Origin of the sequence: Streptomyces colwelliae, assembly GCF_048158785.1 — a bacterium.
Taxonomy (GTDB): Bacteria; Actinomycetota; Actinomycetes; order Streptomycetales; family Streptomycetaceae; genus Streptomyces.
Genome location: NZ_JBLTJC010000005.1, coordinates 1 through 54,897, shown reverse-complemented (window position 1 = coordinate 54,897; position 54,897 = coordinate 1). Strand labels below are relative to the sequence as shown.

At 70.4% G+C, this 54,897-nt stretch carries 57 protein-coding genes, 1 pseudogene and 2 riboswitches (1 of these 60 only partly in view); of the genes and pseudogenes, 31 read left to right on the top strand and 27 right to left on the bottom strand.

Annotated elements, in window-relative coordinates:
• The 5 genes from ACNFOC_RS02085 to ACNFOC_RS02065 form a co-directional block, all read left to right on the top strand.
• Positions 1-725, top strand: the 3' portion of a protein-coding gene (locus ACNFOC_RS02085; protein WP_416955958.1) for a PP2C family protein-serine/threonine phosphatase. The gene continues 502 nt to the left of window position 1, outside the view; only the last 725 of its 1,227 coding nucleotides appear in the window; the start codon falls outside the window, past its left edge; its stop codon occupies positions 723-725.
• 85 nt (positions 726-810) lie between these two features.
• The gene (locus tag ACNFOC_RS02080; protein ID WP_416955957.1) at positions 811-2,493 is read left to right on the top strand and encodes a sensor histidine kinase; all 1,683 of its coding nucleotides are present in this window, start codon (positions 811-813) and stop codon (positions 2,491-2,493) included.
• Positions 2,490-2,939 (top strand): response regulator, encoded by a 450-nt coding sequence (locus tag ACNFOC_RS02075; protein ID WP_390924347.1) that lies wholly within the window; start codon positions 2,490-2,492, stop codon positions 2,937-2,939. The genes ACNFOC_RS02080 and ACNFOC_RS02075 overlap by 4 nt, the downstream gene beginning before the upstream one ends.
• Positions 2,940-2,994: 55 nt before the next feature.
• Positions 2,995-3,621, top strand: a complete 627-nt coding sequence (locus ACNFOC_RS02070; RefSeq protein WP_416955955.1) for a PAS and ANTAR domain-containing protein — start codon at positions 2,995-2,997, stop codon at positions 3,619-3,621.
• A gap of 111 nt (positions 3,622-3,732) precedes the next feature.
• On the top strand, positions 3,733-4,221 hold the full coding sequence (locus ACNFOC_RS02065; protein WP_416955954.1) for a MarR family winged helix-turn-helix transcriptional regulator: 489 nt from the start codon (positions 3,733-3,735) through the stop codon (positions 4,219-4,221).
• 9 nt (positions 4,222-4,230) lie between these two features.
• Here the strand turns inward: ACNFOC_RS02065 and ACNFOC_RS02060 are convergent, their stop codons facing one another.
• Positions 4,231-5,424, bottom strand: coding sequence for a PP2C family protein-serine/threonine phosphatase (locus ACNFOC_RS02060; protein WP_416955952.1), 1,194 nt, complete (start codon positions 5,422-5,424; stop codon positions 4,231-4,233).
• 65 nt (positions 5,425-5,489) lie between these two features.
• The gene (locus ACNFOC_RS02055; RefSeq protein WP_416955950.1) at positions 5,490-6,653 is read right to left on the bottom strand and encodes a PP2C family protein-serine/threonine phosphatase; all 1,164 of its coding nucleotides are present in this window, start codon (positions 6,651-6,653) and stop codon (positions 5,490-5,492) included.
• Positions 6,654-6,801: 148 nt separating this feature from the next.
• Here ACNFOC_RS02055 and ACNFOC_RS02050 point away from each other — a divergent pair, with 148 nt between their 5' ends.
• Entirely contained in the window at positions 6,802-7,287 is a 486-nt protein-coding gene (locus ACNFOC_RS02050) for a MarR family winged helix-turn-helix transcriptional regulator (RefSeq protein ID WP_416955948.1), read from the top strand.
• A 220-nt stretch (positions 7,288-7,507) separates the two neighbouring features.
• On the opposite strand, the gene ACNFOC_RS02045 is transcribed toward ACNFOC_RS02050, so the two are convergent.
• The 4 genes from ACNFOC_RS02045 to ACNFOC_RS02030 all read right to left on the bottom strand — a co-directional run bounded on the left by ACNFOC_RS02045 (position 7,508) and on the right by ACNFOC_RS02030 (position 11,262).
• The gene (locus tag ACNFOC_RS02045; RefSeq protein ID WP_416955946.1) at positions 7,508-8,080 is read right to left on the bottom strand and encodes a Dps family protein; all 573 of its coding nucleotides are present in this window, start codon (positions 8,078-8,080) and stop codon (positions 7,508-7,510) included.
• A gap of 97 nt (positions 8,081-8,177) precedes the next feature.
• A complete protein-coding gene (locus tag ACNFOC_RS02040; protein ID WP_416955944.1) occupies positions 8,178-9,980 on the bottom strand; it encodes a thiamine pyrophosphate-requiring protein in 1,803 nt (600 codons plus the stop codon).
• Positions 9,981-10,136: 156 nt separating this feature from the next.
• Complete coding sequence (locus tag ACNFOC_RS02035; protein ID WP_416955942.1) at positions 10,137-10,316, bottom strand: hypothetical protein; 180 nt, start codon at positions 10,314-10,316, stop codon at positions 10,137-10,139.
• Between the two features lie 118 nt (positions 10,317-10,434).
• The gene (locus tag ACNFOC_RS02030) at positions 10,435-11,262 is read right to left on the bottom strand and encodes an alpha/beta fold hydrolase (protein WP_416955940.1); all 828 of its coding nucleotides are present in this window, start codon (positions 11,260-11,262) and stop codon (positions 10,435-10,437) included.
• 254 nt (positions 11,263-11,516) lie between these two features.
• Between ACNFOC_RS02030 and ACNFOC_RS02025 the strand changes: the two genes are divergently transcribed.
• The gene (locus ACNFOC_RS02025; RefSeq protein WP_416955938.1) at positions 11,517-12,413 is read left to right on the top strand and encodes an alpha/beta fold hydrolase; all 897 of its coding nucleotides are present in this window, start codon (positions 11,517-11,519) and stop codon (positions 12,411-12,413) included.
• Positions 12,414-12,541: 128 nt separating this feature from the next.
• On the opposite strand, the gene ACNFOC_RS02020 is transcribed toward ACNFOC_RS02025, so the two are convergent.
• Entirely contained in the window at positions 12,542-13,003 is a 462-nt protein-coding gene (locus tag ACNFOC_RS02020; RefSeq protein ID WP_416955936.1) for an ATP-binding protein, read from the bottom strand.
• A 183-nt stretch (positions 13,004-13,186) separates the two neighbouring features.
• Here ACNFOC_RS02020 and ACNFOC_RS02015 point away from each other — a divergent pair, with 183 nt between their 5' ends.
• Together ACNFOC_RS02015 and ACNFOC_RS02010 are read left to right on the top strand one after the other, a co-directional pair.
• Complete coding sequence (locus ACNFOC_RS02015; protein WP_416955934.1) at positions 13,187-13,549, top strand: STAS domain-containing protein; 363 nt, start codon at positions 13,187-13,189, stop codon at positions 13,547-13,549.
• A gap of 75 nt (positions 13,550-13,624) precedes the next feature.
• Positions 13,625-14,407 (top strand): maleylpyruvate isomerase family mycothiol-dependent enzyme, encoded by a 783-nt coding sequence (locus ACNFOC_RS02010; RefSeq protein WP_416955932.1) that lies wholly within the window; start codon positions 13,625-13,627, stop codon positions 14,405-14,407.
• Positions 14,408-14,430: 23 nt separating this feature from the next.
• Here the strand turns inward: ACNFOC_RS02010 and ACNFOC_RS02005 are convergent, their stop codons facing one another.
• From ACNFOC_RS02005 to ACNFOC_RS01995, 3 genes are all read right to left on the bottom strand, one after another.
• Positions 14,431-14,853 carry an SsgA family sporulation/cell division regulator gene (locus tag ACNFOC_RS02005; protein WP_416955930.1) on the bottom strand — a complete coding sequence of 141 codons (423 nt, stop codon included), beginning with the start codon at positions 14,851-14,853 and terminating at the stop codon, positions 14,431-14,433.
• Entirely contained in the window at positions 14,850-15,125 is a 276-nt protein-coding gene (locus ACNFOC_RS02000) for a DUF5133 domain-containing protein (protein ID WP_416955928.1), read from the bottom strand. The genes ACNFOC_RS02005 and ACNFOC_RS02000 overlap by 4 nt, the downstream gene beginning before the upstream one ends.
• 311 nt (positions 15,126-15,436) lie before the next feature.
• Positions 15,437-17,623, bottom strand: coding sequence for an MMPL family transporter (locus ACNFOC_RS01995; RefSeq protein WP_416955926.1), 2,187 nt, complete (start codon positions 17,621-17,623; stop codon positions 15,437-15,439).
• 282 nt (positions 17,624-17,905) lie between these two features.
• Between ACNFOC_RS01995 and ACNFOC_RS01990 the strand changes: the two genes are divergently transcribed.
• Complete coding sequence (locus ACNFOC_RS01990) at positions 17,906-18,343, top strand: hypothetical protein (protein ID WP_416955924.1); 438 nt, start codon at positions 17,906-17,908, stop codon at positions 18,341-18,343.
• A gap of 57 nt (positions 18,344-18,400) precedes the next feature.
• Entirely contained in the window at positions 18,401-19,636 is a 1,236-nt protein-coding gene (locus tag ACNFOC_RS01985; protein ID WP_416955922.1) for a 4-hydroxybenzoate 3-monooxygenase, read from the top strand.
• Positions 19,637-19,640: 4 nt separating this feature from the next.
• Here ACNFOC_RS01985 and ACNFOC_RS01980 read toward each other — a convergent pair whose 3' ends face one another.
• On the bottom strand, positions 19,641-20,411 hold the full coding sequence (locus ACNFOC_RS01980; RefSeq protein WP_416955920.1) for an alpha/beta fold hydrolase: 771 nt from the start codon (positions 20,409-20,411) through the stop codon (positions 19,641-19,643).
• A 420-nt stretch (positions 20,412-20,831) separates the two neighbouring features.
• Between ACNFOC_RS01980 and ACNFOC_RS01975 the strand changes: the two genes are divergently transcribed.
• Both ACNFOC_RS01975 and ACNFOC_RS01970 read left to right on the top strand, forming a co-directional pair.
• A complete protein-coding gene (locus ACNFOC_RS01975; RefSeq protein ID WP_416955919.1) occupies positions 20,832-21,932 on the top strand; it encodes an LLM class flavin-dependent oxidoreductase in 1,101 nt (366 codons plus the stop codon).
• Positions 21,929-23,314 (top strand): NtaA/DmoA family FMN-dependent monooxygenase, encoded by a 1,386-nt coding sequence (locus tag ACNFOC_RS01970; RefSeq protein ID WP_416955917.1) that lies wholly within the window; start codon positions 21,929-21,931, stop codon positions 23,312-23,314. Before ACNFOC_RS01975 ends, ACNFOC_RS01970 begins: the two co-directional genes overlap by 4 nt.
• A 77-nt stretch (positions 23,315-23,391) precedes the next feature.
• Here the strand turns inward: ACNFOC_RS01970 and ACNFOC_RS01965 are convergent, their stop codons facing one another.
• The 3 genes from ACNFOC_RS01965 to ACNFOC_RS01955 all read right to left on the bottom strand — a co-directional run bounded on the left by ACNFOC_RS01965 (position 23,392) and on the right by ACNFOC_RS01955 (position 26,529).
• Positions 23,392-24,372, bottom strand: a complete 981-nt coding sequence (locus ACNFOC_RS01965) for an ArsR/SmtB family transcription factor (RefSeq protein ID WP_416955915.1) — start codon at positions 24,370-24,372, stop codon at positions 23,392-23,394.
• Between the two features lie 207 nt (positions 24,373-24,579).
• Positions 24,580-25,410, bottom strand: coding sequence for a DUF1684 domain-containing protein (locus ACNFOC_RS01960; protein ID WP_416955914.1), 831 nt, complete (start codon positions 25,408-25,410; stop codon positions 24,580-24,582).
• A gap of 177 nt (positions 25,411-25,587) precedes the next feature.
• Positions 25,588-26,529 (bottom strand): ArsR/SmtB family transcription factor, encoded by a 942-nt coding sequence (locus ACNFOC_RS01955; protein WP_416955912.1) that lies wholly within the window; start codon positions 26,527-26,529, stop codon positions 25,588-25,590.
• A 185-nt stretch (positions 26,530-26,714) separates the two neighbouring features.
• Between ACNFOC_RS01955 and ACNFOC_RS01950 the strand changes: the two genes are divergently transcribed.
• A complete protein-coding gene (locus ACNFOC_RS01950; protein WP_416955909.1) occupies positions 26,715-27,116 on the top strand; it encodes a peptidoglycan-binding domain-containing protein in 402 nt (133 codons plus the stop codon).
• A gap of 40 nt (positions 27,117-27,156) precedes the next feature.
• Here the strand turns inward: ACNFOC_RS01950 and ACNFOC_RS01945 are convergent, their stop codons facing one another.
• Positions 27,157-27,645 carry a beta-class carbonic anhydrase gene (locus ACNFOC_RS01945; RefSeq protein ID WP_416955908.1) on the bottom strand — a complete coding sequence of 163 codons (489 nt, stop codon included), beginning with the start codon at positions 27,643-27,645 and terminating at the stop codon, positions 27,157-27,159.
• Positions 27,646-27,900: 255 nt separating this feature from the next.
• Here ACNFOC_RS01945 and ACNFOC_RS01940 point away from each other — a divergent pair, with 255 nt between their 5' ends.
• Positions 27,901-28,725 (top strand): DUF427 domain-containing protein, encoded by an 825-nt coding sequence (locus ACNFOC_RS01940; RefSeq protein ID WP_416955906.1) that lies wholly within the window; start codon positions 27,901-27,903, stop codon positions 28,723-28,725.
• A 133-nt stretch (positions 28,726-28,858) separates the two neighbouring features.
• Positions 28,859-29,677: a hypothetical protein gene (locus ACNFOC_RS01935; protein ID WP_416955904.1), complete on the top strand. Its 819-nt coding sequence runs from the start codon at positions 28,859-28,861 to the stop codon at positions 29,675-29,677.
• Positions 29,678-29,689: 12 nt separating this feature from the next.
• On the opposite strand, the gene ACNFOC_RS01930 is transcribed toward ACNFOC_RS01935, so the two are convergent.
• Positions 29,690-30,850 (bottom strand): hypothetical protein, encoded by a 1,161-nt coding sequence (locus ACNFOC_RS01930; RefSeq protein ID WP_416955902.1) that lies wholly within the window; start codon positions 30,848-30,850, stop codon positions 29,690-29,692.
• A 336-nt stretch (positions 30,851-31,186) separates the two neighbouring features.
• On the opposite strand from ACNFOC_RS01930, the gene ACNFOC_RS01925 reads away from it, so the two are divergent.
• From ACNFOC_RS01925 to ACNFOC_RS01910, 4 genes are all read left to right on the top strand, one after another.
• A complete protein-coding gene (locus ACNFOC_RS01925; protein WP_416955900.1) occupies positions 31,187-31,513 on the top strand; it encodes a plasmid stabilization protein in 327 nt (108 codons plus the stop codon).
• 72 nt (positions 31,514-31,585) lie between these two features.
• Complete coding sequence (locus tag ACNFOC_RS01920; protein ID WP_416955898.1) at positions 31,586-31,930, top strand: hypothetical protein; 345 nt, start codon at positions 31,586-31,588, stop codon at positions 31,928-31,930.
• A gap of 124 nt (positions 31,931-32,054) precedes the next feature.
• A riboswitch (cobalamin riboswitch) is annotated at positions 32,055-32,128 on the top strand.
• 57 nt (positions 32,129-32,185) lie between these two features.
• Positions 32,186-32,401 (top strand): CbtB domain-containing protein, encoded by a 216-nt coding sequence (locus ACNFOC_RS01915; protein ID WP_234475736.1) that lies wholly within the window; start codon positions 32,186-32,188, stop codon positions 32,399-32,401.
• 36 nt (positions 32,402-32,437) lie between these two features.
• Positions 32,438-33,304 carry a CbtA family protein gene (locus ACNFOC_RS01910; RefSeq protein ID WP_416955896.1) on the top strand — a complete coding sequence of 289 codons (867 nt, stop codon included), beginning with the start codon at positions 32,438-32,440 and terminating at the stop codon, positions 33,302-33,304.
• 104 nt (positions 33,305-33,408) lie between these two features.
• On the opposite strand, the pseudogene ACNFOC_RS01905 reads toward ACNFOC_RS01910, so the two are convergent.
• Together ACNFOC_RS01905 and ACNFOC_RS01900 are read right to left on the bottom strand one after the other, a co-directional pair.
• A pseudogene (locus ACNFOC_RS01905) lies at positions 33,409-33,540 on the bottom strand (SAM-dependent methyltransferase); the annotation flags it as partial.
• Between the two features lie 27 nt (positions 33,541-33,567).
• On the bottom strand, positions 33,568-34,410 hold the full coding sequence (locus tag ACNFOC_RS01900; protein WP_416955894.1) for a universal stress protein: 843 nt from the start codon (positions 34,408-34,410) through the stop codon (positions 33,568-33,570).
• 240 nt (positions 34,411-34,650) lie between these two features.
• Positions 34,651-34,863, top strand: a riboswitch (cobalamin riboswitch).
• 54 nt (positions 34,864-34,917) lie between these two features.
• Here ACNFOC_RS01900 and ACNFOC_RS01895 point away from each other — a divergent pair.
• Genes ACNFOC_RS01895 through ACNFOC_RS01885 form a run of 3 tightly spaced genes read left to right on the top strand, consistent with a single transcriptional unit; the run spans position 34,918 to position 37,810 of the window.
• Entirely contained in the window at positions 34,918-35,985 is a 1,068-nt protein-coding gene (locus ACNFOC_RS01895; protein WP_416955892.1) for an ABC transporter substrate-binding protein, read from the top strand.
• Positions 35,982-36,995, top strand: a complete 1,014-nt coding sequence (locus ACNFOC_RS01890; protein WP_416955890.1) for a FecCD family ABC transporter permease — start codon at positions 35,982-35,984, stop codon at positions 36,993-36,995. Before ACNFOC_RS01895 ends, ACNFOC_RS01890 begins: the two co-directional genes overlap by 4 nt.
• Positions 36,992-37,810 carry an ABC transporter ATP-binding protein gene (locus tag ACNFOC_RS01885; protein WP_416955888.1) on the top strand — a complete coding sequence of 273 codons (819 nt, stop codon included), beginning with the start codon at positions 36,992-36,994 and terminating at the stop codon, positions 37,808-37,810. Before ACNFOC_RS01890 ends, ACNFOC_RS01885 begins: the two co-directional genes overlap by 4 nt.
• A gap of 49 nt (positions 37,811-37,859) precedes the next feature.
• On the opposite strand, the gene ACNFOC_RS01880 is transcribed toward ACNFOC_RS01885, so the two are convergent.
• Positions 37,860-38,639 (bottom strand): SDR family NAD(P)-dependent oxidoreductase, encoded by a 780-nt coding sequence (locus ACNFOC_RS01880; RefSeq protein ID WP_416955886.1) that lies wholly within the window; start codon positions 38,637-38,639, stop codon positions 37,860-37,862.
• A 55-nt stretch (positions 38,640-38,694) separates the two neighbouring features.
• Positions 38,695-39,054: a nuclear transport factor 2 family protein gene (locus ACNFOC_RS01875; protein ID WP_416955884.1), complete on the bottom strand. Its 360-nt coding sequence runs from the start codon at positions 39,052-39,054 to the stop codon at positions 38,695-38,697.
• Between the two features lie 116 nt (positions 39,055-39,170).
• On the opposite strand from ACNFOC_RS01875, the gene ACNFOC_RS01870 reads away from it, so the two are divergent.
• The 5 genes from ACNFOC_RS01870 to gap all read left to right on the top strand — a co-directional run bounded on the left by ACNFOC_RS01870 (position 39,171) and on the right by gap (position 42,435).
• On the top strand, positions 39,171-39,680 hold the full coding sequence (locus ACNFOC_RS01870) for a winged helix-turn-helix transcriptional regulator (protein WP_521984383.1): 510 nt from the start codon (positions 39,171-39,173) through the stop codon (positions 39,678-39,680).
• Positions 39,681-39,693: 13 nt separating this feature from the next.
• Positions 39,694-39,930, top strand: a complete 237-nt coding sequence (locus ACNFOC_RS01865) for a hypothetical protein (protein WP_405995941.1) — start codon at positions 39,694-39,696, stop codon at positions 39,928-39,930.
• The gene (locus tag ACNFOC_RS01860) at positions 39,930-40,307 is read left to right on the top strand and encodes a hypothetical protein (protein WP_033281017.1); all 378 of its coding nucleotides are present in this window, start codon (positions 39,930-39,932) and stop codon (positions 40,305-40,307) included. Before ACNFOC_RS01865 ends, ACNFOC_RS01860 begins: the two co-directional genes overlap by 1 nt.
• Positions 40,308-40,368: 61 nt before the next feature.
• Positions 40,369-41,325: a GlxA family transcriptional regulator gene (locus ACNFOC_RS01855; protein ID WP_416955879.1), complete on the top strand. Its 957-nt coding sequence runs from the start codon at positions 40,369-40,371 to the stop codon at positions 41,323-41,325.
• A 111-nt stretch (positions 41,326-41,436) separates the two neighbouring features.
• A complete protein-coding gene (gene gap, locus ACNFOC_RS01850; protein ID WP_416955877.1) occupies positions 41,437-42,435 on the top strand; it encodes a type I glyceraldehyde-3-phosphate dehydrogenase in 999 nt (332 codons plus the stop codon).
• 169 nt (positions 42,436-42,604) lie between these two features.
• On the opposite strand, the gene ACNFOC_RS01845 is transcribed toward gap, so the two are convergent.
• The 6 genes from ACNFOC_RS01845 to ACNFOC_RS01820 form a co-directional block, all read right to left on the bottom strand.
• On the bottom strand, positions 42,605-43,096 hold the full coding sequence (locus ACNFOC_RS01845; RefSeq protein WP_416955875.1) for a GNAT family N-acetyltransferase: 492 nt from the start codon (positions 43,094-43,096) through the stop codon (positions 42,605-42,607).
• A gap of 25 nt (positions 43,097-43,121) precedes the next feature.
• On the bottom strand, positions 43,122-43,280 hold the full coding sequence (locus ACNFOC_RS01840; RefSeq protein WP_416955873.1) for a hypothetical protein: 159 nt from the start codon (positions 43,278-43,280) through the stop codon (positions 43,122-43,124).
• A gap of 107 nt (positions 43,281-43,387) precedes the next feature.
• Positions 43,388-45,010 carry a CocE/NonD family hydrolase gene (locus ACNFOC_RS01835; RefSeq protein WP_416955871.1) on the bottom strand — a complete coding sequence of 541 codons (1,623 nt, stop codon included), beginning with the start codon at positions 45,008-45,010 and terminating at the stop codon, positions 43,388-43,390.
• Positions 45,007-45,615 (bottom strand): TetR/AcrR family transcriptional regulator, encoded by a 609-nt coding sequence (locus ACNFOC_RS01830; RefSeq protein WP_416955869.1) that lies wholly within the window; start codon positions 45,613-45,615, stop codon positions 45,007-45,009. The genes ACNFOC_RS01835 and ACNFOC_RS01830 overlap by 4 nt, the downstream gene beginning before the upstream one ends.
• Before the next feature lie 105 nt (positions 45,616-45,720).
• The gene (locus tag ACNFOC_RS01825) at positions 45,721-46,377 is read right to left on the bottom strand and encodes a response regulator transcription factor (RefSeq protein WP_416955867.1); all 657 of its coding nucleotides are present in this window, start codon (positions 46,375-46,377) and stop codon (positions 45,721-45,723) included.
• A gap of 45 nt (positions 46,378-46,422) precedes the next feature.
• Complete coding sequence (locus ACNFOC_RS01820) at positions 46,423-48,168, bottom strand: sensor histidine kinase (protein ID WP_416956008.1); 1,746 nt, start codon at positions 48,166-48,168, stop codon at positions 46,423-46,425.
• Positions 48,169-48,464: 296 nt separating this feature from the next.
• On the opposite strand from ACNFOC_RS01820, the gene ACNFOC_RS01815 reads away from it, so the two are divergent.
• The 3 genes from ACNFOC_RS01815 (at position 48,465) to ACNFOC_RS01805 (ending at position 53,952) form a co-directional block, all read left to right on the top strand.
• Complete coding sequence (locus ACNFOC_RS01815) at positions 48,465-49,535, top strand: hypothetical protein (RefSeq protein WP_416955865.1); 1,071 nt, start codon at positions 48,465-48,467, stop codon at positions 49,533-49,535.
• A 277-nt stretch (positions 49,536-49,812) separates the two neighbouring features.
• Positions 49,813-52,449: an alpha-L-rhamnosidase-related protein gene (locus ACNFOC_RS01810; RefSeq protein ID WP_416955863.1), complete on the top strand. Its 2,637-nt coding sequence runs from the start codon at positions 49,813-49,815 to the stop codon at positions 52,447-52,449.
• A gap of 240 nt (positions 52,450-52,689) precedes the next feature.
• The gene (locus tag ACNFOC_RS01805) at positions 52,690-53,952 is read left to right on the top strand and encodes an MFS transporter (protein ID WP_416955861.1); all 1,263 of its coding nucleotides are present in this window, start codon (positions 52,690-52,692) and stop codon (positions 53,950-53,952) included.
• A 36-nt stretch (positions 53,953-53,988) separates the two neighbouring features.
• Here the strand turns inward: ACNFOC_RS01805 and ACNFOC_RS01800 are convergent, their stop codons facing one another.
• Positions 53,989-54,777, bottom strand: coding sequence for an acyltransferase family protein (locus ACNFOC_RS01800; RefSeq protein ID WP_416955859.1), 789 nt, complete (start codon positions 54,775-54,777; stop codon positions 53,989-53,991).
• Between the last annotated feature and the right edge of the window lie 120 nt (positions 54,778-54,897).

Sequence of the window (54,897 nt, the reverse complement as noted above, 5' to 3'; positions counted from 1 at the left end):
AGAACGCCCGCCTGGAACGGGGACTGCTGCCACGCCCCCTGCTGCGCGGCGAGGGCGTCGAAGCGGTGGCCCGCTACCGCCCCGGGCGCGCACAGGCGCTGCTCGGCGGCGACTTCTACGACATCGTGCAGAGCGTCGACGGCACCGTCCACGCGGTGGTCGGTGACGTGTCCGGGCACGGGCCCGACGAGGCCGCCCTCGGGGTGGCCCTGCGCATCGCCTGGCGCACCCTGGTGCTCAGCGGTGTCACGGGCGCCGAACAGGTGGCCCGCCTGGAGGAACTCCTGGTCGCCGAGCGCGCCCGGAGCGAGGTCTTCGCCACCCTCGTCAGCCTCGCCGCCGCACCTGGCGAACGTACGGCCCGCGTGGTGCGGGCCGGGCACCACGGGCTGCTGATGCGGGACGGCGGCCGGGTGGAGTGGGTGGAGGTGCCCGGTGGTCCGGCGCTGGGCGTGGTCCCCGGCCTCGCGGACTGGCCGGTCGAGGAACTGGCCGTCCCGACGGACGCCGCCGTGGTGCTGTTCACCGACGGCCTCTTCGAGGGGCACGTCGGACGCGGCTCGGAGCGCCTCGGGGAGGACGGGCTGCTACGGCTCGCACGGGAGAGGGCCGCACTGGCACCGGAGCCGTTCGTCGATGAACTCATCGCCTCCGCCGAGAGCCTGGCCGAGGCGCAGGGCGGCCTGGCGGACGACGTGGCCGTGCTGCACCTGCACTGGACATGAAGCAGCCGGCCCGGACGTGATTCACTCCGCCGGAAACGAGCAGGTGGGACGAGAGGGTGTCGAAACGAGACGAACGGTGAGGGACATGGCGGGCGGAACAGGGATCGGGCGCCGGTTGACGGTGCAGGGATGGTTCTTCCTGGCGCTGTCGCTCATGGTGCTGCTGGTGGTGATCGGCACCGCGATCGGCGCCAACCTGCTGAGCCAGACGGCCCGGGTCACCGACGATCTGCTGCTGCGCGTCCAGCCCGCCCAGACCGAGGCGTACCGGCTCCAGGCCGCCCTGGTCAACCAGGAGACCGGCATCCGCGGCTACGCGATCGCCGCCGACAAGCAGTTCCTCACCCCCTATACCAGCGGCAAGAGGGACGAGGCCCGTTCGGTCGCCCGCCTGCGCGAACAACTCCATGACCGGCCCGAACTGCTCGCGGATCTGCGCGCGGTTGAACGCGGAGCGGCCGCCTGGCGACAGGACTACGCCGAGCCCCTCGCCGCCGCCGTCACCCCCGGCCGGCCGCACGCCGTCGACCAGGCCACCGTGGACAGCGGCAAGCACGAGTTCGACCATCTGCGCACCCTCTGGGCCGAGCAGAACGCCGACCTCGCGAAAGCCGTGAAGGAGGGCCGCGCCCACCTCGCCCACCAGCGGACGGTACGCAACACCGTCCTCAGCGGCATGATCGCCGCCTTCCTGCTGACCGGCGTCGCCCTCGCCGTACTCGTACGACTGCTGGTGACCCGGCCCCTGGAGGCGCTGAGCAAGGCGTCGGAACAGGTCGCGGCGGGCGACTTCGCGCACCGCATCACCGGGGAGGGCCCGGTCGACCTCACCGCGGTCGCCGGAGCCGTCGAGGGCATGCGCAGACGGATCGTGGCCGAGCTCGACGCCTCCCGCGACCAGGAGGAGGCACTCAGCCGCCAGGCCGCGGAGCTGGACGCGCAGGCCGTCGAACTGCGCCGGTCCAACGCCGAGTTGGAGCAGTTCGCCTATGTCGCCTCGCACGACCTTCAGGAGCCGTTGCGCAAGGTCGCCTCGTTCTGTCAGCTGCTGGAGAAGCGGTACGGGGACAAGCTCGACGACCGCGGCCTGCAGTACATCGACTTCGCAGTCGACGGCGCCAAACGCATGCAGGTCCTCATCAACGACCTGCTCACCTTCTCCCGTGTCGGGCGCCTCGACGACACCCGGGAGCGGGTCGGTCTCGGCCCGGTGCTGGACAAGGCACTGCGGAACCTCGCGGCGGCCGTCGAGGAGTCGGAGGCCCGGATCGACCGGCCCGAGAGCATGCCCGAGATCGTCGGCGACCCGACGCTGCTGACGATGCTCTGGCAGAACCTCGTGGGCAACGCCCTGAAGTTCCGGCACCCGGACCGCGCCCCGCACGTGACCGTCACCTGCGACCCCGACCCCGACAACCCCGGCATGTGGCTGCTGTGCGTCGCCGACAACGGCATCGGCATCCCCGAGGAGTTCACCGACAAGGTCTTCGTCATCTTCCAGCGGCTGCACAGCCGCGAGGCCTACGGCGGCACCGGCATCGGACTCGCCCTGTGCAAGAAGATCGTCGAACACCACGGCGGCCGGATCTGGATCGAATCCCGGGTCGGCGAGGGCACCCGCTTCTGCTTCACGCTCCCGTCCGCCGACGAAGCCGACGAGGCCGCCGACGCGACCCCTGCCACCGAAGGCATCGAAGCCACCGACACCGCCGGACCCGGCGACGGGACCGGCCCCTCCACCTCCACAGACGAGAAGGCCCTGACATGACCCTCCCCGACGCGACCCCGATCGACGTCCTCCTCGTGGAGGACGATCCGGGCGACGAACTGATGACCCGGGAAGCCTTCGAGGACAACAAGATCGGCAACACCCTGCACGTCGTCCGGGACGGCGAGGAGGCTCTCGACTTCCTCTACAAGCGCGGCGACCACACCGACGCCCCGCAGCCCGACCTGATCCTCCTCGACCTCAACCTGCCGAAGTACGACGGCCGTCAGGTCCTGGAGAAGATCAAGTCCGACCCCGAACTGGCGCACATCCCCGTCGTCGTCCTGACCACGTCGTCGGCCGAGGAGGACATCCTGCGCAGCTACAAACTGCACGCCAACGCCTATGTCACCAAGCCGGTCGACCTCGACCAGTTCATCGCCGCGGTCCGGCAGATCGACGACTTCTTCGTGCAGGTCGTCCGGCTGCCCCACCGCTTCGGCTGAGGGACTAGGGTCTCGGGTACGAGGTGATGAGACGGACGTCGAGTTGGTGAGGGCCATGGTGTCGGAGGACGACCGTTCCGACGAGATCACCGGGGTGTTCCTGCACAGGCTGCCGGAGGACACCTGGTGGTGGTCGGACGAGATGTTCCGGCTGCTCGGCTACGACCCCGACGCCGTCACGCCCACCGCCAAACTGCTGCGCGGCCACGTCCACGGCGAGGACCAGGCCGGCCTCGACAGTGCCCTGGAACACGGCAGGACCACCGGTATGCCCTTCAGCTGCTACATCCGCGTGGTCGGCACGCCGGGTGAGGAACGCAGCGTCGTCCTGGTCGGCGACGGCCGGACCGGAGACGACGGCGAGGTGGTGGTGCTGCGCGGGTTCGCCGTCGACGTGACGAAGTCCGTACGGCAGGCGGCACGGCGTACCGCCGACTCCGACATCGAGCGGGCCCGCGTCTCGCAGGAGGACATCGACCTCGCGCGCGGCGTGCTCATGGGCCTCTACGGCATCGACGCGGACATCGCGATGCGCGTCCTGCGCCGCCACTCCCAGTACGCCAACGTCAAACTCCGCACGCTGGCCCAGTCGGTGCGCGAGGCCGCGCCCACCGCACCCGGCCGACCCCAGCACGACCTGCACCAGCGGATCTCGGCCGTGTTGTACCCCGACCGCGACTGAGCGGGCGGCCAAGCTCCGGAGACGGGTCCGCTTGGGGGTGGGAATCTCGGGTAGGCCAACCCCATGAGCGGCGAATCACCACACTGCCGACTTCCCTGAGGTGTCGAACTCGTGGCAGCGCACGGGGAGGCGGACCGGAAACCGGCGCAAGCGGACGGCACGGACGCCGTCGCGGGCCGGATCGCCGATGCCGTGGACGGCCTGGCCGACCTGTGGACCACGGCGGCGGCCGAGGCGTCGGTACGACTCTCCCCCCATCAACTGCGCGCCCTGCACGCCCTGGAGGCCACACCGGGCGCGAACCTGACCATGCTGGCGGACCGGCTCGACGCCGGGCTGCCCACGGTGAGCAGACTGTGCGACCGGCTGGAGGCGGCCGGGCTGCTGCTCAGGGAGGCCGCACCGCACAACCGCAGGGAAATACAACTGCGCCTCACCACGCACGGCCGCGACGTGCTCGCGGAGGTGGCCGAACTCAGGTCCCGGGCGCTGACCGAGGTCGTACGCGGCATGGAACCGGACGACCGCGCGGCCCTGGAGCTCGGCCTGCGGGCGTTCGTCGCGACGCTCCGCCATCCGCCGCCCACGGAAGACGGGTGAACCTGCGCTTCACGCTGAGTCGGTGCCGCGTCCGTTCCAGTCCAGGCAGACAACGGCGGCGTCGGCGGTCAGGTCCGTGCTGCCGAAGTGCTCGACCAGGCTCGCCACCACCGAGCGCGCGACCTCCTGCGGAGCCTGCGTCGGCGCCGCGTCGAGAGCCCGGCGCAGGGCTTCCTCGCCGAACAGGGCGCCCTCCGGGGAACGGGCCCCGTGGACGCCGGTGCTCACCGCCACGAGCCGGTCTCCGGGCCGTACGGTGAAGATCTGCTCCTCGTAGGCCGTCTCCTCGAACATGCCGAGCGGGAGCTGTGCCTCCAGTTCGATCTGCCGCACGGTGTCGCCGCGGCGGCGGTAGAGCCGGGGCGAGCCCGCGTCGACGGCGTGGACCGTGCCGGTCGCGAGGTCTAGGCGGAGCAGCAGGGTCGAGGCGTACACCTTGCCGCCGAACTGGGCGTAGACGGCCTGGTCGGCCAGGCGGGCCTGGTCCGAGAGGCTCACGCCGGCCCGGCGGGCGTTGCGCAGGGCGCCCACCGTGACGCTGGTGAGCAGGGAGGCGTCGATGCCGCGGCCCATGCCGTCGGTGACCGTCACGGTCAGCCGGCTGCCGTCGGTGCTCCAGTCGAAGTTGTCGCCGCCGACGGTGTACGCGGGCTCCAGATGGGCGCCGATCACGAACTCCGGGCGACCGCAGCCGCGCCCCGGAAGCAGCTGCCACTGCATCTCGGCGGCCAGGGTGAGCCGTCGCGTACGGCGGGCCAGGAGGTACAGGTCGGTGTCGCGTTCCGCCGTGGCGATCTCGTGGCCCAGCGCGGTGGCGAACTCGGCGAGCCGGTCCACCCCGGCCCGGTCGGCGCCGGCGGCGGGCAGCCGGGCGGAGAGGATGCCGAGCCGGTCGCCGCGCACGGTGACGGGCAGGTGCACGGTGGCCGTGCCGTCCTTCGGCGGTTCGACGACGGGCGTCTGGACGGTGAACGCGCGTCCCGCCGGACCGTCGTAGGCGGACAGCGGTTCGCCGGTGCCCGGCAGCGGGGCGACCGGACGCAGCACGCGCAGGCCGTAATCGGCGAGGAGGAGGGTGACGTCCCGGGCTCCGGCGCGGTCACCGAGCAGGCGGCGGGCCGTCTCCACCAGAGCGTTGGGCGGGGCCGACCGCAACTCGCTCTCCACAGAGGGGAGCGGCTCAGAGGTGCTCACGGCGTTCACCCTTCCGGCTCAGTGTCTTCACACTAGCGTCACGCCGGTGGGTGCGGGGTACGGCGGGGCGCACCTCACCGCCCCCGCCAGTCCAGGCACACCACCAAGGCGTCGTCGTCCGGGGTCGGCGTGCCGCGATGTCCGGTCAGCTCGCGCAGAACGGCCCGCGGCACCTCGGCGGCGGGCAGCAGCCTGGTGTGCTGGATCGCCCGCGCCAGCGCCGCGTCCCCGTAGGCCTCGCCCTTGGGCGAGGCGACGGCGTACACCCCGTCACTGACGAAGAGGAGCCGGTCGCCGGGCTCGATCCGGAAGTCCTGCTCGACGTAGTCGGTCTCCTCGAACATGCCCAGCGGCAACTGCGCGTCGAACGCGATCCGCTCCACCACCCCGTCACGCAGCCGCAGCGTCTGCGGCGATCCGGCGTCCACCACCCGGGCCCGCCCGGTGGTGAGGTCGAAGTCGAACATCAACACCGACATGTGGCCACGGCCCTGATAGTGGGCATACACGGCCTGGTCCGCGAGGGCCGCCTGGTCGGCGAGGGGGATGCCCGCCCGGCGCGCGTTGCGCAGGGCGTTGACCGTCAGGTTCGTCAGGAGCGATGCCTCTATGCCCTCGCCCATGCCGTTCGAGACGTAGAGCGTGAGGTGGTCGGCCGTCGCGGACCAGTCGAAGTTGTCCCCGTGGATCGCGTACGCGGGCTCCAGCTGCGCGCCCAGGTCGAACTCGGAGCGGGAGCACGAGCGGCCGGGCAGCAGCTGCCACTGCATCTCCGCGGCCAGCGTGAGCCGGTCCTTGCGCCTGGCCCGCAGATACAGGTCCGTGTCGCGCTCGGCGACCAGCACCTCGTGCCCCAACACCTCGGCCAGCTCGGTCAGTTCGGGAAGGCACGCGCGCGCGTGGTCGCCGCCCGGCAGCGTCACCGAGAGCACGCCGAGCCGGTCCCCGCGCACGCTGATCGGCAGGTGGGCGCGCACGCTGCCGTCGCCGAGGTTGCCCTCCATGAACGGTTCCTGGGCACCGAAGGCGCGGCCCGCCGGGGTGTTGTGCACGGAGACCGGAGGCAGGGTGTGCGGAAGCTCGGTCACGGGTTGCAGCACGGTCAGGCCGTAGTCGGCCATGAGCAGGTCCACGGAGTCCGCCGCGTAGTGCCGACCCAGCAACTGCCCGACGACGTCGGGCAGTTCGTGGGGAGCCGCCGTGCGCAGCGCCCGCTCGACAGCCAAGAATCTGTTCACGATCGTAGGTATGCCAATCTCTCACCCGAGGCACGCGTCGCCCGCTCTGCGGTGGGCCGTACGGCCCCGGCGCCGCGTGTCGTCTCGTCCATCCGTGTCCGTTGCGCGTGCCTAGTAGGCTGTGGCCCGTCCCTGTGCCTGCGAGAGTGTGACCGTGACGTCCTTCCACCCCCGCCCCGAACCCGACGAGGTCGCGCGCGTCACCTCTACGGCCGCGGAACTGCTGGAAGTCCTGTGGGGGCGCGCCTCGACGGCGCCCGCGTCCGCCTCGCAGCTGCGGGTTCTGTTCATCCTGGAGCACCACGAGGGCATCAATCTGCGCACCCTCGCCGACCACCTCGCCTCGACACCCCCGTCGACCAGCCGGCTGTGCGACCGTCTCCAGGCCGCCGGCTTCGTCGAGCGCGAGGTGAGCCCCACGGACCGGCGCGAGGTTCGCCTGTACCTCAGCAGTCTGGGGCGGTCCTTCCTGTCGGACCTGCGGACCCGGCGCGAGGAGGCGCTCGGCGCGGTGCTGGAACAGATGCCGGCCGCCGGGCGCAGCGCGCTCCTCACCGGCCTCGAGGCGTTCTGCGCGGTGGCGGCGGCGCAGATACACGACCACGACGACTCGTCCGGCAGCCGTACCGCCTGACCGAGCCGTCCGACAGCCGCCCACCCGGCGACTGCCCGCTGTTCGTGGCCGACGCGCTGAGTGGCCCCCGCCGACCGGGACATCCCAGATCCTTCCCCCTGCTGCGACGACACCCGCTACTTTCTTGCCTCATGGCCATAGTTGTCAAACGGCAAGTTTCACGGGTGCCGGTGCCGACATGCGGTCGAGCAGGGGGAATTCGGTGCGGGTCGCGGGCCGGTCAGCCGAGCTCGGCGCCCTTCGCGGCCGCCTCGGACTCCGAGTGCGCGTCACCGGTGGCGAGCGTGCCGCCCGCGCTCTCCAGGTGCGCCCGCACGAACCACTGGAACTGCTCCAGGTGGCGCAGTTGCTCGATCAGCAGGTCCTCGGTGGCGGGGTCGATCTCGCCCGCCTCCTTGATGCCGGCGCGGACGTCCTCGATCAACCCGGTGTAGACGAGGTTGAGCGCGCCGAGGTGCGCGATGGCGTCGGCCCGGCCGATGGAGTAGTCGTCCCAGGTGCGCTCGGCGACCAGTGCGCCCGGAGTGCCCGGCGCGACCCCGCCGAGCGCGGCGATGCGCTCGGCCACGTCGTCGGCCATCTCGCGCACCCGGTCGACCTGCGGGTCGATCATCTCGTGCACGGCGATGAAGTGCGGCCCGACGACGTTCCAGTGCACGTGCTTCAACGTCAGGTGGAGGTCGTTCAGCGAGTGGAGCCGCAGTCGCAGCACGCCGATCAGCCGGCCCGCGGCCTCGCGCCGGATACCGGGAACGGTGTACTTCGGGGTCAGGTCCTTGATCTCCTCGGTCATGGTTCACCTCAGGTCATTCGGTAGGGCGTGCGGTTCCTTACCTGGTCACGGGTGCCCCTGTCCGGCGCGGTCAGACATCCCGTTCCTGAGCGATACGTCACGAATGGCCCGAGTGCCCTCCGCCGGGCAGCAGATCCTGGATCTTGGCCTTGAACCCCTGCCTGAGTACGGCGGCGCGGTCACTGTCGCCCTTGAGGACGGAGGACGCGGCGGCCTCGATCTGCTCCAGGGTGGAGTGCGGCGGGATCGGCGGTACGGCGGGGTCGGTCACGAAGTCCAGCACGCACGGGCGGTCGGCGGACAGGGCGCTCTCCCAGGCGCTGGTCACCTCGTCCGGCTTCTCCACGCGGATACCGGTCAGGCCCAGCGAGCGGGCGAAGTCGGCGTAGGCGACATCGGGGATCGACTGCGAGGGCAGGAACTGCGGGGCGCCCTCCAGGCCGCGCATCTCCCACGTCACCTGATTCAGATCGCGGTTGTTGAGCACGGCGACGACGAGCCGCGGATCGGCCCATTCCTGCCAGTACTTGGCGACGGTGATCAGCTCGGCCATGCCGTTCATCTGCATCGCCCCGTCCCCGACGAGCGCGATGGCGGGCCGGTCCCCGTGCGCGAACTTCGCACCGATGGCATACGGCACAGCCGCACCCATCGTGGCGAGCGTCCCCGACAGCGAGCCGCGCATCGCACCGCCCAACTTCAGGTGCCGGGCATACCAGTTGGCGGCCGAACCGGAGTCGGCGGACAGGATCACGTCGTCCGGGAGCAGGCCGCTGAGCGCGCGCACGACGTGTTCCGGGTTGACCGGATCGGCCTCGACGGCGGCCCGCCGCTCCATGACCTCCCACCAACGGGCCACATTGGCCTCGATCTTGACCCGCCACGCCGGGTCCTCCATCTGCTCCAGCAACGGCAGCAGCCGACGCAGCGTCGCGGCGGCGTCACCGACGAGATTCACCTCGAAGGGATAGCGCAGCCCCACCATGTGCGGATCGATGTCGATCTGCACGCCCCGCGCCCTGCCGAACTTCGGCAGGAACTGCGAGTAGGGGAACGACGACCCGATCACCAGCAGCGAGTCGCACTCGCGCATCATCTCGTACGACGGCCGGGTGCCCAACAGCCCGATCGCGCCGGTGACATAGGGCAGGCCGTCGTCCAACGCGTCCTTGCCGAGCAGCGCCTTGGCGACCCCGGCACCGAGCCGGTCGGCGACCGCCATCACCTCCGTACGGGCGCCCCGCGCGCCCTGCCCGATCAAGACGGCTGTCTTTCCACCGGAGTTGAGCACATCGGCGGCCCGCCGCAGATCGTCGTCGTCCGGCACCGCCGTGTAGTGCGGCATGCCGGGACTGGACGGCACCATCTTGAACGCGTGCTCGGGCGGGGCGTAGGGGAGGTCCTGGACGTCGGCCGGGATGATCACGGCGGTCACCGAGCGGCGCGCCATGGCGGTGCGCATCGCCCGGTCGAGGACGTTCGGCAACTGCTCCGGAACGGTGACCATCTCGCAGTAGTCGGAGGCGACGTCCTTGTAGAGGCTCAGCAGATCGACCTCCTGCTGGTAACTGCCGCCCATGGCACTGCGGTTGGTCTGCCCGACGATCGCGACGACGGGGACGTGGTCGAGCTTCGCGTCGTAGAGGCCGTTGAGGAGATGGATGGCGCCGGGTCCGGAGGTGGCGGCACAGACACCGACCCGGCCGGAGAACTTGGCGTATCCGACGGCCTCGAACGCGGCCATCTCCTCGTGCCGAGCCTGGACGAAGCGGGGGTTGTCGTCCGCGCGGCCCCAGGCGGCGAGCAGGCCGTTGATGCCGTCGCCCGGGTAGGCGAAGACATGCGTGACGTCCCATTCGCGCAATCGCTGGAGGAGGTGGTCGGAGACTTTGGTGGACATGGGCGGGGTCCTTCCGGTGGGGGGTGTCCGTCCGGTACGGACCTACGGGTACCCCGGAAGCCGACTTCCCTCGCTTCCGTCACCGGGCCATGCCATGCCGAGGGCCGGAGGCCTTCTGCCTCCGGCCCGTCTTCCGGCCCCTGTTCCTCCGGCTCGTCAGTCGTCCCCTCTGACGATGTTGCCCTCGGTGAGTGTCTGTGGAGGCGGTGTCGCGCTGCTGTCGTCGACGGGTGGGATGCAGGTCCGTACTGCCTTGCCGCCGCGGCGACGGGCCTTCGCCCAACCGGTCTCGGGCGGCAGATGCAGTTCTTCCTTCTTTACGGTGCGCGCGGTCACAGCGCTTCAACTTCTCTCTCTGTGTGTGGAATGTTCGGTCCCTTGAGTCAACCGTTCGGGTCCCCGCCGGGCGCGGACTCAAACGCCCCGGGAGGACTCGGCGCCGGGGCCGCAGCGATCAACTCCGGGCGAACTCGAGAAGATCGGAATTGAACCGCTCGGCGAATTTCGGCACCATCGCCAGGCCGTGCGGAGCGCCCGGGTAGACCTTGTAGACCGCGTCCTTGACGAGTTTCGAGGATTTGTCGCCGGAGGCCACGATGGGAACGATCTGGTCGTCGTCGCCGTGCACGATCAATGTGGGGACGTCGATCTTCTTGAGGTCTTCGGTGAGGTCGGTCTCGGAGAATGCCTTGACACAGTCATAGGCGCCTTTGATTCCCACGGTCATGCTCCAGAGCCAGAACTCGTCACGGGTTCCCTGGGTGACGGTCGAATCGGCCCGGTCGGCGCCGAAGAACGGGGCACTGAGATCTTTGTAGAACTGCGAACGGTCCGTCTCCACGCCCTTGCGGATCTCGTCGAAGACCTCGATCGGCAGCCCTTCCGGGTTGGCGTCCGTCTTGAGCATGAGCGGCGGGATCGCGCCGACCAGGACGGCCTTGGCGACCCGGCCGGAGCCGTGCCGTCCGATGTAGCGGGTGACCTCACCGCCGCCGGTCGAGTGCCCGACCAGGATCACGTCGCGGAGATCCAGGGCCTCGATGACCGAGGCCAGGTCGTCGGCGTACGTGTCGAGGTCGTTGCCGTCCCAGGGCTGACCGGAACGCCCGCCTCCACGCCGGTCGTGGGCTACGGTCCGGAATCCGTTGTCGGCCATCAACTTCAGCTGCGGATCCCACGCGTCGGCGGTCAGCGGCCAGCCGTGGGAGAAGACGACGGGCTGCCCCGATCCCCAATCCTTGAAGAAGATCTGTGTGCCGTCCGTACTGGTGGCGAAGGGCATGGTGTGTTCCTCTCGAAATGATCGAACTTCTTGATCGAACTTCTTGAGTACGTCACACGGGGAATCGACGGCAAAGGGTCAGCGGCGAGAGGCGACCGGAATGAGCACGTCGTCCACAACACTCTAGGTGAGGCGAGGGAGTTCCGCGTGTCGAGGGAACTCCTGGCCGCTTCCACCGTAACCCGGGGGCGGAGCGAAAAACGTCAGACCGTGGTTCGATCTCTCCCGCCCGTGCGATGGCTACCGCTTCGGCCATGCCAGAACTGACAGTACGGAACGTCGGCCCGTCCGGAACCGAGATCGCCTACGAACGTTTCGGTGACCCGGAGGCCCCGCCGGTCCTCCTGATCATGGGAGCCGGCGCCCAGATGATCAACTGGCCGGAGGGATTCTGCCAGGCTCTGGTCGACCGGGGTCTGCACGTGATCCGGGTCGACACCCGCGACGCCGGCCGCTCGACCCACTTCCGCGACGCACCCGTGCCGGACTTCGCGGCGGCCCTGGCCGGCGACCTCTCCACGGCGTCCTACACACTCTCCGACCTGGCGGCCGACACCGTGGGCCTGCTCGACGCGCTCGGCCTCACCGGCGTCCACCTCGTCGGCTCCTCGATGGGCGGGATGATCGCCCAGATGATCGCGATCGAGTACCCGGAGTGGACCCGCTCGCTCACCTCGATGATGTCCACGACCGGCGAACCCGGCGTCGGGGAGGCCGACTTCTCCCTGTTCGCCGAACTGGGAGCACCACCGCAGGACCGGGAGGCCTTCGTCGAGTGGCAGGTGCGCGCCCTGCGGCTCGCCGTGTCCCCGGGCTTCGCGTTCGACGCGACCGCTGCGGCCGAGCGTTCGGGACGCGTCTTCGACCGGGGCTACGACGCCCTCGGCATCCAGCGCCAGGGCCTCGCGGTGGTGGCCACGGGCGACCGCACCGAACGGCTGCGGTCACTGTGCGTACCCACCCTGGTGGTGCACGGCGCCGCCGACATCGTCTGCGACATCAGCGGCGGCCGCGCCACGGCCGCCGCCGTACCGGGCGCCGACCTGCTGATCCTGGAGGGAATGGGCCACAACCTTCCGCCGGAACTGTGGCCCGAACTCGCCGACCGGATCGGGGAGTTCGTCCACCACGCCGAGACGGTGAACGCCTGACCGCCGATCCCGGTCCGGGCACGCTTCCTTGCCGATGCTTCAAGTGGCCGGACAGGCAACATAGTTGAGGACGTAGACCGTGACACGGCACTTGTGTCCCACCCGCCGGCGATCCGGAGCGCTCACGCCTACGGCGTGCCATCCGGGGTGTCCGTCAAGGGGATGCGGGCGGTGATGCGTTTGCCGACCGGTTCGCGCTGGGCCTCGAAGCCGCGTGCCACGGCCCGTACGATCTCCAGGCCGTGCTGCCCCACCCGTTGGGCGTCGGCGGCACGGGCGACCGGCAGGACCGGGTCGGAGTCCCACACCTCCACCTCGACCAGGGCGTCGACGATCCGTAGATCCATCAACACAGGGCCGGGCGCGTACTTCCGGGCGTTGGTGACCAACTCGCTGACGACCAGCTGCGTGAGGTCGATGGCACGAGCCGACACCGGCAGTCCATATTCGGCCTGGGCCCGGGCGAGGAATGTCGCGGCGAGCCGGCGGGCCTCGGCGATGCACGAACCGTCCCCGTCCAACGCCACGGTGGACCGCAGGGCCCGGGCCTGCGGCGCTGTGTCGTCGTCCTCCGATGAATCTGGTTCCATCCGGATCGTTTCACCCCCTTCCGCGTGCCCGGCGCATACCCCGTCAAGCAACGCGCACTCCGTCAATCTCTGCCGGCTCCGTCGGACAGCTCCACCGGACACAAGCATCAACCGTACGATGCGGGGCAGCACTTCGGATGAAATCCTGATCCGTAGCGCTCACCGACTTGTGTATGAGGACAGATGGTGGACACCGAACACGCGGGGCAGCCGGGGCGGTTGTCGGTCAGGACCGACGTCGTCGACGGCACCCTGGTCGTGACTGTTGCCGGAGAGATCGACCAGGAGACGGGCGGCTCGCTGAGGAAGGCGCTGGAGCTGCCGGAGGGCGCCGCACCGCGCGTTGTCATCGACCTGCGCCATGTCACCTTCATGGACTCCAGCGGCATCAACATTCTCATCGCCGTGCGGACGGCTCTCGCGGCGGCAGGCGGTTGGCTGCGCCTGGCCGAGGCCGCCCCACCCGTGCTGCGCATCATCCAGCTCGTCGGTATCGACGGATTCATCGACTGTCACCCGACGGTTCAACAGGCCCTGGAAGGCTGACCGTTGGGGAGAAGTGACTCCGGGCGGCCGTGAATTCGTTGGCGGGTTGTCGAAGCACGGTGGTAGACACTCCGCGTGACAGAGATCCTGGAGTTTCCCGTCCTGCTGCGGCTGATCGACGAACGGTCGGTCGCGTTCCGGGCCGCGATCGCCTCCGCGCCGAGCCTCGACGTACAGGTGCCGACCTGCCCGGAGTGGACGCTGCGGGATCTGGTGCAGCACCTGGGCGGGGTGCACCGCAGCTGGGCCGCCATCGTCGCCGCGGGGCCTGCCGACGCCCGCCCCGACGTGACCGTCCCGGAAGCGCCGCGGGAGCCTGCGGCCCTGCTGGCCTGGTCGGCCGAGTCCACGGACCAACTGCTGGGCGCGCTGCGCGAGTTCGGCCCGGATCGCGGCTGCTGGACATGGTGGGGCGGGTCGCGGTCTCCGCAGACCTCCGGCGCCGTGGCCCGGCACCAGGTCCAGGAGGCCATGGTGCACACGTACGACGCCCAGATCACCTCGGGGGCTGCCCAGCCGCTCCCGGACGAGGCGGCGCTCGACGGTGTCGACGAGTTCCTGTCCACCTGCTGCGCCGGGACGGACTCCTGGCCGCACGAGCCCGCTGTCGTCGACTACCAGGCCACCGAGGGCCGTTCCTGGCGCCTCTCGCTCTCCGCCGACGGCGCACGGGTCACCGAACTCCCCGCGCCCGCCGCCGATTCCGGCGAGGCCCCGGACCCGGCCGACGCCACTCTCCAGGGCGCGGCCCGTGACCTGGTCCTGGCCCTGTACGCCCGCATCCCGGTGAACTCCCTGAAGGTGGAAGGCGACCCACGTCTCTTCGACCTGCTCCTGGCCTGGGACCCGAGCGTGTAGGCCGGCACGACGCGGGCCGCCTCCTACGCCCCACTGGTGATCGCGGCGAGTTCCAGGTCGAGCGCCGGAGCGATACCGCCGATGTCCCGGCCGACTCTCTTCCGTACCCTCCGCACGAAGTCCGCGGTGTTCTCCGCGGGCAGCCACACGCGGGCGACGGACGGTGAGACGAGGGCCACCTCGACGCCCGCGATCGGGCCCGGCGCGGGTCGTACGGTGATGTCTCCGTCGCCCGCCGGGAACACCAGGCCCAGCGCGAGCAGTTCCCAGGCGAAGGCCCAGGTGACTTCGATGTCGTCGGGCCCGAGCAACACCAGGCGTACCGCCAGACAGTCGTCCGGCCGGTACACCAACTCGACGGCGACGACGGCCCCTTCGTCGTCCGCCAGCACCACGAAGCCGGTCGTGCCGACCTTCAGCGGAGTGCTGCCCGGGCGCTGGGTCACGACACCAACTTCCGTTCCCCGGAAGCGTTTCCGCCCGAGGAGCCCGAGGAGACGGCGAACGGCTGCCGACAGGAGGCACCGGACACCGTGGCGCGGGAGTGCAGCAGACGTACGGCGGCCATGGCCTCCTCCACGGTGCGGGTGCCGGTCAGCACGCACAGGGTGTAGGCGGCGTTCTGCAGGGGCACGGCGACGGCCATGTCCCCGTCGGCCGCCAGTGCCAGGTAACGGTCGACCGCCTGTTGCAGCACTGCCGGGTTCGGCACGATCACGTCAGGCCTCCACGTTCTCGGCGGAGCCCGGACTCGTCGACACGCGGTCGCTATGAGAGGGAAGGGGCACGATGACACTCCTCGGACGGGAAGGAAGCGTGCCTGCTTGCCGAAGCACTGGACTGCGCTCGCTAGTGCCCCGTCCGTAGGGTTCGAAACAGACTGCTTGCGCGCGGTCACGCCGACCGCCGACGAACTCGGTGAGTCCCACATGTCCCGCGTCGGATGCCATCGGGAGCAACAGTGCGGGGCCTGTCCGCCGGTCGTACGGATCGGTGGACAGGCCCCGCGGTGTTGTTGGTTGTTGGTCGTCAGTTGCGGCGGCCCGCCGGACGCTGGCTCACCGAGTCCTGGTCCCCTGTGCCGGAGGCCGGCCCAGTGGCGTCGGAACCGATGCCCGCGGTCTCCGGGGTGCGGTCGGCGTGGCCGGGCCACCAGGCGGCGTGGCCGATCAGGGCGGTGAGGCTCGGCGTGAAGAACATCGCCATCACGAAGGCGGCGACGGCGATGCCGAAGGAGACGGCGAAACCCATCTCCGTGAGCAGCGCGTTGCCGGCCAGCATCATCGTGGCGAAGGTCGCCGCGAGGATGAAACCGGCCGCGGCCACGGTCGGCCCCGCGTGCCGTAGCGCCATGCTCGCCGCCTCGCGTGGATCGCGGCCCTCGCGGGCCTCCTCGCGGAGCCGGGCGATCATGAGGATGTTGTAGTCCGTGCCGATGGCGACCACGAAGAGATACATGATCACCGGGAGCATGAACATCAGCCCCGGGTGTCCCTGCGCGTCCTGGAAGATCCAGACGGTCGCGCCGAGAGTGGCGCCGAAGCCGAGACCCACCGAGGCGATGAGGTACCACGGTGCGACGACACTGCGCAGGAGCAGCCCCAGGATCAGCATGATCAGCAGGGCGGCGACGGGGAACACGGTCCGGTAGTCGTGGTTGACCGCGCTGTTGATGTCCTTGTAGATCGAGGACATGCCGCCGACCAGGGCCTCGGTGCCGTCGGGCGCGGAGGAGTGCGCGACGTCCCGCACCCGGCCCACGGCGTCGATCGCCTTCTCCGTGGACGCCTCGTATTTCAGCGTGACGGTGAAGTCCGCCGTCGTACCGGCCTGGTTGACCTGGCTCATACGGGCATTCGCGACCCCGTCGACGGCCCCGAGCTTCTCCGCGTAGGCGGTGAAACCGGCCCTGTCGAGCGGCCGGCCGTCGGTGCTGGAGAGGTAGACGTCGGTCGGGGCGGCGGCGCCCGCCGAGTACGCCTTCTGCATCTCGTCCTGGACGACCATCGACTCCTTGGTCTTGGGCATGGAACCCGAGGCCAGGTCGAAGGTCGCCTTGTAGCCGAGCGTGCCCAGCGACAGGGCGACGAGGATGAGACCGGAGAGCGCGGCGGTCAGTGCGGGCCGGCGCTGCACACCGCGTCCGAGAGCCGCGAACCGGGCGTTCTGCGGCTCCTGTTGCCAGGACTTGGAGGGCCAGAAGACCTTCGGCCCGATCAGCGACACCACGGCCGGGATCAGGGTCAGGCCCGCGATCAGGGTGACGGTGACCGAGATGGCCAGCGCCGGGCCCATCTGCTTGAGGAAGCCCAGTGTGGACAGCACCAGCGCGAGGAACGCGATGATGACCGCGCCGGCGGCCGAGGCGATGGCCTCGCCGACCCGGGCGACCGCGTTGACCATGGCCTGCTTCGGCTCGTCACCCGCCCGCAGACGTTCCCGGTAACGGAACATCAGGAACAGGAAGTAGTCCGTGCCCACGCCGAACAGCACGACGATCAGGATCGACGAGACGGAACTGTTGGCCTGGAGGCCGAACAGCTTGGTGGCGTACGCGATCAGCCCGTTGGCGATGGACGCCACCACTCCGATCAGGACCAGGGGCAGGACGGCGAGGATCGGCGCGCGGAAGATGATCAGCAGGGTCACCAGGATGATGAGGAAGGTCCCGATGCCGATCAGCGCCTCGCCGCGCTTCGAGGAGTCCTGCTGGTCGAGGGCCTGCGCGGCGGAACCGCCGAGCTTCACGTCGAGGTCGGTGCCCTTGGCGAGCTGCTTGACGTCGTCGCGCAACACCTTCGCGGCATCCGCCTGCACCGGCTGACCGGCGTTCTTGCTGTCCATCTGGACCAGGGTCATGGTGTACCTGCCGTCCTTGGACGGCTGGCCGGGGACCACCTTCTGCACCTGGTCGATGTGCTTCTTGCCCAGTTCGGTCGTGATGCGGGCGACATCCTGTTTGTCGGCGGCGGTCAGCTTGCCGCCGTCGGTGCGCTGGTACAGCGCGATCGCGGACGGCGTGAAGGCGCTGGGGAACGCCTTCACCTGGAGATCCGCCGCCTTGATGGACTCGTAACTCTTGGGCAGGAAACTGCTCTCGTCACTGTTGGACGGCAGGCCGGGGGCGGTGGCGACAATCGCCACCGCCGCGATCAGCCATGCCACGATCGTCCAGACAGGGTGTCTGACGACGCCACTGCCAATACGTCGAAACATGCGGGAGGTCCTCCTGGGAAGGAAGATCACCGCAGCCCGGGGAGCGGACCCCGGCATCGGCGACCCCGACCGGTCCTCACCCGTGGGCCGGTCGAACGGTTGTCTGTCTTCTTGTCCTATCGGTCACGCGTGAAGATTCATAACACACGCATTGCTGCGGCACAGGTCCGCACGAACGGGTGGTTGTCTGTGACCCGTCCTCCTCCACCACGTTGTGCCGCTGGGCGGCACGCTCGCCGCTTCCGGAGACCGCCGGCCCGGCGGGTGCGAGGAGAGGAAATCATGGGAGCAACGAAGTGGTCCACGGCTTTTGGAGCCGCGGGGCTGGTCCTCGTGGCCGTCACGACATCCGCGGGGACGCCGGCGGCGGCCGCCCCGAGCCAGGCACCACACGCACGCCTGGTCGCGCGCGTCGTCCTCACGAACACGGACAACGGCCGGACGGTGCCCGCAAGCTCCGGTGGCGATGTCGAGATCCGGCTCACCCACTCACGCGAGCGTGGATTCACCTACACCTGGACCGCTCCGGAGTCCGGTAACTCCGCGGTGCTCGGGCATGCTTCCGACGCCACGTACCCGTCCGGAGACGCCACGGCCGTCTTCCACGCGGCATCCGCCGGCACCGCCACCGTCACCGCGCAACGCCGCTGCGCCCCCGACCCCGGCAGCCTCTGCCCCCTGCTCGTCGAGACCTGGAAGGTGACGATCGAGGTGAAGTGACCGGCTGCCGGCCGGCCGGGCCCCCGGCGTCGGTAGGGTGCTCCCGGAGGTGGTCAAGTGACCGACACTGCACGGGAGTTGAGCGAGCCGCCGGAATCCACGACCGTGGTGGTGATCGGCGCGGGCCCGGCCGGGCTGACCGTCGCCAACCTGTTGCGGCGCAGCGGGATCGACTGTGTCGTCCTGGAACGGCAGACCCGCGAGTACGTGGCACAGCGCCAGCGGGCCGGCATCGTCGAGACCCGCGCCGTGCGGATGTTCGACTCCTGGGGGCTGGCCGACCGCGTCCTGGGCGGCGTCCCGCACGACGGCATCCTGGAGCTCCGGGTCGACGGCGAGCCCCATCTGGTGAACGACTACGACGGCTCCGAAGGCCCCACGGCCCGCCTCTGCCCCCAGCAGATGCTCGTCCAGAAGCTCACCGCCGCGTACTTGGAGGACGGCGGCGACCTGCGCTTCGAAGCCGCCGACGTCTCCCTGCACGACCTGACCGGCGACCACCCCACCGTCCGCTACCGCACCGCGGACGGCAGCCTCCGTACGATCACCTGCTCCTTCGTCGCGGGCTGCGACGGCGACCACGGCATCAGCCGCGGCGCCGTCCCCGACGGCGTCCTCACGCCGTACGCCTTCGACCACGGGATCGGCTGGCTGACGGTCCTGGCTGACGCGCCCCCGCCGGCCCACCCGCTCCTGGCCGTCAGCCCGCAGGGCTTCGCCGCCCACTTCCCGCGCGGCCCGTACACCAGCCGCTACTACCTCCAGTGCCCGCCCGACGACCACCCCGACGCCTGGTCCGACGCCCGTGTCTGGGACGCGCTGCGCACCCGGCTCGGCGACCCGGACCTCGTCTCCGGCCCGATCACCGACCGTGAGATCTTCCGGCTCCGCAGCCTGGTCCACGACCCGATGCAGTACGGCCGCCTCTTCCTCGTCGGCGACGCCGCGCACATCGTCTCGCCGATGGGCGGCAAGGGGATGAACCTCGCTCTCTACGACGCCGATCTCTTCGCCCGAGCCGTACGGGACTCCGTCCACGACCACGACGACACGGCCCTGCGCGGCTACTCGCGGCGGTGCCTGCGCCGCGTCTGGAGCGACCAGGAGTTCTCGCACTGGATGACCCGCATGCTCCATGACGCCGGTGACGCCACCGACTCCGGTCCTTTTCACCGCGGTCTGGCCCGCGCACGGCTCGACCGGCTCTTCACGTCCGCCGGCGCGGCCGGCGCCTTCTCCGAACTCATGACGGGGATGGATTTCGGAGAGGACGCCGGGCCGCAGCCGGGTTGAGGCGCTATTCCGCAGGGCCGCTGACGGTCAGGTGCCGGGCGAAGAAGCGGACCGCGCTGTCCGCCTCGAACCTGGGCAGTTCCTTGTGCGAGCCCGAGTTGACGTGCAGCGACTTCTCCTTCGAGGCGAAGGCGTCGAACAACGCGAGACCGGACGTGCGGGGGATGTGCTCGTCGTCCCACTGGAGCGCGAACTCGATCGGGACGGTGATCCGCCGCGCCGCCTCGGCGAGGGTCTCGTCGTACCAGAAGAGGCCCAACACCGCGGCGGTGATGCGGGGTTCGGCGGCCGTCAGCGGTACCCCGATCGCGGTGCCCATGTTCAGGCCGTAATAGCCGACGGGTCCTTCGGTGCCGATCTCCGGGAGTTCCTGGAGGGCGTCCAGGGTCGCCAGCCACTCCGGTACGGCGCGTTCGGCGAGGTGGGCGTTGTAGCGGACGACGATCTCGCCGACCGGTTCGCCCGCCGCCATCGCCTTCTGCATCGTGGCGATCTCCCGCTCGTCGTGCGCCGTGCGGGGGCGGCCGCCGTGGCCGGGGGCGTCGATGACGGCGACATGGAAACCGCCGTCCGCCACGAGGAGTTGGGCGCGGCCCGTCATGGCGGGGGACTTCCTGTGGTTGCCGCCGCCGTGCCCCATCAGGACCAGGGGCGCGCGGTCGGCACCGGATTCGGGCGACCAGAGGGCGCCGGTGACCTCACCCATGGTGAAGTCGTGCTGGACGACGCCGTTCGACGTGGTCTCGGCGGTGAAGTGGAAGTGCGGTGAATTCATGGGGTGTTGCCTTTCGGGAGCGCTTTGTCGTGCGGCGCTCCCTGCGACCTCTAGGTCGCCGGCCCAACCGTGGAGAAGAGGGGGAGCACCCACCTGGATACTGCGTTCATGGGTCTCACCTCCTCGCGCGTTGTCACGGCCTACGGCAAGTTAGCAGTCCGCTCGTGAGCACGGCCAACGCTTTATTGACATCTTCCCGGGCCGACGACGTAAGTTGAGGCGATCGTTCCCGGACGGGTGGAGGCCCCGATGCGCGTACGCGACGCCGCACCCCACGGTGCCGTCCCGGGCGCGCGGCTGATCATCCGACGGCATGTCGACTACTGCCGTACCGCCTCCGCCGTCCGTCCTTCCGCACGCCCCTGACTCATGCCGGCCCCTCGGGCCGGCCGTCTCGACGTGTTCTCGGAAGGAACCCCCATGTCCGGCCCCGCCCTGCGGCTCGCCCTCGAAATCGACGGTGACGGCGCACATCCCGCGGCCTGGCGCCGCGCCGCCCACTCGCCCGACCGGCTGCTGAGTCCGCGCCGGGTGGCCCGCGTCGCCGCCGCCGCGGAGAACGCCGGGTTCACCCTGCTCACCCTGGACGACGGCGTGCTCCCGCCCGGCACCGGCCCCGACGCGGTCGGCCGGATCGGCGCGGTGGAGCGGGCCGCGTTCGTCGCCGCGTCGACGAGCGTCGTCGGTGTCGCGCCGGTCGTGCCGCTCACCTACGCCGAACCCTTCCATGTCTCAAGCCAGTTGGCGTCCCTGGACCACATCTCGGTCGGGCGCGCCGGGTGGGTGGTGAGCGAGGAGACACGGCCCGAGGCGGCGGCCGTCTGGGGGCGCCCGTTCGTCGACGGGGCCGCGGCCCGCGCCCGCGAGTCCCGGGACGGCGTCGAGGTCGTCCGCGCCCTGTGGGACTCCTGGGAGGACGACGCCGTCATCCGCTCCGTCGCCACCAGCCGCTACCTCGACCGCGAGCGGCTGCACTACGTCGACTTCACCGGCGACACCTACACGGTGAAGGGCCCGGCGATCGTGCCGCGTCCACCTCAGGGCCAACTCGTCGTGCTCGGCCACCCCGACCGCGTGCCCGGCGACCACCTCGACGTCGCCCTCGTCGACGGCCGCGACCTGGCCGCCGTCACCGCGAGCGCGTCCGCCGCCGGAACACCGCGCACCTTCGCCGAGGTCGAAGTCGCCCTCGACACCGCCTACGCCACGGCCGAGGAACGCGTCGCCGACCTTGAGCGGCATGGGCCCTGGAGTGACCGGGGACGGCTGCGCCACATCGGTTCGGCCGCCGGACTCGCCGTACTGCTGGGGGAGTTGAGAGGCGTGGTGGACGGAGTGCGCCTGCACCCGCTGGTGTTGGACGAGGACCTCCCGGAACTGTCCGGGCTGGTCCTGCCTCATCTCTTCGAACGACGGCACGCCGTACGCCCGTTGCCCGGCGCGTCCTTGCGCACCCACCTGGGCCTCGACCGGCCCGCCAACCGCTACGCCGCCGCGGCCGCCCAGGAGGATGTCCGATGACCCGCACCGACCCCCTCGACGTCCCCCGCCCGGACGCCCGACTCCACTTCGGTGTCTTCTTCCAGGGCGTCAACCACTGGACCGTCTGGTCGGACCCGGCCAGCGGTTCGCAGATCGACCCCGCCAACTTCCGGCACGTGGCGCAGACCGCCGAACGGGGCCTGTTCGACGCGTTCTTCCTGGGGGAGGGGCTGCGGCTGCGCGAGGTCGACGGTCAGATCCACGACCTCGACGTCGCCGGACGGCCGGACGCCATCACCCAACTCGCCGCGCTGGCCGCCGTGACGGACCGGATCGGTCTGGTCAGCACGTCCAACACCACCTTCAACGAACCCGCCGACCTCGCCCGCCGCCTGTCCGGCCTCGACCTGCTCTCCGAGGGCCGGGCCGGCTGGAACGTGGTGACCACCGACAACGCCTGGACCGGCGCCAACTTCCGCCGCGGCGGCTACCTCGACCACGCCGACCGCTACCGGCGCGCCGAGGAGTTCCTCACCGTCGCCCGCGCGATCTGGGACAGCTGGGAGGACGCGGCCGTGTCCGGCGCGGCCGGCGCCCCGCACTGGGCGGTACCCGGCGCCGTACGCCAAGTGCGCCACCAGGGAGCGCAGTTCGACGTCGACCTCGCACCCACCCTGCCGCGCAGCGGCCAGGGGCATCCGGTGATCTTCCAGGCCGGGGACTCCGGCGAGGGCCGGGACTTCGCGGCCCGCAACGCCGACGTCATCTTCTCCGCGCACGGCAACGACTTCGACGACGCGCTCGCCTTCGCCGACGACCTGCGGCGACGGCTGCGGGCCGTCGGCCGCCCCGACGACGACCTGCGCATCCTCCCCGGCACCGAGATCATCATCGGCGCCACGGAGAAGAAGCGCTGGATCCGCCTCCAACAGGTCACCCCGGCAACCGCGTTGGGCATCGCCGGACTCCTGTGGGGGCTCGACCTCTCCGGCCGCGACGCCGACGGGCCGTTGCCCAAGGAGGACCCGGTCGTCGCCGAGAACGACGGTTCCTTCGGCGCACGGCGGATCGCCGATCCCCGTCAAGTCGTCGCCGAATGGCGGGAGAAGGCCGACGCGAACCGGTGGTCGCTGCGCGAGACCGTCATCGCGCTCGGCCCGCAGCGCGGCCATGTCGGCACCCCGGCGGGCCTGGCGGACAAGTTCGCCCACTTCGTCCGGCACGGCGCCGTCGACGGCTTCAACGTCACGCCGTACCTGATCCCCGACGGCCTCGACGACATCGTCGACCTGCTCGTCCCCGCACTCCAGGAACGCGGCGTCTACCGCACCGACTACACCGGTACGACCCTCCGCGAACACCTGGCCCTGCGCGAACCCCTCACCCACCGCACCACGACGGACCGACGCCGGGCGGGCTGACCCGCCGGCACCGCGGACGCGGTGGCCACCGTCCCCCTCGAAGCCGGTCCAACTGGTGCCGGCCGAGGTTCGCGCGGTCACCGCCCGTCAAGCAGGCGCAGGCCCAGAGGAGTTGCCGAGTGCCGTACGAACTGGCCCTCCCGGCGGCTGGCGATCAGACCTCCGTCGCGCAGCACGCCGAGCTGGTAACTGGCGCTGGGCAGCGCGATGTTGGCCGCCGAGGCCACCTCGGACGTCGTACGCGCTCCATGGCTGGCGAGATCCGCCAACACGACCGTCCTGGTCCGGCCCAACAGCCGTTCCAGCCCGTCCTTGCTCGCCCGCACGATCTCCAGGGGCTGCTTGGCGACCGGATAGACGAGCACCGGCCCCAGCGTGGGATCCGCGAGGGCGGTGGGCCTGCGCCAGCAGAAGTACGACGGGACGAGCAGCAGGCCGCGGCCCTCCAGGTGGAGTTCGCGGTCGACGGGATACTCCACATCGAGGACGGGAGCGTGCCAACGGGCGTGCGGGCGCAGCGTGTTGAGCAGCGCGGAGGTGCCGCCGTCCAGGAGCGCGCGGGACCGCAGCTCGACGTCGTTGCCGACCGCTGTCTGGATGCGGGGCCAATACGGTTCGAGCAGCGTCCTGTAGGACAGTTCCAGGGCTCGCGTCAGCGTCCCCAGGGCTTTGGCGCCCGGCCGGTCGAGGGTCGACACCCAGGACGGCAGCGGACGTGACTCGGCGAGCCTGCCCAGCTCACGGGTCAGCCGGGTCCGGGAGGTGGACCGCACCTCGTCGAGGGCGACGGCCAGACCGCCGCCCGTGACCGACGGCGTGAGGAAGTCGGGGATGTAGCCCACAGGCGGAATCAGCGTCTGTAAGGGCAACAGGGCCCGCCGGGCCCGCGGATCCTTCGCCAGCCCCTCGCGCACCGACCGGCGCCAGTGCCCGAACTCGAGCGCCCCCTGCCGCGCGTCCAACCGGCAGACACCACACACGAGTTCCCAGAGAGCGTGAGGCCGGCGGGCCACCCGGATGTTCTGGAGGTCCTGCGCGGTGAAGTGGATACGGAGCATGCGGCCTCGTTCCTGAGCGTCGTCCGTGCGCGGTGTCGGTGGGGGCACGGCCGCGCGAAGACGGGCGCGCCATTAAGGGGGACGACTGAGGGGTGCGCATGGTTGTCGAAGGGGGAGACGGATGGCCGTACCGTGTCACGGCGAGCTACCGGGTTCGACGAGCCCGGCTGCGGCCCGGTGATGTCAAGGACGCAGCCGGGGCGACGGTCAGACAGCTCCTCCCCGCTCACGGGGTGTCTTCTGCCCGGCCTCGACGGACACCGGCAGCCGGTTCTCGGCAGGCGGCAGCGGGCAGGTGGCCAGGTCGGTGTAGGCGCACGGCAGGTTCGTCGCACGGTTGAAGTCCAGGACGACCGTGCCGTCGGCGGCCGGCGGGGCCAGCGCGAGGGCCCGGTTCGCGGCGTAGGTGGTCACCCCGGAGGTGGCGTCGGTGAAGAGCAGCAGCAGCGCGCCCGGCGCACGTCCGGGGAACGCGGTCAGGGCCAGCGGCTGCCCGTCCAGCTCGAACTCGACCCGGCCCGGCGCGTCGTAGACGTGCTCCAGCCCCTCGACCGCCGCGCCCACGGTCGTCGGACGCGGCGTGTCGAAGGCTGTGTAGCGTCCCCGGACCACCCAGCGGGGATCCGGCGCGTAGGCAGGCGTACCGGCGAAGTCGGTGCGCAGCGGCGCGTCCGGGTGCCGGGGTCGCACGATGTCGTTGCCGCCGCGCCTGGCCACCTCGATCACGGCATCGCCCCAGCCCGCGTCGACCCCGCCCCGCTCGGGCAGCACACCGAAACGGTGCTCACCCCGCACCGGCGTTCCGTCCACGACGAGTTCCTCACCGTCGTCGAGGGCCACGGCGACCCCGGCGTCGTCGGTCCACCAGGCGCCCGGCGCGTCCGGGAACCGCTGCGGCCGCTCGTCGAGCCAGTGCAGCCCGGTGATCGCCAGGAACCCGTGCGGAGCGGCGAGCCGTTCCTCCTGCCCGCGATACCACTCCAGCCAGTCCTCGGTGAAGGCCTGGAGGTCCGTCGTCGTCAGGTCAACGGTCGTCATGGTCGTCGCTCCTTCGTCACGCGAGGCCCGGTCTCGAAGCGGGCCGCTACCAGTGCCAACCCCCGCCGCCCGGCGAGGGATTCCGGTCCGCGTGTGACAGCTTCTTGTCAGGACTGTGCAGGCCTTCCAGGGGCCGGGACCCTGACGCGGCCTTGGTCGATACGCCGGTCGCCCCGGCTACGCGGCCTGGTCCGGTCCGTGCAGCAGAGCCGATCCCAGGGGCGTGATGGTGTGTACGACCTTGGGGCCGCGGCGGTGGCTGCTGATCAGCCCCGCGTTCCGGAGCGCCGCGGTGTGCTGACTCGCCGCAGGCGCGGAGACACCGGCGGCGCGGGCCAGTTCGCCGGTCGTGGCCCCGCCCGCGGTGACCCGCAGGATCAGGGCGCGGGTGCGGCCCAACAGGGCGGTGAGCGGCGCGGTCGAGGAGAACAGGCCCGGGGAGTCCAGGGTCTCCCGGTGCGGGGAGTAGACCAGCACCTGAGGCAGGGTCGGGTCGCCCTGGGCGACGGGCGCGCCCCAGCAGAAGTAGGACGGCACCAGCAGCAGCCCCCGCCCGCCCAGCCACAGGTCGCGGTCCTCGACCGGATACGTCACGTACAGGACGGGCGGAACCCATCGCATGTGCGGCCCGAGGCTGGCCAGCAGTCCGTCGGGGCCGCCGTGCAGCATGGTCTGGCCCAGGGTCGCGCGCTCGGCGTCCAGGCATGTGCGGGAGTAGTCGTGGTAGGGCGCGATGGCCGTGTAGTAGTACTGGCGCAGGCCTTCCGCCACGACCTCGCGCATCCCGCGTTCGGCGAGGCGCGGTGCCCACGCCGGGGCGGCCGCCTGCGCGGCGAAGCGTCGGACCTCTTCCTGTATTCGCGCGGGTGATGTTTCGACGATTGCTTCAATTCCTGCGGACAGTCCGGCTTGTGCTTCCGAGGGATTCAAGAAGTCGGGGTAGTAGGTGCTCGGGAAAAGAGGCAGCAGAAGTTCTGTGACCAATCGGTCGAGGTTTTTGTCGATCAGGCGCTTTTGCGCGTCGCGGAACCAACTGGCGTACGCCCAGCGCCCTTCCGACGCTTGGAGACGGTGCAGGCTGAGTGCGATGTCCCACAGTGGATCGGGCACAGTGGCCATCTTGGTCCGGACTAGATCGGCGTCCGTGAAATGAATGCGGAGCGCGGTATTCACCCCCCTCGGTGCTTAGTGGCACTTCACTGAGTCACTGTTAAGGCACCGCTTAAAAGTGTAGCCCGGCGCGTGTGCCGCTGACAGCTTTATCTCAGCCGTATTAAACGGAATGTTGAACAGGGGGAAGAAGGATGTCTTTCAGGACGCAAGTGGCGGCAAGCGTCACGGCCGCGTTCATCGTCGCGGGACTCCACGTCAACGGCACCGGGCCGGACGCGACCGGCTGGGCCTCCACCACGGTGCCCACCGCGCCGAACTCCCCGGTGTCGTGCGGGCGTTACAGCGGTGAGGCGCTCACCCGCAGGGGAGACACGGGGGCCCGGGTGCGCGAGGTGCAGTGCCTTCTGGCGCTGCGCGGCTGGGTCGGGGCGGGCACGGACGCCCGCTACGGAAACAACGTCTACCTGGACGTACGCGCGTTCCAGTCCTGGGACAACCTCCGAGGCTGCGCCATTCCCCTCGATCCCGACGGAATCGTCGGCCCCCGCACATGGAGCGCGCTGCGTTCCGCCGACGGGTGCCCGACTCCCTGACGTACGGCGGCCGGGGGGTGGGGGCCGGGCTCGCCCGCGGTCAGCCGACTTCGTGCAGCTTCCCGGTGGCGACGTCGAAGACGAAACCCCTGATGCGGTCCTTGTGGACGACGAAGGGGTCGGCCTTGATGCGGGCGATCGACTGCCGTACGTCGGTGTCCACATCGCCGAAGGCCTCCTCCGCCCAGGGCGGGCGGATACCGGTGTCTTCCTCGACGGCGGCCTTGAAACCGTCGTCCGTGAAGGTCGGCATCCCGCAGTCCGTGTGGTGGATGAGGATGATCTCCTCGGTCCCCAGGAGCCGTTGGCTGATGGCGAGCGAGCGGATCTCGTCCTGGGTGACGACACCGCCCGCGTTGCGGATGACGTGTGCCTCACCCTCGTTCAGGCCGAGGATCGCGTACACGTTGAGCCGGGCGTCCATGCAGGCCACGACGGCGAGTTGCTTGGCGGGCGGAAGGGGGAGCGGCCCGTCGAAGGTCTCGGCGTAACGGGCGTTGTTGGCCAGCAGTTCATCGGTCACGGACATGGTGGACCTCGCTTCTCGTGTGTTCTGTTCTCAGGAGTGCGGTGCGCGGGTCGGGGACGGCGCACGGCAACAGAACACGTCGAAGACGTGGACACGACGCGAGGGCCGGAAGCCTGTCAGCGTGGTGGCGGAGGTCTGCACCCGACCAGTGAACCCTCCACCACCGGACACTGGCAAGCAACGGCCGGCCGCATCGGCCACCCGGTCCACCTCACCCCCTACGGAACACGGAACACGGAGCAAGGAGCAAAGGTCATGAGCACCTTCCCCACCGCACGCGACGTCAGGACCACCCCCGAAGGCCTCCTGTGGGAGCCGAGCCGGCGCTGGGTACGCGGCCGCAAGGGCGACACCACCGTCGTGGACAGCAGGCACCCCGTCCTCGTGTGGGAGCCGGACGTACCCGTACCGCTGTACGCCTTCCCGCACGACGAGGTCCGCGAGGACCTCCTCCGCCCGGCGAAGAACCCCCCGACCGGCACACACACCGGATCACGCGTCTTCTACGACCTCGAGATCGACGGCGAGCCGGTGGAGAACGCGGCTTGGACCTACCCCGCCGACGACCTGGCCGGGCACATCGCCTTCGAGTGGTTCCGGCGGGTCGGCCGGGGCCTGGACCACTGGTACGAGGAGGAGGAAGAGATCTTCATCCACCCCCGTGACCCGCACAAACGAGTGGACGCCATCCCCAGCAGCCGCCACGTCACGGTCGAGATCGACGGCACGGTCGTCGCCGACACCCATCGCCCGGTCCTGCTCTTCGAGACCGGCCTGCCGACCCGGTACTACATCCCGCGCGAGGACGTCCGCCTGGACCTGTTCGAGCCCACCGACCACAGCACCGGATGCCCCTACAAGGGCACCGCCACCTACTGGTCGTGGCAGGGCGGGGCCGGCGTTCCCGCTGTCCCGCCGAACATCGTCTGGAGCTATCCGGAGCCGCTGCCGGCCGTCGGCGCCGTCAAGGACCTCCTCGCCTTCTACAACGAGGCGGTCGACATCTTCGTGGACGGCGAAGCCCAGGGGCGCCCCGTCACACCGTTCACCGAGACGCTCTCGGAGCAGCCGCCGGAGTGACGGTACCGGTGAAGTCCAGCCCTGTTGCGTCGAGTTGAGGTGAAACACCGCCAACAGGGCAGTCGACACCTTGCACATGCCTCTTCGACGGCTGTCGTGCTCCGGAACTGTCAAAGGATGTTGAAGGTCATTGATGGAGAGTCACAAAAAGGAAGAGAAGAAGCAGGCGCCGAAGCGCAAGGTGCTCGATCTGACCGCTGTGCAGGTGGTGGCGAGTGCGCTTGCCACCGTGGTGGGCGCGGTGCTCGCGTCCCTGCTGGGAGTGACCGGGACGATCATCGGCGCCGCCGTGGTCAGTACCAGCGCCACCACCGGTGCGGCGGTCTTCCAGCACGCCTTCCGGCGGACGGGAGAGGGGATCCGCAGAAGGGTGCCGTCGGTGGCGATGGCGCTGACGCCGAGTGAGGAGCGGGCCATGCAACGCGCGGACGCCCGGGCGGCGTTCGCGTTACCGGACGACACCTCGGCCAGTGCCGCGACACCGTCCGACGCCGTCTCCGGGACCTCCTCCGACGACGAGTCGGTGACCACGTATCGCACGGCCCGCACCGGATCCTTATGGAAGTCCATCGGCTGGAAGAAGTTCGCCCTGGCGACCGGCCTGGTGTTCGCCCTGGCGATGGTCGCGGTGACCGCGGGCGAACTCGTCATGGGCAAGCCGATAGCGGCCGCGGTCAGGAACGAGTCCGGCAACGGGACGTCGCTGGGCGGCGGTTCGGCCGGAAAGAGCGCTCCCGCACAGAGCCCGACACCCACACCGCTCACGTCCGGCGGCACGGGGTCGTACTCGGGCGGCACCGCCTCACCGTCCACGAGCGAGGAGCCGGAGACCAGCCCCAGCTCCGGTGCCGAACCGAGCCACAGCGCCGCCTCCAGCCCCGCGGCCTCGGCGTCGAGCGTGCCGTCCGCGAGCGGTGACGCCGTGAACAGCTCCGGCGCCACCCCTCGTTGAGCGGGCCGGACCCTACTGAGGCGTCTGGTTCGCGTCGGCCAGCGCCCGCTGATCGGGATGGCCGGGAAGGTCCAGCTGCCGGCCGAACCGCCGCGAGGCGAGCAGCGCGAGCAGCGCCGTGAGAGCCGTCAGTGCGGCGAGTACGGCCATCAGCCCCGCGAGCCAGGGCGGTGCGGCAGTGATCCGCAACGCCTGGGAGAGCCGCGTGGAGTGGAACCGCCCGTCGAACAACTGGAGGGCGGCCAGCGCGGCCGGCACCACCATGGACACGGCGAGCACGAACAGACCGCCGTGGAGGACCAGCGCCGGTGCCAGCAGGACGCACAGGACCGAGACACCGAGCGCGAACCCGAAGGCGGTGCCGGACGCTCCGTCACGGTGCAGCGGGAAGTACGCCAGCCCGCACAGCACGAGCGCCGCTGCCGCGATCAGCCTCGGCCAGACCGGGGGAGTGGTGCGGTGCGCCGCCGTACGCGGACGTCGTGGCCGGCGCTGACGAGCGGCGGGACGGTCGCCCGCGCGTTCTGGATCGTGGGTGTCCGCGGGGGCCGGTCCGGGCGGCTCGTACAGCGGAGCCGTGGACCGCCCCGCCGCCGGTCGCGAGACCCGGGCCGACGCGTCCTGTTCCTCGGCCAGGCGGCCGATCAACTGGACGAGTTCCCCGACGGGCCTGCCGGCCGCGGCCCGTACCGCCTCCTCGCCGCAGTGCGGCTCCAGCGGAGCCTGCTGAAGCAGGGCCATCAGCCGGGTGACCTCCTCCACGGGCCGGCGTTCGGCGGCCGCGCGGATCGCCTCGTCGGCGCAGTCGGGGTTGCGCGGCGGCTGGGTCAGCAGCGTCACCAGGCGCGTGACGTCCTCCACGGACCGGTCCACTCCGACCGCCCGCAGGGCGTCGACGGTGGCCTGCGCGTACTTCGGCGACTGCTCCAGCAAGGTGATGAGCTGGAGGACCTCGTCGAGCGGCCGGTCGGCGACGGCGGCATGCACCAGACGGTGCATCGGATCGACGTTCTCGCCCTCGGGGCCGGTCTGGACGGGGCTCTCTTGCGACGGACGTGACGTCGGCGGCGAACCGTCGCCCGGTCCTCCGTCGGAGGGCGCGAGCGGGTGGGCCGCGATGCCGTGAGGTATCTCGGGTTGGTCCGGGCTGGGCGAGAAAGAGCGGGTGGTCATGCTCGGCTCCATGAAGAGGTGATGCTGCTATCGCCCCCCGAAGCGCGATGAACAAGCTGATCCCGTCCATTACTAGGCGTCCGCCCGCCACCACGCCACGCGAGTACGCCACCCGTGTGACCCCGGCCCGCCGCCCGTGCCGTCACGGCGGCCCGCACGCTCATCCGTTCGGTGGCCGCCTGCTCGCACCGCGCGCGGGCCGTGCGTCAGATGGAAGCGACGCGTTGCGGGGGCCGCGTGAGAAGCGGCGGACGCCGGGTACCTGGGAAACCGTCGGAAAACGGGTCGGGTACGGCCGAGCCGGGCCACACCCGCGTCGAAAGGAAGGTGAGCGTCGTGCCGCGAGGTTCCAGCGCGAAGCGTGAGCGTCAGTACGAGCACATCAAGGAAGCTGCCGAGAAACGAGGTGTCTCCGAGCGCCGGGCGAAGGAGATCGCCGCGCGCACCGTGAACAAGGAGCGCGCCCGCGCCGGTGAGTCCGCGACCGCGAGCAGGACGTCCACCCGGGACCCGAAGTCCGCCCCGCAGCGCGGCGGTGAGCGCTCTCACAGCGGAGCGCAGGGGCCGACGAAGGACCAGCTCTACGCGGAGGCGAAGAAGCGCGGTGTCGACGGCCGTTCGTCGATGAACAAGCAGCAACTGGCCAAGGCTCTCGGCTACTGACCCGTCCGACCGTCGCCCTGCTCGAAGAACCCAGGTCGTCCTGCTCAACGAACCCAAGGAGAGTGACCCCCGATGGCCACCGTGTCCCTCACCGGAGCGTCCAAGGAGGACGCAGCCACCGTCTTCGGCGTCCTGCGGACGGCGTTCCCCACCGACCGGCCCTCCGACGACGTGCCCCGGGAACAGCCGGGCGACCGCGCCGCCGTATGGACCGCGGAGTTCGAGCCGACACAGGAATGGATCCCGACCGACCCCATCCCGCTGGAGGGCTCGGTCTCCGCCACGCTCCAGGGCGGCTACGTCGCCGTGGACCAGCTTCGTGAGGCGCTGAGCGTCGCGTTCGCCGTGGACGAGCGGGGCACGGCGTCGGGAGACCAGGAACAGGAGGTCGACCTGAGGCTCACGACGAAGCGGTGACGGGAGGGGCACCGGCACGCAACTCCCCGCCCGCACACGGCTTTGTCAGGAGCCGTACGGGGAACGGGCCTGATTGACGGCCCGGAGAGACGCGCCGTACTCTCCCCCTGTAGTGATGGCATAAGGAAGCTGGTGAAATTCCAGCACGGTCGCGCCACTGTGAGCCCGCCGCCGGAAGGTGGAGGGCGAGTCAGACACTGAACCTTCACTCGCCCGTACACGCAAGGGACGCACGATCCCGAAGGAGGGCTCACCTTGAGCAGCGTTTCCACATCCCGTCCGGTGTCCACACCGGTTGTCCTGCCGGTCTCGAAGTCGATCGTCTGGCTGGTCGGCACCGCGCTGATCGCCCTGGCCGTCTACTACTTCATCGGTGTCGACCAGGGCGCCGTGTCGGTGTTCGGCAACGACATGCACGTCCACGAGTTCGTCCACGACGCCCGCCACTTCCTCGGCTTCCCCTGCCACTGACCCTCCGCCGGCACCCGGACGTACGGACAACTCGACATGGAAAAGAAGCTCATACTGCGCGGCGTACTCGCCGGCGCGGTCGCGGGCCTGCTCGCCTTCGTGTTCGCGCGCATCTTCGCCGAGCCACAGATCGCCAAGGCCATCGACTACGAGAGCGGCCGTGACGCCGCGCAGAACGCCCTGGACAAGGCGGCCGGCCTGCCCGTCGACGGCCACGAACATGAACTGTTCAGCCGCACCATCCAGGCCAACGTCGGCATCGGCGCCGGCATGATCCTCTTCGGCATGGCGATGGGCGCCCTGTTCGCCGTCGCCTACGCCGTCTGCCTGGGCCGCACCGGCGGACTGCGGGCACGCAACCTGGCACTCCTCGTCGCCGGCGGCGGGTTCCTCGGCATGTACCTGGTGCCGTTCCTCAAGTACCCGGCCAACCCGCCCGCGATCGGTCACGAAGAGACCATCCAGCAGCGCAGCGCCCTGTACCTGATCATGATCGTGTGCTCGGTCGCCTTCCTCGCGGGAGCCGTCTACCTGGGCAAGCACCTCCAGGCACGCTTCGGCAACTGGAACGCGACCCTCCTGGCCGGCGCCGCGTTCGTCGTCGCGATCGGGATCGTCATGCTGCTCCTGCCGCAGCTCGGCCATCTCTCGTACAACAAGGCCAACTTCGGTAACCAGGCCACCGAGACACCACTGCCGCTGAAGGACTCCAAGGGCACCATCGTCTACCCGGGCTTCCCCGCCGACGTGCTGTTCACCTTCCGCTTCTACTCGGTCGCCGCGCAGCTCATCCTCTGGACGGCCCTCGGCCTGATCTTCGCCCCCCTCGCCGAACGCCTCCTCAACCCGGCACGCCCGGACGCCAGTACGCCGTCACAGGAGCCGGACCCCGTCCCGGCGTAACGGGCTCTACCACCTCTTCTTCTACGGCGAGCGCGGTGATCGATGCGATCACCGCGCTCGGGGTGCCGGCGCGCCGCGAGTTCTCTGCCGGGGGCGACAAGCTCAAGTCCCTCGAAGGAACTGGTGAATTCAGCGTGTGACCGTACCTGGGCGGATGTGCCGCCCCTGCGGTAGACCTCGACGACCCGCTCCCAGGTCTCCGGATCGAAGTCTCCCGGCGCGTGGGAAAGCGCCATGTAGCAACGCAACGGGCAGAGCTGTTCTCATACGTGGTGCGGGACTACGGCCACCGGGCACGCGGTGTGTTCCAGTACGGCGTGCAGGGTGGGGCCGAGTGTGTGACCCGCGCGGCCGATCACCAGCAGTTCCGCCGAGGCCGACGCCTGGACCAGGGCGGCCGCAGGGCTCCGGAGACGGAGATCCTCGTAGACAGGCACCTGCGGATACTTCTCCCGCCATGGCCGCAGCGCGTCCGAGAAGCGTTGTGTCTCCTGGTCCTCCCAGCGCCCTCGGTCCTCCTCCGGCAGCGCGTACGGCATCCAGCGTTCGGCGGGGGAGGGCAGTCGCCAGGCGTGTACGACGTGCAGGCCGGTATCGCGTCGGCGAGCGGAGTCGAAGGCGAAGTCGGCGACGGCGCCGGGCGGTTCGCCGCCATCGACGCCGAGCGTCACGCCGTACGGCGACCGCCCACGGTGGCCGCGGACCGACCCGCTCGGCACCAGCACCACCGGCCCCTCGGAGCGCTCGGCGACCCCGTGAGCGACGGAACCGAGGGCCAGGCCCGCGAAACCGCCCGTACCGCGCAGGCCGAGGACCGTGCAGTCGGCCTGGGCGGTGAGGGGAAGCAGCGTCGGCACGACCGCTCCGGTGAGGTCGAGCCCCTCGGCCCGCAGCCCGGGGCGGTCCTCCGTGAGTGACGTGACCAGGGCGTCGGGAGAGGGCTCGCGGAAGTAGGGCCATGTGGTGAGGAGTTGCTCGTCGGGGAGTGTCGAGACGTGTACGACCCGCAGGGGCAGTCCGCGCAACTCCGCTTCCGTGGCTGCCCAGTCGGCCGCGACGCGACTGTCCGCGGAACCGTCGACACCGGCAACGATCAGTTGGGACATGGCCGTTGGACCTCCGTGCGGACGAGTTGGGGCGTCCCACGATCCGCCGCGCCGGGCGTGCCGGACAGAGGCTGGACGGAACCGGACGAAAGTCGGCGTTCCACGCCGAGGGTGTTGGGCTTCGTGGGACGCGGCGCGGCACCGCACCGGATCGACCAGTGCAGCGGCACCAGTACAGGGAAGCACCAGCACAGCCGTACCTTCGTCCCGTACCCCGCGGCGGGAGTCGACGGTCGATCTTGATACGTTGTGCGGGCCAGTCGTGCCACAACCGAGGCCAGGGAATCCGGTGGGAATCCGGAACTGACGCGCAGCGGTGAGGGGGACGGGCGGGGCACTCGACGCCACTGGGGCGACACGGGCCGGCCGAAGGAGCCGGTGTGTGACGCGCCGGGAAGGCGCCCCGTCCGGACGAACCCGAGTCCGAAGACCTGCTGGCGCCTTCTCGCCCTCGGCGAGGGGGAGTTCGTAGGCCAGGCTCCGCGTTCGAGCCCCGACAGGCAAGGCATGCCCGTGATCCGCACCGCCCCCGTCCCCGTCCCGCTGCGCCGCCGTACCGCGGCCCTCCTCATCGCGCCCGCCTTGCTGCTCACCGCGTGCGGCGGATCCGACGGCGACAGCGCCGAAGGCGAGACGGAGAAGTCCGCCGCGGGATTCCCGCTCACCCTCACCGACTGCGGGAACAAGGTCACGTTGAAGTCGGCCCCGAAGCGGGTCGTCTCCCTCAACCAGGGCACCACCGAGATCCTGCTCTCCCTCGGCCTCGCCGACCGTATCGCCGGTACGGCGACTTGGACCGATCCAGTGCTCAAGGGGCTGGAGAAGGCGAACGCGACCGTGCCGCGTCTCGCCGACAACAACCCCTCCTTCGAGAAGGTCCTCGACGCCGAACCCGACTTCGTCACCGCCTCCTTCGTCTCGACGCTCGGCAAGGGCGGTGTCGCCACCCGCGAACAGTTCGAGAAGCTGGGCGTGCCGACGTACGTCTCGCCGTCCGACTGCGCGGGCAAGGACAACGACAGCGGCGGCGACGGTTCGCGCAGCACATCGCTCACCCTCGACACCGTCTACGGCGAGATACGCGACCTGTCCCGCGCGATGGGTGTGAAGGAGCGCGGCGACAAGCTCGTGGCGCAGTTGAAGGCGCGGGTGACTAAGGCCACCACCGGGCTTGACGCCTCCGGCACCTCCCTCATGTACTGGTTCGCCAACTCCCAGTCGCCCTACCTGGCCGGCTGCTGCGGCGCCCCCGGCGCCATCACCCGCACCGTCGGCGCCGAGAACGCCTTCTCCGACACCCACGACGAGTGGCCCCAGATCAACTGGGAGACCGTCGCCGACCGCGACCCCGACGTCATCGTCCTCGGCGATCTGACCCGCAAGTCACAGACCGCCGAAACCGCCAAGGCGAAGATCCACTTCCTGGAGACCAACGCCGCCACCCGCAACCTCGCCGCCGTCAGGAAGAAGCGGTACATCCTGCTCAGCGGCCAGGCGATGAACCCCTCCTTCCGCACCGTCGAAGGGATCGAGCAGGTCGCCGCCGGCCTGCGCGACTTCGGACTCGCCAAGTGACCCTCCGCACCCTGCTGTTGACGGGCGGCGGGCTCGCGGCGCTGGCCGTCTCCGTGGCCTTCGCCGTGACCATCGGACCCGCCGACATCTCCACGGCCGACGTGTGGGCGTCGGTCGCGTCCCACCTCGGCGGCGGCGAGAGCACGCTCGCACCGCTCCGGGACGGCATCGTCTGGGACCTGCGCATGCCCCGCACGCTGCTCGCCGCAGTCTGCGGTGCCGGGCTCGCGCTGTGCGGCGCGGTCATGCAGTCCCTGTTGCGTAATCCGCTGGCCGATCCGTTCGTGCTCGGCGTCTCCTCCGGGGCGTCCACGGGTGCGGTCGCTGTGGTCGTGCTCGGCGTGGGCGGTGGTGCCGTGTCGCTGTCGGCGGGCGCCTTCGCCGGCGCGCTGCTCTCCTTCGGGCTGGTGATGCTGCTCAGCCACAGCCTCGGCGCGAGCATGGACCGGGTCGTGCTGTCCGGCGTGGCGGCCATGCAACTCTTCTCCGCGCTGACCTCGTTCACCGTGCTGACCTCGGCGGACGCCGAGACCACCAAGGGCGTGCTGTTCTGGCTGCTCGGCTCGCTCTCCGGCGCGGACTGGGGCCAAGTGCTGCTGTGCGCGGGCACGTTGGCCGCCGCCCTGGTCGTATGCCTCGGCCATGCCACGACCCTGGACGCGTTCGCCTTCGGCGAGGAGGCGGCGGCCGGCCTCGGCGTGAACGTCGCCCGCGCCCGGCTGATCCTGCTGTGCGCCACGGCACTCCTCACCGCCGTCCTGGTCAGCTGTGCCGGGGCGATCGGCTTCGTCGGCCTGGTCCTGCCGCACGTCACCCGCGCGTTGACCGGTTCCGGGCATGTACGACTGCTGCCGGTCACCGCGCTGACCGGAGCCGTCTTCCTGGTGTGGGTGGACACCCTCGCCCGTACCGTCGTCGATCCCCAGGAGGTGCCGGTGGGCGTGGTGACGTCGCTGATCGGCGTACCCGCGTTCGTGATCGTGCTGCACCGGGGCCGGAGGAAGACATGAGCACCCCGGCGGACGAAGACATGAGCACTCCCGCACCGGACACAGGCCTGCACGCGGACCGGGTGACCCGCCGTACCGACGGCCGACTCATCGTCGACGGCGTGACCCTCGTCCTGCGGCCCGGAGAGACCGTCGGACTCCTCGGCCCCAACGGGTCGGGAAAATCAACCCTGTTGCGGCTGCTCGCCGGCGTCCTGGCCGCCTCCGCCGGAGTCGTCACGCTGGACGGCCGTCCGTTGCCCGAGGTCGGGCGCCGCGCGACCGCCCGCCGTATCGCCACCGTCGAGCAACACACCCACACCCAGACCGAGTTGACCGTCCGCGAGGTCGTCGCCCTCGGCCGTGTCCCGCACCGCCGTGCCTGGTCACCGGCGTCGGCCGCCGACGCCCGCGCCGTCACCGAGGCCCTGGAACGCGCCGGACTCACCGACCGCGCCGCCCAGTCCTGGCACACCCTTTCCGGCGGCGAACGCCAACGCGCCCAGATCGCCCGGGCGTTGGCCCAGGAACCCCGCGAACTCCTCCTCGACGAACCGACCAACCACCTCGACATCCAGCACCAGTTGGACCTGCTCGACCTGATCGCCGACCTGCCGGTCACCACCGTCATCGCCCTGCACGACCTGAACCTCGCCGCGATGTACTGCGACCGCCTCATCGTCCTGAACACCGGCCGCACGGTCGCCGAGGGCACCCCGGCCGACGTCCTCACGCCGGCCCTCATCAAGGACGTCTACGGGGTCGACGTGGAGGTCGGCCATGACCCCGGGCATCCTGTGATCCGTTTCCTGCGGCGGGGGAGCGGGGCGCCGTAGAGGGGGGTGAAGCGGTTCTCCAACTGGCCGATGCGCAGCCGGTGTCGGGCTAGTGCACGGAGAATCCACCGTCCACGAACACCGACTGCCCGGTGACATAGGCGGAGGCGCGGCTCGCCAGGAACACCACCGCGCCCGCGAAGTCCTCGGCAAGGCCGTTGCGACCGACCAGTGTTCGCGCGGCCAGGGCCGCCACCTTCTCCGGGTCGGACGACAGCCGTTCGTTGAGCGGTGTCATCACGAAACCCGGGACCAGGGTGTTGCAGGTGACGCCGTGCGGCGACCACGCCTCGGCCTGCGAGCGGGCCAGTGACTCCAGCGCCCCTTTGGACACCCCGTAGGCACCGCTCTGCACGAACGCCCGGTGTGCCTGCTGGGAGGTGATGTGGATGATCCGGCCGAAGCCCCGCTCGGCCATGCCGGGACCGAAGCGCTGGCCCAGGAGGTAGGGCGCCTCCAGGTTCAGCGCCATCGTCGTGTCCCACACGTCCTCGCTCAACTCGCCCATCGGCGGGCGCAGGTTGATCCCGGCGCTGTTCACGAGGATGTCCGGCTCCCCGAACGCCTCGGCTGCCGCTTCCGCCGCCGCTCGGACGCCGTCCCGGGTGCCCAGATCGCCGCTCACCCACGCCGCCCGGCAGCCCTCCGCCACCAACTCGTCGACCGTGGCGGTCAGTTCCTGCTCCTTGCGTGCCACTACGACCACTTCGGCCCCCGCCCGCGCGAGCGCCCCGGCGGCGGCCCGGCCGATGCCGGAACTGCCGCCTGTCACCACGGCGACCCGGCCGTCGAGCGAGAACAGTTCGGAGAGGTAGTCGCCAGAGATCATTCCGGCAGCTTAGGAGGTGGATCCCCGATCGGCGACCCTGTTGTTCCGGCCGTGGTCAGGGTTGGATGACGAGGCGCTCGACGAGGTCGTCGCGGAGTGCGAACCGGTAGTGGAGATCGACCGTACCGCCGGGGAAGTTGCCTTCTAGATGCTGAGTGGCGAGGTAGTGGGTCGCGTCGGCCTGCTGGGCGCCCGTGAGGCTGGTGGTGTACGTGAATTCGGAAGCGGCTCGCCCCAGCCACCGCTCGATCGCCGTGATGCCCTCGTAGGTGTTTCCGTCGTCGATCACCACGGCGTCGTGGGTGAACGCGGTGACGGCGGAGGCGGTGTCGTGGGCCCGGTGTGCGTTCAGGTAGCGGGTGATCGCCGGGGGCAGGGTGGTCGGGGCGATGTCCTGGAACCGGTCGTCGTGCATGACGCTCCTTACTGTGCTGGCGAGTTCGGAGGGTGGAGGGGTTACTGCTAAAATAGAAGCTACTGACTTCGACTTTAGCAGTAACTGTATTGGTGGTAACTGAGGGGATGGTCGCCGTGGCGAGCCGGATCAGGCTGGAGGACCGGGAGTGCCCGCTGTCCACGACGGTGCAGCACGTCGGCGAGTGGTGGACGCTGCTGATCCTCCATGACGCCTTCGACGGCTACAGCCGCTTCGACCAGTTCCAGGAGAACCTGGGCATCTCCTCCAGCATGCTCACCACCCGGCTGAAGACCCTCGTCGAGGACGGGCTGCTGGAGCGCAGGCCCTACCAGGCCAACCCCGTCCGCCACGAGTACGTACTGACCGGACTCGGGCACTCCCTCCGGCCGGTGATCGTCGCCCTGGCCGCGTGGGGCAACTCCCGCCTCGCGCCGGAGGAGCGCAGCATGATCCTCGTCGACGCGGAGAGCGGCCAGGAGGTCGAGCCCGTCGTCGTCGACGCCAGGACCGGCCGCCGACTCGACGACAGCGACACGTACGTCTTCACGGCCGGACCAGCGGCCGGCGACGTCATGCGTGACCGCTATGCGGGGCGAGGCTCTCGCACCGGCGGCACCAACTAGGTACCATCGCGGCATGCCATCGCTGAATGTGTCCTTCACCGAAGAGGAACTCGAAGGAGTGCGCGCGGCCGCCGCCGCCGAGGGGAAGAGCCTCAAGCAGTATCTGCACGACCTCGGTGTCCGTGAGATGCAGCGCGGTCAGTTCGTCACGGGCGCGTCCGTGTGGGCCGAGCGGCTGCGCGGCGAGTTCGACGACGCCTTTCCCGACGAGGTGCCGCCCTCCGAGCGTGACGGGGCCGCGGCCGCCTGATGCACCTGTACATCGACGTCTCCTGGCTGCTCGACGTCCAGGAGGCCGCCCTCGGCCGCGAGGACATGTCGGTCTCCGACTACTCCGCGCTCGTGGCCGCCGTATCGCGTCACAAGACCAAGCTGCCGACGCTCGCCGCGGCCGACCCGGACGCCGCCTGGCGGGCGGCCGCGCTCATGCACACCATCGTGCGCCTGGAGCCGCTGCCGCACCGCAACAGCCTCTACGCCGCGTTCGTCGCCGCCCAGTACATGGGCCAGTCCGGCGAAGGCATCGACCCGCCCTACGGCGCCCTCTCCGACCTCGTCCGCAAGATCCGGGACACACGTGTCGGGGTCCTCGCGGTCGCCGACCAGCTGCGTTCCTGGAAGGTCTGACCCGCGCCGACCCGGTACGGCTCCGTCAACGTCCGGGGACAGCCCTGCGTAGGCTGTCCCCGTGTCCACCGCCCGTCTGCGTCGCGTCGCCGTCCTCGTCCTCGAAGGCGCCAAGCCGCTCGACGTCGGCATCCCCGCGCAGGTGTTCACGACGCGGGCGAGCATGCCGTACGAGGTGCGGTTGTGCGGTGCGGCGCCCGGGCTGGTGACCGGGGGAGACGGGCTGTCGTACCACGTCGCCGACGGTCTCGACGCGCTGACCTGGGCCGACATCGTGTTCCTGCCCGGCTATCGGTTCCCGGACCGGGAGGACCCGCCGCAGGGTGTCCTGGACGCGCTGATCGCCGCGCACGACCGGGGTGCGCGGCTCGCCGCGATCTCGACCGGTGCCTTCGCGCTCGCCGCCACGGGACTGCTCGACGGCAGGCGCGCCACGACGCACTGGCACTACACGCGGGCGCTTGCGACGAAGTATCCGCTCGTCCAGGTCGACGAGAACGTCCTGTTCGTCGACGAGGGCAGCGTGCTGACCTCGGCGGGCGCGGCGTCGGGGATCGACCTGTGCCTGCACGTCCTGCGCGGCGACCTCGGGGTGGCCGCGTCCAACCACGCGGCCCGGCGCCTGGTCGCGGCCCCTTACCGCAGCGGCGGTCAGGCGCAGTACGTGCCGCGCAGCGTGCCCGAGCCGCTCGGCGAACGGTTCGCCGCGACCCGTGAGTGGGCGCTGCACCGGCTCGGCGAACCCCTCACCCTGGAGACGCTGGCCCGGCAGGCGGCGGTGTCACCGCGCACCTTCTCGCGGCGCTTCGTCGACGAGACCGGCTACACGCCGATGCAGTGGGTCATGCGCGCCCGCATCGACATGGCCCGCGAACTGCTCGAACGGTCCGAGCGCAACGTCGAGCAGATCGCCGCAGACGTCGGTCTCGGCACCGGCGCGAATCTCCGGCTGCACTTCCACCGTCTTCTCGGTACGACACCGAGCGAGTACCGGCGGACCTTCGCGCGGGGGGAGTAGCCCGGCCCTGTCCCACGGTGTGGCGAAATCCTTTTGAACCATGGCGATCGCGCCACTGTCCGCGTCGGCAGCCGCGCGCGAGCCTGGTGGGGAACCGAAGGGACACAACTCATGACTCGCATTGCCATCAATGGATTCGGCCGCATCGGACGCAATGTGCTGCGCGCGCTGCTCGAACGCGACAGCGACCTCGAGATCGTCGCCGTCAACGACCTTACGGAGCCCGCCACTCTGGCGCGGCTGCTCGCCTTCGACACGACGTCCGGCCGGCTCGGCCGCCCCGTGACCGTCGACGGGGACACCCTCGTCGTCGACGGCCGGCGCATCAAGGTGCTCGCCGAGCGCGAACCGGCGGATCTGCCCTGGACCAAGCTGGAGGTCGACCTCGTCCTTGAGGCCACGGGCCGTTTCACCTCCGCCAAGGCCGCCCGCGCCCACCTCGACGCGGGCGCGCGGAAGGTGCTCGTCAGCGCGCCCTCGGACGGCGCCGACGTCACCCTCGCGTTCGGGGTCAACAACGACGCCTACGACCCGGCCACGCACACCATCGTCTCGAACGCCTCCTGCACGACCAACGCGCTGGCCCCGCTCGCCGCGGTGCTCGACGAACTCGCCGGTATCGAGCACGGCTTCATGACCACGGTGCACGCGTACACGCAGGAGCAGAACCTTCAGGACGGACCGCACCGCGATGCCCGCCGTGCCCGGGCCGCCGCGGTCAACATCGTGCCGACCACGACGGGCGCCGCCAAGGCGATCGGCCATGTACTGCCCAACCTGGACGGCAAGTTGTCGGGCGACTCGATCCGCGTTCCCGTGCCGGTGGGCTCGATCGTCGAACTCAACACCACCGTCTCCCGGGACGTGACCCGTGAGGACGTGCTGGCGGCCTACCGCACCGCGGCCGAGGGCCCCCTTGCCGGTGTCCTCGAGTACTCCGACGATGCGCTGGTCTCCTCCGACATCACCGGCAACCCGGCCTCGTCGATCTTCGACTCCGCCCTCACCCGCGTCGACGGCCGCCATGTGAAGGTCGTCGCCTGGTACGACAACGAGTGGGGCTTCTCCAACCGTGTGATCGACACGCTGGAACTCCTCGCCGCGGGCTGACCGACTCTCCGGCCCAGGTCGGTGGCGCCGTCAGGGTCCGGCCACGCACCCGCGGTCCGTCCCGGATCCGTTCCGCGCCAACGCACCCCGCCGAGCCCGTCGACTCGGGCTCGGCGTCGGTGACTTGCCCAGCGGAGCTTCTCGTCCTGTTGGGGTGAGCGCTGTCCATCTAGACGTCGCGCTGGTACCAAGTGCCTTGCTTGCCGCCCAGGTTGGACGGGTGGGCGGGGCCGACCGGGGTGAAGCCGGCCTTGGTCAGCACCTTCTGGGACGCGATGTTCGCGTGGGAGGTGGCCGCTCTGAGCGTGCGCAGGCCGTGCCGTGAGGCCGCCAGCCGGCACAGTTCCTCGACGGTCGCGGTCGCCACACCGCGGCCCGCGACGTGCCGCGCGACCCGGTAGCCGAGTTCGGCGGTGTGCTCCGCGGTGATGGAGTACAGGTTGAATCTGCCGAGGACCGAGCCGTCCTCGGCCACGAGCACGTAGAAGGCGCATTCGCCCGCCTCCTGTTCGGCCACCATCGCGTCGTGGCGGGCGGTGAACTCGGCGAAGTAGGCGTCGCCGCGGTCGGAGATCGAGGTGGCGAAGAAGGCGCGGTTCGTCGTCTCGAAGGCCAGGACCGCCGGGGCGTGGTCGGCGCGGAGCAGCTGTAGTTCGGGCATTTTCGGGGCCTGTTCAGGGAGTCGGTTACTTTCTGACGAGGAAGCAGGTGCCGACCGCGTCCCGTGTCTCCGGCACGCCCAGGTAGGCGAGGTCCCGGACGAAGCGTTGCCGGGAGACGGGGGTGTCGCCGGCCGAGTAGAGATAGCTCGCGGGCCAGTGAAGCCCGCCGGCCCCTTGAGCCACATCGGCCTGAGGTCGTAAGGGATGCCCGGAACGGTTCTACGGGATGTCCCCTGGTTCCTCAATCGGTTTAACTCCTCGACAGGTCTCCAACGGCCCACCTGCCGGCGTCAGTTCAGTCGTCGTAGCGGCAGGATCACCGCGGAGGGGTGGGCCGGGGTGTGGAGTACCTCCTGGTCGGCGGCGCGCAGCGTGGTGGCCGTCGCGCGTGGTTCACCGGTGCCGAGGTTGCGGTTGTAGCGGGGGAAGGCGCCGCTGGAGATCTGGACGCGGATGCGGTGGCCGTGCTTGAAACGGTAGGCCGTCGGCCACAGTTGGACCGTAGCGCACGTCGTCCCGTCGGCGTCGGTGAGACTGATCAGGCCGTCGCAGACGTTCGTGGAGCGGCCCTTCTCGTCCACGTCACACAGGCGCACGAACACGTCGGCGTACGGCAGGCTGGAGCGGAAGAAGATCTCGGCGCTCACCTCGCCGATCACCTCGACGTCCTTGTCCAGGGCGGGAGTTGTGTAGGTGAGGACGTCGGAGCGGGCCTCCAGATCGGTGTTGTCGACGCGGCCCGACTTGAGGCCGACGGCCATGCGGACGCCGCCGACGGCAGGTGTGGGGTCGGCCGGGTCGTAGTGGTAGGTGTCCGGGGCGGACTCGTCCGGCGGGTCGGCGGCCAGGGCGCCGGCGGGGTGGAGGTGGAGGCGCTGCGGGTCGTAGCCCGGCGGGGGCCAGGACGGGAAGTCGCGCCAGGTGTCCTCGCCCATCACGAACAGGCGCACCGGGGCGCGGTCGGACGGCTTCTCGCCGCGGGCGTGGGCGAGGCCGAAGTCGAGGGCCTCGGCGGCCGCCGTCACGCCGACGCCCATGGAGATGTGCGCCCACGGTCCGACGGTGAGCCGGGCCTCCCGTCCCGCCCCCTGAAGCGCCTGGAAGTCGCGGAGCTGGCCGGGCAGGAAGATGTCGTACCAGCCGCCGACCGTGCTGACCGGCACGGTGAGGTCGGCGACCCGGGAGCTGTGGTCGAGCACGGACCAGAACGGTGAGTCGGCGTCGTGGTCGAGGGTGTTCTGGAAGTAGTCGGAGCGGCGGCCGATGGCGGCGGTGTCGGCCTCGTTCAGCGGCAACGTGTACCAGGCGCGCCGTTCCTTCCGGAGCCGCAGCGCCTGGTGGAGCAGCGCTCCCCGGCGTTCCTGGCCCGCGACCTGGAGGCCCCAGCCGAAGGTCGCCTCCAGGGAGAACGACTCCTTGCGGAGGAACTCCAGCGTGAACGCGGATTCGGAGACCGAGGGGATCAACGCCTTGACCTGCGGCGGCAGTTGCCCGGACATCGACCACTGGGCGAAACCCAGGTAGCTGCCGCCGTAGAGCACGACCGCCTCGCCGCACCAGGGCTGCTCGACGAGCCACTCCAGGGTGTCGAGACCGTCCTCGCGTTCGCGGCGCAGGGGGTCGAAGTCGCCGCCGGAGCCGAAGGTGCCGCGGGTGCTCTGGATCAGCACCTGGTATCCCCGTTCGGCCAGCGGCCTGGCCATCTGCGCGGCGATCATGCCCCTCCTGCCGTACGGGATGCGGACGAGCGCGGTCGGCAGGTCGGCGGCGCCGGACCTCGGGGTCCAGCGGTCCGCGAGCAGGACGGCTCCGTCGCGCATCGGCACCCGCAGATCGTGCTCGACGGTGAGGTCCCTGGTCGAGGGCGGGGGCAGGTGCAGGAGGCGCTGGGTGAGACGGCTGGTGAGGCTCATCGGGTGTGGTCTCCGTCTGCCGGGCCTTGGTGGCTGGAGGTGAGGGTGGCCGCGAGGCGGAGCAGGCGGTTGGTCAGTTCCGCTGGGTCGAGGGGGTCGGTGCCGTCGATCACCCAGTTGTTGACGATGGCTGCGGCTCCGCCCGCGATGAACTCCGACAGGTCGTCCGCCGTCCGCTGGTCCAGCTCGCCGAACAGCTTGCGGACGGCGGGCCTGTTGAGGGAGCTGAAGAGTTCGTTGAGGGTGCTGGTCATGGCGAAGGCGCAGGACCCGGTCAGCATCGGGCGGTAGAAGGAGCGGTGCGCGGCGAAGTGCTGGGCCAATGCCGCCACCCCCTCGGTGACGTCACCGCCGACTCCGGTCCGGGGGAGCAGCTCCCGTCTCACCAGGTCGATCGCGGCTTCCGTCAGGAGGGTGTCGCGGTCCCCGAACTGCAGATAGACGAGGCGGCGGCTGACGTCCGCCGCTTCGGCGAGATCGGTGACCGGGATGTCCGTGGTGCCGCGCTCGGACACGAGGCGTACCGCGGCCGCCATCAGGGCCGCGCGGGAGCGCCGGACCCTTCGGTCCTGGGTGCCGGATTCCGGGATCGGTTCGAGCTGCATACGGGCAAGGTATACACCTGAGAATAATTACACAAGTGTGCATTTACGTTGATCGGGAGACCGCTCGCGCCCCGGAAAGGGCGTTCTCGCACCGCCCCCGACAGGTCAGCTCGGCCCCAACCCCGCGTCCCGTGCCAACAGCGCCGCCTGCACCCGGTTCTCGCACCGCAGCTTCGTCAGGATCCGGCTGACGTACGTCTTCACCGTCGCCTCGCTCACATGGATCCGCTCGCCCGCGTCGGCGTTCGACAAGCCCTCACCGAGCAGCGCGAGCACCTCGAGTTCCCGGATGCTCAGCGACTCCAGACGCCGGCGCGCCTCCTCGCCGCGCGCCGCCGCCTGCCCCGAGGCGAGCTGGTCGACCACATGACGCGTGGCGCCCGGCGACAGATACGCGTCCCCGGCCGCCGCCGCCCGTACCGCCTGGATCAGTTCGGCCGGCGCCGAGTCCTTCAGCAGGAACCCGGCGCCGCCCTGACGCAGCGCACGCAGCACGTTCTCCCGCTCGCCGAACGTCGTCAGGATCAGCGGACGCACGGCCGGCGCCACCCGCCGCAGTTCGGCCAGCGCGGCCAGCCCGTCCAGCACGGGCATCTGGATGTCGAGCAGGGCCACGTCGACGGCGTGGGCCCGGACCAGGTCGACCGCCTCACGGCCGTTGGCCGCCTCCGCCACGACGTCGATGTCGTCGGCGGAGGTGAGGATCATCCTGATGCCCGCGCGGATGAGCGGTTCGTCATCCGCGACGAGGACTCTGATCACGACTCTCCTGCAGGAAGTACGACGGGGACGACGGGCGGCCCACGACTATGACGTGGTCATGAAGGTCCGCTTCTCGATCAGTCTGCCGTCCTTGAAACAGAAGCGGTAGGCGGGCATCTTTCCTTCGTCGGCCGGCCAGTCCTTCGTGGAGAGATACGACGAGCAGGTCGCCCCCCGCGGCTCGGCGGGCGCCTCGTCGGCCAGGGCCGGGGCCAGGAACGACTTTCCGTGCGGCAGCTTGTCCCGTACGGCCGTCTCGGAGTCCCCGACCCGCACCGAGTCGTAGACCGACGGTTCGAGCATGAGCCGGTCGGACTCCTTCTCCACCAGGTTGACGACCAGCACGACGGCGAGCACCCCGAGCACCAGGAAGGTCAGCAGTGCCGCGCCGCACCCGATCACTAGGCCCTTCTTCTTGCGTCCCATGGCGATGTCGAACTCCTTCTGCCTGTCCGGCGCACCGGACCAGTCGATGTCCGCACCACCGTCGCCGGGCACCACCCCCTCGCTCTGCCCCCGGAAGTCGCTCGCCGCATCGACGAAGGTCGCTCCGTCCGGCCGCGGGTCCGCCGGCCATCGGCCGCTCTCCGACGCGCGCGGCGACCGGGGACCGTAGGGCAGCACGCCCGCGATGCGGAACCCGCCGTCCGCCGCGGGACCCGCGTGCACCATGCCGCCGACCAGCCGGGCGCGTTCCTGAAGCCCCGTCAGCCCCTGCCCGCCGCTCACCACGGGCCTCCGTAGGGCCGAAGTCGTCGCGGGTACCGGTCCGTTGGCGACCTCGACGACCAACGAGTCGGGCTCGTAGCGCAGTTCGACGGCGATCGAGGCGCCCTGCGCGTGCTTCAGGGCGTTGGTCAGCGCCTCCTGCACGATCCGGAACGCCGCGTGATCGGCGGCGGGAGCCAGCGGACGCGCCCGGCCCGTACGCCGCAGCGCTACGACCGTCCGCGCGCCCCGCGATGCATCCACCAGCCCGTCGATGCCTGCCACACCCCGGGACTGGGGCTCCAACTCGCCCTCGTCGTACCGCACTTGATCGGGTGTGCCGTCGCGCAGGATGCCGACCGCCTCGCGCAGTTCGTGCATCGCGGACACGGACGCGTCCCGCAGGACGCCCACCACCTCACGCTGCCCGTCCGTCAGGTCCCGGTCGACCTCCAGTGCGCCCGTGTGGACGGCGATCAGCGCCAGTTGGTGGCCGAGGCTGTCGTGCATGTCCTGCGCTATGCGCTGCCGCTCCCGCAGCCGCGCGTGGGACGCGATGATCTCGCGCTCGCGCAGCAGTTGGGCGTTGTGCTCGTGCAACGCGTGCAGCAGCGTGCGGCGTTGGGCGCGGTTGCGGCTGGCCAGGCCGGGCACGACCGTCGTCGCCAGGAACGCGAGCGTGGTGAACACCAGAGTCTGCACGGCGGACAGCGGCTGCGTCGGGTCGTGGACGGACAGCCCCACGAAGAGGACGTAGGTGGCGGTGAACAGCGCCAGTGCCCGCCGCGGCGCCTCGATCCTCGCCCCCGCCGACCAGCTGACCACCATCAGCACGATGCCGAAACCGCTCAGCAGACCGCCGACCGCGCCGGTGACGACCAGGACGCTCGCCGGGAAGAACCGCCGTAGCGGAGTGAGCACCGCGGCGGCCACCGCCGCGAGGGTCATCCGCAGTGTGCCCTCGCCCGTCTGGCTCAGGGCCATGGCCAGGGCCAGGACGACGGCGAGCACCGTCTCACCGGCGATCCGCCGCCGGGACCACATGCGGGCCGCGCCCAGTCGGCCCCGGACATCGAGGGCCATCGTCTTCGCGTTCACGCTCCAACGGTATGCACCGACGCCCGGGCGCACAGCATCCGTTCGTCGCATCCACGAACGACGAAAGTCGTACGGTCCGAGTCTCACGCGAGTTTGCCCACGCGCTGTCTCCGGGTCCATCTCCAGTGGCAGTAGCGGGTACTTGGAGTCACAGGCCCTGAGTGCGGGGCTGTTGGCCGAGGCTGCGTGCGTTGGACTTGATCAGCTGAACACCGGTGCCACCGGTGCCGGTTGAGGCGGCCGACCTGGGGTTGTCAGTGGCTGGTGGCAGGATCAACGGCATGGTTCTCGTGCGTACCACTCCGCCGCGGCCCGTGGATGTGACCGCGGTCTTTCCCGAGCTGGCTCCATTGGCGCGCCCCGTGATCCGGCTGCATCCCCGTCCCGGGTCGCCTTCGACAGGGGAGAGTTCGGTCGGGGGGCCGTTGCTGTGGCCGGCCGAGGAGCCGTGGCCGCACTGCGAAGACGCGCACGTGGACAGCGGATTCCGCGAGTCGCCGGCGGAAGTGCGGCTGACCAGACGCATGGTGGCCCGGCAGCTCGGTGATCCCCATGGTCCCGCGGTCACGCCCGAGGAGGAGGCGGCCAGGGAACGGAACGCCGCGATGCTCGCGGAGCGACGCGACGCAGGCCCTCCGTGGCCGGCGGAGTGCCCGGTTCCCATGCTGCCCGTGGCCCAGCTGTATCTGCGCGACATACCCCTGTTGCGGCCGCCCGGACAGGCCGATCTGCTCCAGGTCCTCTGGTGTCCCTACGACCACGATCCGGAACACAAGCCGTCGACCGCACTGTTCTGGCGGTCCGCCGCGGAGGTCGGCGACGTCCTCGTCGCACCGCCGGAACCGTATGAGGTGAACTGGCCGGGATATGTGCCGGAGCCCTGTCTGCTGGCACCGGAAGCGATCGCCGAGTATCCCAACAGCCTCGATCTGAGCCTGGAGATGCGGCGGGCGGTGGAGGACTGGAGCAGATGGCAGGCAGCCGACGTCGGTGTGGACAGCTCGTACGCGGACTGTCCGGCGGAGTTCTACAACGGCAACCTGGCTGACGCTCCCGGCTGGAAAGTCGGCGGCTGGCCTCCGTGGGGCCGCACCGATCCCATCCCCCAATACTGCGGTGTGTGCGACGTGCGGATGGTCCCGCTGCTGACCATCGCCTCCTTCGAATGGGACGGTGGTGAGCTGCGCGGCTGGGCGCCGTACGAAGACCGAGCCGCCGCCTACGCCGACAGGCATCAGGCCGGCCAGAACCCTGCGCGGCCGACCAGGGTAGAAGTGGGCAGCACCGACAACATGCAGCTCTATGTCTGCCCGACCTCTCCCGAACATCCGCACACCGACCTGATCCAGTGAGCTGTCGGGCCTGTCGCACACCCTCCGCAGTCGGCGGCAGAAGTGCCGCCGCGTCGTCAGGGTGTGTGACGAGCCTGCCGTCCACGTACGAAGATCCTGTCAGCGTCCGATCCGCGTCCCGTCCGGCTGTCCGCCCGTCGTACGGCACCGCATTTCGGGCGGCGCGCATCGGGAACTACTTCTGTCCCAACGCTGTACGGGCATCCGGTGTTCGAGATAGCGTCACCACGCAGCTGCCGAGTGAAACGATTCAATCCACTGCGCTCAAGGGGACAGCATGGCGTCGAACAGCACACCGGACAAAGGCATTTCCCGTCGCGTGGCCCTGGCGGCAGCCGGCACCGTCGGACTCACCGCGGTGTCCCTCTCCACCGGACTCCCCACGGCGGAGGCGCTTCCCGCCGAGGAGGCCTCCGCTTCCGTCACCGGCAACTCGGCGCGTCGCTCCGGCGGTTGGCACCGCTACGTCCAGGGACCGTCCTCGCGCACGGTCCGCCCGGTGCGGATCACCACGTCGACCGGAGACGTGAAGAACCCCGACGCGCTGCTCAAGCCCGGCGGAGCCAGATCCGTCCTGCGGCGTCCGCAGCCCGCGGCGGCGCCGACCTGGCCCGCCGGCACCACGGCGGAGGCCTCCTCGGCCCACGCGGGCAACAACGGCAACGACGGTCAGCCGCGCACCTACGACGCCACCAACGCGATCGACGGAGACCCGGACACCTTCTGGAACGACGACACCCTGGGCGTCTTCCCCGACGTCCTCACCATCACCGCGCCGCAGGTCACGCCCCTGCAAGGCATCACCGTGATCTCCAACAGCGACGGCGTGCCGACCGACTACACCGTCGACGTGTGGAGCGACGGCGACTGGCACACCGCCGCCACGGTCACCGGCAACGACGCGGTGCAGAAGGCCGTTCCGTTCACGGCGGAGGTCAGCACCGATCGCGTCCGCATCACGGTGACCCACGCGCAGGACACCTCGCACGGCAACTTCACCCGGATCAACGAGGTCTGGCCCGCGCCCGTCGAGCCGATCCCGATCCCGACCGTCACCGTGGACTTCGGCAAGGTCGTGGTCGGATATCCGCAGATCAGGTTCACCTCCGCCTCCGCCAACTCCCCGGGCGTACGCGTCGCGTTCTCCGAGACCCGCCAGTTCCTCACCGACCGCTCGGACTTCACCCGCGCCGACCAGGCGGGCGGCGCCGGACAGGGCACGGACCAGTTCGCCGTACCCGCCAAGGGCGCCAACTGGACCGATCGCAAAGGCTTCCAGGCCGGCGACAAGGTGTTCGCGGACGGACTGCACGGGTTCCGCTACCTCAAGATCAGCCTCGACGCACTCGCCTCGGACAGCCCCGCCGCGCAGCCCTGGGGCACGGTCGAAATCGACTCCGTGGCGCTCCAGTTCACCGCGTACGTGGGCACACCGAGCACCTACCGCGGCTGGTTCCTGTGCTCCGACGACGAGTTGAATCGTTACTGGTACGGCGCCGCGTACACCAACGAACTGGTCACCGACACCTTCCGCCAGGACGACGTCGACCCCCGTAACGCGTGGAGCTCCACGCTGGAAGGGAAGTTGGTCCTCCAGGACGGCGCCAAACGGGACCGCGATCCGTACGTCGGCGACCTCGCCGTCTCCGCGCGCACCCTCTACCTGACCCACGACGACGCCGCGGCGGCGGCCCGCAACGTCCTGGCCGACCTCGCCGACCACCAGCGCGCCGACGGCTGGATCCCGCCCGCCTCCATCGGCAACTACACGCTGCCGCTCTTCGACTATCCGCTGTACTGGGTCACTTGCAGCTGGGACTACGTCCTCTACACCGGGGACCGCCCGTACGCGACGCGCTACTACCCGACCCTGTTGAAGGTCCTGGACACCTGGTACCCGAGCGTCACCGACGACGCGGGCCTGCTGAGCAAGGGCCTCAACGGCACCGGCGGATACGGCGACTACGCCTTCCTGGGCCGCACGGGCCGCGTCACCTACTACAACGCGCTCTACGTCCAAGCCCTCCAAGGCGCCGCCCAGTTGGCCCGCCTGCTGGGCCAGAAGACCGACGCCGAGCGCTGGAGCACGCGGGCCGACAACGTTGCCCAGGCCGTCAACTCCCTGCTGTGGGACGCCGATGCGGGCGCCTACCTGGACTCCGGCACGGGCGCGGTACGGCATGCCCAGGACGGCAACTCCCTGGCCGTCGTCACCGGCATCGCCGACACGGCCCGCGCCACCTCGGCCCTCGCCCATCTCGACGCGACGACGCAACGGCCGTACGGCAACGCCTTCATGGACAACGACACCCTCTTCGACCAGGCCTCCCAGCGGGTGTACGCCTTCACCTCGTACCCGGAGATCGAGGCGCGCTTCGTGAGCGGTCAGGCCGACTCCGCGCTCGACCAGATCCGCCGGATGTACGGCTGGATGGACAAGAACGACCCCGGCATCACCCACTGGGAGGGCATCGGCCCGAACGGTTCGCTGTACGAGGACGCCTACACGAGCATGGCCCACGGCTGGTCCACCGGTGTCCTGCCGGCGCTGACCCACAACCTGCTGGGCGCCCGGCCGACCTCGCCCGGATACGCCACCTGGGAGGTACGCCCGCAGCCCGGTGACGTCGACTGGGCGACGGGCCAACTGCCCACCCCGCACGGCCCGTTGGGTGTCGAGTGGGAGAACGGCGCGCACGTCTTCCGGCTCACCGTCCACGTGCCCAAACACACCGAGGGCTCGATCGCTCTCCCCGGAGACGCGCGCGACCAACGCGTGAGCTCCGGCCGGCGGACGCTCTGGGACGGGCGGCGGGCGTCGAGCCGCGACGTGAGGGTGGTCGACGGGACGGTCACCGTGTCGGGCCTGGGCCCGGGCGACCACGGTTTCGTGTGCGAGGCGCGCGGCGACTGACCTGTCGGTGTGATGCCGAGGAGTGCTCGCCTCGCGTGAGCGCATGAGGACGAACCGTCCCGGGACAGGCCCGGAGCCTCCGTCGAACCCGGGGCGGTTCACCCTGTTGTGAGGACTTGGCGCGAGGCCTGTGAAGCGAGCGTGCCCTTTGACCAATTGTGGCGGGTGCTTTGCCTGTCCTTGCGTTGCCCGCCCCACCGCGCCCACCTAGCCTGACCTGCGGACCAAGGGAGGGCCGGCATGCTGAAGACCGTCCGGGAACAGGCAGCGGGACTCACCGGAGACCAGCGCAACGCCTTCGTCGCCGCCTACTTGGGCTGGGCGATGGACGCCTTCGACTACTTCCTCGTCGTACTCGTCTACAGCGAGATCGCCGACGACTTCCATGTCTCCCTCACGGACATGGCCTTCCTCACCACGGCCACCCTGGTGATGCGACCGGTCGGCGCCCTCCTCTTCGGCCTGTGGGCGGACCGCAAGGGCCGCCGCACCCCGCTCATGGTCGACGTGGCCTTCTACTCGGTCGTCGGATTCGCCTGCGCCTTCGCACCGAACTACACCGTGCTGCTCGTCCTGCGCCTGCTGTACGGCATCGGCATGGGCGGCGAGTGGGGCCTGGGCGCGGCGCTCGCCATGGAGAAGATCCCGGCCGAGCGACGCGGCTTCTGGTCGGGCCTGCTGCAGAGCGGCTACTCGCTGGGCTATCTGCTCGCCGCGGTGGCGTTCTTCGTCATCGAACCCGCCTTCGGCTGGCGGGGGTTGTTCGCCTTCAGCCTCGTACCAGCCCTGGTCTCGCTGTGGGTGCGCACCCGGGTGGAGGAGAGCGAGGTGTGGGAGAAGAGCGTCAAACTCAACCGCACGCCCGCCTACCAGGTGTTCAAGAACCCGGCTGTCCTACGGCGGTTCGTGTACCTGGTCGCGCTGATGACGGCCTTCAACTGGATGTCGCACGGCACCCAGGACATCTACCCCACCTTCGTCAAGAAGGGCCTGGGCCTGTCCCCGGACACCGCGATCGCCATCGCCGTCGTCTACAACATCGGCGCCATCATCGGCGGCATGGTCCTCGGGGCGTACTCCGAGCGGCTCGGGCGCCGGCGCACGATCATGATCGCGGCGGCCGCGGGCCTGGTCGTGGTGCCCTTCTTCGTCCTGTCCACCGCCGTGGGCTGGCTGATGCTCTCCTCCTTCCTGATGCAACTGTGCGTACAGGGAGCCTGGGGCGTGATCCCCGCACACCTCACCGAGATGAGCCCGGACACGATCCGGGGCTTCTACCCCGGCGTCACCTACCAGCTCGGCAACCTGATCGCCGCCCTCAACCTGCCGATCCAGGAGGCCCTCGCCGAGCGGCACGGATACCCGGCGGCGATGGCGTGGACCGTGACTCCCGCCCTGATCCTGGTGATTGTGCTGAGCGCCGTCGGCAAGGAGGCGAAGGGGATCCGGTTCGGCGGCACGGGGACGCAGGCGCCGAGCGCCGCGGCGGCGGACCCGGTGTAGCTCCGGCGGCGTGTGCAGGGGGCAGCCGGTCGCAGGTCAGTGGACCGGTGTACCCGGTCCCGTGGCGGCAACCGGCTCCAGCCGTCGCACGCGGGGCCGACCGCGTCGTAGCAGGGGCCGTTCGACGAGGGCGTACGACGCGAGGGCCGCGGCGAACGTGGCCGCGAGGCCGGTCTGGAGCAGGGCGTCACCGCGCACACCGAGGTCGTGCAGCAGCCGGATGACGGGGTAGTGCCACAGGTACATCCCGTAACTGAGGTTGCGCCCGATCCAGACCATCGCGGACAGCGAGAGCAGGCGGGTGGGCCACGACCGGGGGCACAGTTCCAGCGCGGCCACCACGCAGGCCGTCAGCAGGGCGGCGGCCAGGAAACCGACCGTGTACCAGACGGGGTTCCAGCCGCTCACCTCGGTGATCGGGATCTGCCAGGCGATCAGCCCCAGCACCGCGAGCGCCGGCCAGCAGAGCCGTCCCGCCCAGCGGCGCAGCGACGCCAGGCGGGGGTCGTCGGCGCGCAGCCGGGCCAGGACTAGGGCGAGCAGGGCGCCGACGAGGAGTTGGTCGGCGCGGGTGTCGGGGCCGTTGTAGATACGGTGCGCCGCCGAGGGATCCCAGAGCACCGTCCGCCAGAGCACCGGCAGCACGCACAGCACCGCGACCCAGCCCAGCACGACCCGTGCCCTCGCGTGCCGCAGCAGTGCGAGCAGGAGGAGCGGCCAGGCGAGATAGAACTGCTCCTCCACTCCCAGGGACCAGGTGTGGCTCAGCGGTGCGGTGAGATCCGAGTACGTCCCGGAGTCCCCGGCCCGTACGAGATTGACCACCGCCCAGTTCGAGCACGGCAACGAGGTCCGCACCGCGCACGGCGGCCAGCCGTTCGCCAACCCGCGTGGCGCCTCCGCGGGCACGCTGCGTGCCAAGGAGCGCGCTTATACGGTCCCGAT

Coding starts and splice junctions, on each gene's coding strand:
- ACNFOC_RS02080 (WP_416955957.1), top strand. CDS start 811: ATGGCGGGCGGAACAGGGATCGGGCGCCGGTTGACGGTGCAGGGATGG.
- ACNFOC_RS02075 (WP_390924347.1), top strand. CDS start 2,490: ATGACCCTCCCCGACGCGACCCCGATCGACGTCCTCCTCGTGGAGGAC.
- ACNFOC_RS02070 (WP_416955955.1), top strand. CDS start 2,995: ATGGTGTCGGAGGACGACCGTTCCGACGAGATCACCGGGGTGTTCCTG.
- ACNFOC_RS02045 (WP_416955946.1), bottom strand. CDS start 8,080: ATGACCGAGGAGATCAAGGACCTGACCCCGAAGTACACCGTTCCCGGT.
- ACNFOC_RS02040 (WP_416955944.1), bottom strand. CDS start 9,980: ATGTCCACCAAAGTCTCCGACCACCTCCTCCAGCGATTGCGCGAATGG.
- ACNFOC_RS02030 (WP_416955940.1), bottom strand. CDS start 11,262: ATGCCCTTCGCCACCAGTACGGACGGCACACAGATCTTCTTCAAGGAT.
- ACNFOC_RS02025 (WP_416955938.1), top strand. CDS start 11,517: ATGCCAGAACTGACAGTACGGAACGTCGGCCCGTCCGGAACCGAGATC.
- ACNFOC_RS02020 (WP_416955936.1), bottom strand. CDS start 13,003: ATGGAACCAGATTCATCGGAGGACGACGACACAGCGCCGCAGGCCCGG.
- ACNFOC_RS02015 (WP_416955934.1), top strand. CDS start 13,187: ATGGTGGACACCGAACACGCGGGGCAGCCGGGGCGGTTGTCGGTCAGG.
- ACNFOC_RS01995 (WP_416955926.1), bottom strand. CDS start 17,623: ATGTTTCGACGTATTGGCAGTGGCGTCGTCAGACACCCTGTCTGGACG.
- ACNFOC_RS01990 (WP_416955924.1), top strand. CDS start 17,906: ATGGGAGCAACGAAGTGGTCCACGGCTTTTGGAGCCGCGGGGCTGGTC.
- ACNFOC_RS01980 (WP_416955920.1), bottom strand. CDS start 20,411: ATGAATTCACCGCACTTCCACTTCACCGCCGAGACCACGTCGAACGGC.
- ACNFOC_RS01975 (WP_416955919.1), top strand. CDS start 20,832: ATGTCCGGCCCCGCCCTGCGGCTCGCCCTCGAAATCGACGGTGACGGC.
- ACNFOC_RS01970 (WP_416955917.1), top strand. CDS start 21,929: ATGACCCGCACCGACCCCCTCGACGTCCCCCGCCCGGACGCCCGACTC.
- ACNFOC_RS01965 (WP_416955915.1), bottom strand. CDS start 24,372: ATGCTCCGTATCCACTTCACCGCGCAGGACCTCCAGAACATCCGGGTG.
- ACNFOC_RS01960 (WP_416955914.1), bottom strand. CDS start 25,410: ATGACGACCGTTGACCTGACGACGACGGACCTCCAGGCCTTCACCGAG.
- ACNFOC_RS01955 (WP_416955912.1), bottom strand. CDS start 26,529: ATGGCCACTGTGCCCGATCCACTGTGGGACATCGCACTCAGCCTGCAC.
- ACNFOC_RS01950 (WP_416955909.1), top strand. CDS start 26,715: ATGTCTTTCAGGACGCAAGTGGCGGCAAGCGTCACGGCCGCGTTCATC.
- ACNFOC_RS01945 (WP_416955908.1), bottom strand. CDS start 27,645: ATGTCCGTGACCGATGAACTGCTGGCCAACAACGCCCGTTACGCCGAG.
- ACNFOC_RS01940 (WP_416955906.1), top strand. CDS start 27,901: ATGAGCACCTTCCCCACCGCACGCGACGTCAGGACCACCCCCGAAGGC.
- ACNFOC_RS01935 (WP_416955904.1), top strand. CDS start 28,859: ATGGAGAGTCACAAAAAGGAAGAGAAGAAGCAGGCGCCGAAGCGCAAG.
- ACNFOC_RS01930 (WP_416955902.1), bottom strand. CDS start 30,850: ATGACCACCCGCTCTTTCTCGCCCAGCCCGGACCAACCCGAGATACCT.
- ACNFOC_RS01920 (WP_416955898.1), top strand. CDS start 31,586: ATGGCCACCGTGTCCCTCACCGGAGCGTCCAAGGAGGACGCAGCCACC.
- ACNFOC_RS01910 (WP_416955896.1), top strand. CDS start 32,438: ATGGAAAAGAAGCTCATACTGCGCGGCGTACTCGCCGGCGCGGTCGCG.
- ACNFOC_RS01900 (WP_416955894.1), bottom strand. CDS start 34,410: ATGTCCCAACTGATCGTTGCCGGTGTCGACGGTTCCGCGGACAGTCGC.
- ACNFOC_RS01895 (WP_416955892.1), top strand. CDS start 34,918: ATGCCCGTGATCCGCACCGCCCCCGTCCCCGTCCCGCTGCGCCGCCGT.
- ACNFOC_RS01885 (WP_416955888.1), top strand. CDS start 36,992: ATGAGCACCCCGGCGGACGAAGACATGAGCACTCCCGCACCGGACACA.
- ACNFOC_RS01880 (WP_416955886.1), bottom strand. CDS start 38,639: ATGATCTCTGGCGACTACCTCTCCGAACTGTTCTCGCTCGACGGCCGG.
- ACNFOC_RS01875 (WP_416955884.1), bottom strand. CDS start 39,054: ATGCACGACGACCGGTTCCAGGACATCGCCCCGACCACCCTGCCCCCG.
- ACNFOC_RS01865 (WP_405995941.1), top strand. CDS start 39,694: ATGCCATCGCTGAATGTGTCCTTCACCGAAGAGGAACTCGAAGGAGTG.
- ACNFOC_RS01860 (WP_033281017.1), top strand. CDS start 39,930: ATGCACCTGTACATCGACGTCTCCTGGCTGCTCGACGTCCAGGAGGCC.
- gap (WP_416955877.1), top strand. CDS start 41,437: ATGACTCGCATTGCCATCAATGGATTCGGCCGCATCGGACGCAATGTG.
- ACNFOC_RS01845 (WP_416955875.1), bottom strand. CDS start 43,096: ATGCCCGAACTACAGCTGCTCCGCGCCGACCACGCCCCGGCGGTCCTG.
- ACNFOC_RS01835 (WP_416955871.1), bottom strand. CDS start 45,010: ATGAGCCTCACCAGCCGTCTCACCCAGCGCCTCCTGCACCTGCCCCCG.
- ACNFOC_RS01830 (WP_416955869.1), bottom strand. CDS start 45,615: ATGCAGCTCGAACCGATCCCGGAATCCGGCACCCAGGACCGAAGGGTC.
- ACNFOC_RS01820 (WP_416956008.1), bottom strand. CDS start 48,168: ATGGCCCTCGATGTCCGGGGCCGACTGGGCGCGGCCCGCATGTGGTCC.
- ACNFOC_RS01815 (WP_416955865.1), top strand. CDS start 48,465: ATGGTTCTCGTGCGTACCACTCCGCCGCGGCCCGTGGATGTGACCGCG.
- ACNFOC_RS01810 (WP_416955863.1), top strand. CDS start 49,813: ATGGCGTCGAACAGCACACCGGACAAAGGCATTTCCCGTCGCGTGGCC.
- ACNFOC_RS01805 (WP_416955861.1), top strand. CDS start 52,690: ATGCTGAAGACCGTCCGGGAACAGGCAGCGGGACTCACCGGAGACCAG.